Origin of the sequence: Paenibacillus sp. A3 (genome assembly GCF_001399685.1) — a bacterium.
Taxonomy (GTDB): Bacteria; Bacillota; Bacilli; order Paenibacillales; family NBRC-103111; genus Paenibacillus_G.
In genome coordinates, this window is the sequence record NZ_JTHN01000070.1 from 1 (window position 1) to 41,160 (window position 41,160).

Here is a 41,160-nt window from a genome sequence, read left to right on the forward strand (position 1 = left end):
AGCCGAGCTTATCGAGAAACCCGCTTCGCGTAGAAATTCTCTGCATACGCCGGTGGGGTATATCCCTCCAGCCGCTCTTGAAACCCGTGAACTTGATTACAATTAGCGGTATTTTCACGGGTTTCAAAGGCGGACGTAAACTCTTACGGGATATACCCCACCTCTATTTGTCTGAGATTTTCTACTTCTAGAGTTTCTCAACAGCCTGACGTCGTCCTGTGAAAGGACGACGTTTATTTTTCTATGTACTAATTGTAAATAACTACTAAAAGTGATATCATAACAATATCATAAATAAAAAACGCAAATCGAGGTGAGTTAGCTTGGATAACGTTATGGCAAATATCATGTCTCAGAAACGCATTCACCGATGGGCGAATCTCCCGACACATCGTTTAACGGTCGGTTTGATCCGGAAATCCGCACGAACGATATGGACTGGGCAACAATCCAAGGAAGTTGACTGCACGAAGTCGATCTATGAGATCGGCTCGATTACCAAAACCATGGTCGGCCTATTACTCGCAATAGGAGAACAGAACGGGATGTGGAGCCGTTCCGATCGGCTTTCGGCTTTCGTCCCGGAATGGTCTTCCAGCTCATTTGCCAATCAAACCACGCTGTTGGAGCTTGTTACGCATACCGCCGGCCTACCCGATGTACCGGGGAATTTTAGAGCCGCCATAACCGATCGGTTGAATCCTTACGCGAACTATGACGATGCCCGCTTAATCGAGGCTGTTTTGTCGGAGAGTCCCAAGAAGAACAGCAAGCACCGCTATTCCAATTATGGCTTCGGCTTACTTGGCTGGCTGCTTTCCAGACGGTTGGGCATGAGCTTGAATGAAGCGCTGGCCGGACATATATTTAACCCTCTTGGCATGACGGATTCCGGAACAGGCATGAGCCGACAGCCGGCCGGACAGCTTCTTCCCGTGTTCAATTCCAAAGGCAAGCCTATGCAGCATTGGGACTTCCTTGATACGCTGGGGGGCGCAGGGGCGGGCCGTTCGACGATAACCGATATGCTTAACTATTTGGATGCGCATTTAAGCCATTTCGATGCTCCCCTCGGCCCGGCGATTGCGAAATGCTTAGAGGAGCATTATGCCATAATGCCGGGCCGAGGGATCGGGATCGGTTTCGGTTGGATGAGGTACAAAGAAAAGGACGGCACGACTACGCATTGGCACAACGGAGGAACGTATGGATCGAGTTCCTTTATTACTTTTAACCGCGAAAAAGAGATGGGACTGGTTATTTTATCGAACCACGGCTCTTCGATTTGGAGCCAGATCGCGCCTCTGATTGGCATTCAAGTGATGTCTGTCGATCATTTAGCCTCCGTGCTGACCAAGAAGCTCTTTGTAGAAGGTTAATCGGCTCTCTTGGCAATACGGAAAGATATGAGAAAGCTCAGGACGATGAAGAGCAGCTGAGTCAATAAGGCCAGCATGATTCCCGTAAAGATGCCTTGGCCAAAATGCCCGCTTACCGCGATTAAAGCTCCGCCGATTCCGATGCTCACCCCCGGGCAAAAAGCGTCGACGAATTGCAGATACGCGGAAATCTCGCCTTCCTCGCCTGAGCGGGCATGCTGCAGCGCAATGGCTCCTGTCGTCGGATTGGCCAACCCAATGCCGAAGCCGGTAAAAATTTGTGAGATGACGGCAAACTCAATTCCCCCGCTCTCCAATCCTACAGCCGTGATGACCAGCGATACGCCGACGATCATTAAGCCGATACCCGCTGTAATCCGTTTTTTTCTGCCCCGGCCGTTATCCTTTTCGTCCAGTTTGGATTGCAGCCACGCTGCGGTGGACCAGCTTAACGCACCTGCGGCGACGATCAGCCCGGCAAGGTCTGCGGGCAAGCCTTTGACTTCCGTCAGAGCCAAGACGACATAGCTCTCGACAGCAACATAGCACGCAACATACAGCCCTCTTGACACAATGGTGGCGGGCAGCCCTTTTTTGACGGAGAACGTTCTTGCAGGGAGCAGTTGCTGTAGTGGACGGACCATGACGATCAACCCGATAAGTGCAAGCGCAATGCCCTTCCAATCGGAAACAAAGCCCAGCCCGCTCAGCAGCAGACCCGTACCTACCGTCAGCAATACAGCGTATCCTTCCTTGCGTCCGCTTTTCTGAACCGGAGTGCTAGCCGTTTGAAGCTTGCGAAAGGAAGGAAGCGTCAGCAAGACGGCCAATGCGATCAAAGGCAATACAAGCCAGAACACGAATCTCCACGAGACATATTCGGCCAGCAGGCCGGCAATATAAGGACCGATCAACGCCGGCAAAATATAGGCACTGGAAAATGCGGCCAAAATTTTCGTCCTTAGCGCATCGGGATAGCTTAAGGTAATGCTGTAGTACACGCATGTGACAATAGCGCCTGCGCCAAAGCCTTGAAACGCTCTCCCCGCGATTAACATCGGCATATTCACGGAGGTGGCGGCAACCAAAATACCGGCCACAAAAATAACGATAGACAAAGAAAAAGAGCGATACACGCCGATTTTGCCGATTTGCTGACCGATGACCATCGTGCCCAAAATTTGCGTCAACAGAAATGCGCTGAAGATCCAGCCGTATAACGAAATACCGTTCAAATGCTGCGCCAAATCCGGCGCGATGGTCGTAATCGCCAGGCCTTCGAACGCTACGGTAGTCACAGCCAAAATGATACCGATGGTCAACGCCCGGTAACGCGAGTCAAAAATAGCTGCCTTACTTTCACCTTGTTCCATTCTCTTATCCCTCCATCTACTTGCTAGAACATTAGTTGCTTTAGCAAGTATAAAAACTAAAAAAAGTTGTAGCTGTTAACACCTAAGCTGCCTTAAAGAACCTAAAAAATAGTCTTGTCCATAATTGCCATAGCAAATATATGATTAAAAAAACTCAAAGCAGTAAAACGGACAAATCTCTACAAATCCTTCACGTTATTATACATAACGGCAAGGATTCTTCTAAAGGTCTCGACTTCTTCCTCCGACAAACCTTCGACCGTTTTCTTATAAGCTTCGATCGACGGAGCAAGGATGTCCTCTTTGATTTCTCTGCCTTTTGGCGTTAAATATACCCGTAGCGATCTGCGGTCCGTCTCGTGGGTGACGCGATGAACGAAGCCCTTCTTTTCCAGCTTGAACAGCATCCGGGCAATGTTCGTCTGATCTTTGTACAGCCTTTCCGCAAGCTCTTTTTGGGTGATCCCCTCCTTTTCCCAGAGAATGACCAATATCTCCCACTGATCCACGGTAATATCGAAAGGGTTAACGACCTTTTGATAATAATTGTTAAGCTTCAAATCCGCGCGGTGTACGATAACGCCGATATACTTTTCTAATTCCAATGCCAGCCTCCATCATAGTCGACATGATTATAGTTGCTATGACCATTATATTTTCCAAATCCGGCGCTGTCAATCCGCGAAATGGTTAGTTTGATCAAAAAGCAAAAAGGCAGCGGGGGTGACATCCCCCCTGAAACTGCCTTTTCCTTATTTGCTTACGTTTTCTTTTGCACCGCAGCGCCTTTTCCGCTGCCGAACAGCTCCCGGTTGGAAATGTCCGGAAGCCCCAGCGAGACCAGAAAGGCCAAAGCCGTAACGACGGAGACGAAGACGAAGACGACGTGAATGCCGTGTGCCAGATCCGCGGCTTCGCCAGTGGACGCGAATGCATTAAACACGACGCCGAAAATCGCAATAAACACCGTCTGACCTAACGTATTCATGAGTGCGCTCGTCGACATGGCGATGCCGCGCTGGCGGTTCTCGACCGCGTTCTGCATCAGAATCGCTAGCACGGTTCGGCTAACACCGAGGCCGAAACCCGCCAGAAGCATGATGACGAAGAACACCGGCACCGGTGTTGCCGTCGTGATCGTTGCCAGCATCCCCCCGCTGAACATGAGCAGGCCTGCTCCGAGGACGGAGACCCGCTTGGGCGGAAACCGTTTCATGAGTTTACCTGCGGCTGTCGCGCCGAGCGGCCATCCGACCGTCGCAATGGCGACAGCGAAGCCCGACACGATCGGCGACTGATGCTTGAGCGATTGCAGCCAAATCGGGAAATACACCGTCGTCGCGATAGGAAAGGCGTACGCCACAAAGCTGAACAGGTTCGGAATCAGGACAACCCTGTTCCGAAACAGCTCCAGCGGTATGAACGGCTCGGATACGCGCCGCTCGACCCCCACAAAAACGATGCCGAACAGCACGAACATAGCTGCGAACAGCAGATTAACCGGCGAAAGGAAGCCGCTCTCTCCCCCGAACAGCAGCACGATGAGCAGCGACGAAATACTCGCCAGGAATGAGACCGCCCCGATCCAATCGATGGATCTGCCCACCGGCCGGAACGTCTCCTTGAACGCGAACGATAGCAGCAGCAGCGACGCCAGACCAAGCGGCAGGTTGAGGAAGAAAATCCATCGCCAGTCGGCGAATTGGACGATCAACCCTCCGATCAACGGGCCGACGATGCTGGACAGAACCCATACGCTGCTGAAAATCCCCTGCAGCCGGGTCTGTTCCTCCGGCGTATAGATGTCGCCAATGATGGTCATCGTGATCGGAAAGATTGCCCCGGCGCCCAGCGCCTGCACGGCCCGGAAAATAACAAGCTGCAGCATCGTTGCCGCCGCCCCGCAGAGGACGGAGCCAAGCAAAAACACGACGATGGCGATCATGAGAATACGCTTGCGGCCGTTCAGATCCGCGAGCTTGCCGTAAATCGGCGTGGTGACGGCCGTGATGAGCAGGTAAACGGAGAACGTCATGTTCATCAGTTCCATGCCCTTCAAATCGTCGACGATGGATTTCATCGCCGTGGTGACGATCGTCGCTTCCATCGCGCTCAAGAACATGACGATGAGAATGGATACGAGAACCCAATTACGATTCATGGGTGCCCACCACCTCTCGAACGAACTTTACAAGCGCGGTGACATCCGTAATGTTCTTGTTGCAAACCTCGCTGTCCACACACAAGTAGTTGCCGATCGCCTTATAGTAGTCGGACGAAGCGTTCGCCGGCTTCGACCTGGTGACCGCTGAAAACAACGCAACTTCCGCATGCCGATTGCACAAAAAGCATACGCCTTTATTCGCCGGGATATATCTTCCTTCGATGCCGACGAGCTGCCCGTCCGGACGGTACACGATGAACAATTTATTTGTCGCGATGTCCACCCAGCCAAGATAAGTCACATGACGGTAATCGATCGCGGTTAAATCGGGAAGCTTCAGCTTTTTGTTTTTGGGGAACAGCTTGGCAAGCTGCTTTCCTGTCACTTCCGGAAACTGAACCAAATAAGGCTCCAACGAATGCAAATAATGCCGGAATTCTCCCTCCGTACGCAACGTTGAAGCCTTTTCCAACACTTGCCTTTGAAGCTCGGCGGTATCCGGGAATGCTTCCATAATATTGAAGTGAACGCTATATCTTACTGATTCCACCACTTTCGGATCGGTAACGGAATTGCAGGCACGCTCCAGCAGATCGACCTGCTTTTTGATGAAATTATATTGATGGTTTCTAATGAATGGGAATGGTTTGACCATTTGCTTTCAGCCCCTTATTTTTGATGAATACAAAAATAGGTGCAAAGCCCATGATTAGAACCGATCCAAGCTTTCTCGGGCGACAAGGTTAACGAAATAACCAACCGGCCCATGCAAAGTATCGCCCTAATGTTAGGCTTTGCATGAGCTGCTTCTTGTTCCGGCAAAATACTTTGCCATTTTAACCGCCTCCATTCATCCGCCATTATAAAAGAAATCGGCCTTGATCGCAATTGCAAAATCGATTATAACGAAAGTTCACCGAATTTCGGCAGGCTGTTGAGAAAAGAGATCAATAAAAATAATAGAGGTTACGAGGGGATGGGATATCCACTTCCGACCGCTGTTGTCATCGGGAAATTTGATTGGAGGCCGCTTGTTAGCGGACATTTCCCGATGACAAAGGCGGCCGCTATCGCTTCTCCAGTGGATACCCCACCTCCGTTTGCATCTCTATTTTTGTAAAAGCCCACTTCTCAACAAGCTCACGAAAGTTCACCGAATTTCGTTTTTGTTGTTTAACCACTCCTGGAATTGAAGCGGTGTTCGCACGTTATCGTCCAATACGGCCATATAAATGTCGTAGCTTTTCACTTCTTTTCCGTATTCAGCTCGCGTGGCCCAGCTATCTTTGATGGTCAGAATAGCTTCCCGCAGCGCCGGGGTAAGCCGGTCAGGCATCGTCCTAATATGCTTGAGATCAGGCTGTCTATCCGGTTCGTCGACGAACCAAATATCGAGCTTCCAATCCATACCGCTCAGCGCTCTATACTTTAATCCAAGGTACAGTCCGTCCGGATAGCTGGGATCCGTATTCCAGACGCCGGAGTCATTCAGGAACCGCACCTCTCGCATCCCTTGGCAAACCATGAGTTCGGAAGCGATCTGAGTTACTACATCAATGTTGAGCTTGGAGCATACAACGGTAATATCCAGATCTCTCCACACCATCAGCCCGAGAGCAGCACTGCCGACTCGAACCGGCTGGCCCGCCGAAGATAGCAACTCGTCGATTTTCAATTCCTTCGCTACAGCTCTCGCTTCGATTTGCAGCTCGTGCTGCCGTATCAGAAGTTCGTTGTTGGACACCGTTTGTCACTCTCCTTTTACATGGCCTCATCACAATTCACGATCCTGCCCCACCTTGATGGCTACGCGCCCCTTCTTATGTCCTGTTTCGACATACCTGTGTGCGTCGGCTATTTGTTCGAACGAGTAGCGCCGATCTATGACCGGCTTTAGTACTCCCTTTTCCATCAGCTCTTTGAGGAGCAATATCTCTTCCGTACGGACCTTCGCTACTCCTTGCCCCGCGACGGAGATGTATTGTCCGTTCGGAGCCAACGCTTTCTTGGAATTCGATTTCGAACCTACAACAGCCCCAACTCGCGGGCGCGTGCCACAGCTTCGGTACGCCGCTTTACCTGCAGCTTGTCGAAAATACTCCGGTTATGCCCTTTCACCGTGCTTAACGCGAGGAAAAGCCGCCCGCTAATCTCATGATTCGAGAGTCCTTGGGCGATGAGCTGCAATATTTCCAACTCCCGCGTGCTCAGGGGTTCGATCAGGGATTTGTCTGTCCGGACTTGGCGCGGATCGGATTTGCTTTCACCGTTCAATCCCTCCGCTTCAAATTCTTCGAGCAGCTTACCCGCATAATTCGGCATCCTCTCATGAGTAACCGCTTCGCGCAGCAGCCTTCTCATCGGAATGCCTTCATCGACAAAGGTCCGAATACAACCACCGGACTGGGCTATGGTCAGAGCTTCAACCAGCAGTTGCACAGCCTTGATCTTTTCACCTTGCGTATGCAGAGCGACGGCTTGCAGAACCATGACTTGGAGCCGCTCATCCTCCCATCCGTTGACCTCTGCCTGCTCTCGCAGCGGCTCCAGCAGTCCCAGCGCCGCGGACGCCTCTCCCTGTGCCAGATGAACCCGCGCCTGGCTGACGGGAAGCTCGTACTTCTGCGCCAGATGAGCCGCGGTCGCCACCTGGCCCTGATGAAGCAAAACAAGCACCTGCGCGGCAGCAATTTGAGGCGTCTGTTTCACGAAATTTTGCCGGCGGGCGATATGCTCGGCCTTCGCTAAGCAAGCGGCCGCTTCGGTCACCTCTCCCCGTGCAAGCTTCAGTCGGGCGAGAACCACCTCGCCTGCAACGACTCTGTCCGTGTGCTGCAGCTGCTGCGCCAGTTGGACAGCTTGCTGCCCGTGGTGCATCGCGGTATCCAGATCGTTCCATTCGTAAAAAATACGGGCCAAGCCCAGATGCGCTTCGCATGCAACCGGCAGAGGGGGATCGCCGGCTAATTGCAGAGCGTGCCGATACGTCTCAGCCGCCACATACAGCTGATTGTCCATTTCCTGGATGTTCCCTAGTCCGAGTGTAGCCATCAGTGTGATCATCAAATGCCTGATCCTCCGGCTGATGGATAAAGCTTCGGTATAGGCTTGGCTTGCCGCCGCACGATCCGCCTGGAGCTGGTAAGCATATCCCAGCGTCCATGTTGTCGCCGTACGGACAGGCAGGTTGTCCGGGTGCAAATATTCCAAGGCCCGCCGCGACTCGGCAATGATGGCGTCGGCCTGGTGCGCGTTGACAGCCAGCGTGGCGCGTATGGCGGCGATATGCCCTTTTAGATCCCGGGTCTTATTGTCCTGCGCGGCACTTTGAAGCCCTTTTTCGGCAGCTTGCAGTTTCCGTTCCACATCTGCCGGTTGACCGACCATCAGCAAGGCAGAGGCATGCATGACGCTCAACACGGGCCTCGCGTCTAGCTCTTCCTTCGGCATCGAATCCAGCCAATTCAGAACAGGGGCTATCGCGCCACGGAAGAGCAAAGGCATTCCTTCCCCTTCGATCAGGCGTACGGCGCGTTCCACATCATGGGCGGCAGCCGCATGCTGAAAAGCTTCAAGCTCCAGGCCATGGTCTTCGTACCACTCGCTGGCCCGCAGATGCAGTTCCGCCACGTCCCGCTTCTCTTCCCCTTTGGACGAACCGACGGTTTGGTACAATCGCTGCCGCAGCAAATCCGCAAAGAGATGGTGATAACGGTACCAGCGCCTCTCATTGTCCAAAGGAACGATGAACAGGTTGGCGCGTTCGAGATATTGCAAGGTTTCTTGTCCGGAGAGAAGCTCGTCGGTTCCCCCGCGGAGAACGGCATCGCACAGCGGGCCGCACAACCGGTCGAGGATGGACGTGCGCAGCAAAAAAGCCTGTACGCTTGCGGATTGCTGCTGCAGCACTTCTTCAACCAGATAGTCCAGCACGAAACGATGGCTGCCTGTAAAGGATGGGATCAAGCTGGAGGCGTCTTTATGTCTCTGCATGGAGAGCGCGGCTAATTGCAGACCGGCGATCCAGCCTTCCGTACGGGATTCAAGCACGGCAACATCTTCCTGCGAAAGGCTGAGACCCATGACCCGGCTCAGAAATTCCGCCGCTTCGGAGGATGTAAACCGCAAGTCAGCGGTACGCACTTCAGTCAATTGGTCCCGGACACGCATACGTGCCAAGGGCAGATCGGGGTCCTCGCGCGTGGCGATGACCAGATGCATCTGTACCGGCATGCGCTCCAGCAGGAAGCCGATGGCATCGTCAATCGGTTTGGAATCTATCACATGGTAATCGTCTAGGACGAGAATGAAATGGTCCGGAATGGCGGTGATTTTATTGAGTACCGCTGTCAAAATCGTTTCCATCGGCAGAGGGCCAGGGGCTTGGACCATACCAATCGCGCCCTCTCCACTATTGATCCCGATCGTCTGCAAAGCAGCCAAAAGGTAAGTCAGAAAGCGCGCCGGATCGCTATCCGCCTCTTCCAGTGACAGCCACGCCGCCGATTGCGGACAACCGGCTAGCCATTCGCTGACTAGCGTGGTTTTACCACACCCAGCCGAAGCGGAGATGAGGGTCAACTTGCGGTGCATCCCCTCATGCAGACGCTCGATCAGGCGGGGACGGGGGACAGCTTTTGCCCGGAGAGGAGGGATATATAGCTTGGTAGACACAATTGGGATAGACATCATTATCACCGTTTCTACGAAGTCAATGGTGGCGGTCACGTTTCATATTATGTTCGACAGTTTCACTGTATTTCCCTTTTGCGCCCCTTTCCGGCACCCCGGTGATCTTCATCAATGTATGTTTGCAACTAAAAGTGCTATAATAAAAGAATTCAAAATGTTATTCAGTCCACAATAAGGAAGGAGAAGCATTCATGAATACAAAACAATTGGAGAGAATCCATACCGGAAAAGGTTTTATCGCGGCCTTGGACCAAAGCGGCGGCAGCACCCCTAAAGCGCTGGCCCAGTACGGCGTCCAAGAATCGAGCTACTCCAACGAAGAAGAGATGTATGCTCTGGTTCACGAGATGAGAACGCGAATTATCAAAAGTCCCGCTTTTGATTCCCGGTACATTTTGGGCGCGATCTTATTTGAGAACACGATGGACCGCTCCATTGACGGCCAATTGACGGCCGATTATCTTTGGGAGAAGAAAGGGATCGTGCCTTTTCTGAAAGTGGATAAAGGGCTTGCCGATCTGGAAGACGGGGTTCAGCTCATGAAACCGATGCCTGATTTAAACGACCTTCTGAAACGGGCGGTTGCACGAAACATCTTCGGGACGAAAATGCGCTCCCTGATTAAAGAAGCGAATCCGGCCGGAATCAAAAAAGTCGTTGAGCAGCAGTTTGCCATCGGGAAACAAATCGTGGAGATGGGACTGGTTCCGATCATCGAGCCGGAAGTGGATATTTACAGCGCGGATAAAGTAGCATCGGAAAAACTGTTGAAGGACGAAATTTCCGCTCAATTATCCGCCCTCGACAAAGACGCAAAGATTATGCTTAAACTTTCCATACCGACGGAAAACAATTTCTACAGCGATCTGATGAAGGACCCGCATGTCGTACGGATTGTGGCTTTGTCAGGCGGCTATTCGCAAGCGGAAGCCAACGAAAAGCTGGCGCAAAATCACGGATTGATCGCAAGCTTCTCGCGTGCTTTATCGCAAGACCTCACCGCCGGGCAAACTGACGAGGAGTTCAACGCACTGCTGTCCAAATCCGTTCAGGACATTTATGAAGCCTCCATTAAATAAAAATTTCAAGACCCCGAACTTGTTCTAAGCTCGGGGTTCTTTTCTTGTGGCGTGCGGTCTGAAGTTATGCGAGGAATCCCATGAGCCTTTTCACGTTGTTGGCATTTTCCGTCGAAGTAAGAGATTCTAGAAGGTCGAAGGCTACAGCGAATGCGGTCGATGGGTTAAAAGAAGTAATGATATTTCCGTCTCTTACGACGGGCTGGTCCGGAATGACGTGGGCTCCCATGGCTTCCAGCTGCAGCTGCCGCTTGCGGTTATTCAGATTGTAGGTCGTCGCCTGTCTTCCTTGCAGAATGCCGCTTTTGCCAAGCGGTAAAGCCCCTACACAAATCGAGGCAATGATTTTTCCCTGCCGGTCGAATTCACGTATAAATTCTAGGACATCGGGACGAAAGGCATCCTCATAAAATCCAGCCTCTTCAAAACCGCCAGGCAGCGCCAGCGCATCGAACTCCTGGACGGTCACCTCTGAAATTACCTTTTCGGGGATGACGGTAAAATTCCAGGTGCATTTTAATTCTTTTCGCGTTCCGACGGTAACGAGCTGCGTCGCTCCATCCCCCTCATCCTTGTTCCATCCGATCACATCTGTAAACACGCTTGCTTCCACAGCTTCAAAACCATTCGGTAAAAGTAAACATACTTTTTTCATATCGTTCATCTCCTTTTGTAAGAATCATATGATACAATGAATCATTAGTAAAATTGAAATAACTAAACTTTATATTTAGAATTTCTGATAACAATACACATCTATGGGGGGGGGGATAAAAATCGACATTCGTCAATTTCAATCCTTTAAAGCCGTTGCGGAATTAAATAGCTTTACAAAAGCTGCTCACGCTCTTCAGTACTCACAGGCCACGATTACTTCTCATATTCAGCAAATCGAGCATGAAATCGGGGTTCCATTGTTCGACCGATTAGGAAAACAAATCAAACTCACCATGGTTGGAGAGGAACTGTATCATTATGTAGTAGAATTGCTAACCGCATATTCAAAAATAAAACAAATTTCTTCCGATGACTCTACAGTCAAAGGCCAACTCCGCATTGGCGCATCAGCAACCTTAACCGTATACAAACTAGGGCCCATGCTATCAAAGTATAAAAAGAAGTACCCTGAGGTTACAATCTCTCTTATTAACGATCATTGTTCCGCCTTACGACAGAGACTCCACTCCGGAGAGTTAGACATTGCAATCACCTTAGAACCGCAGGTATGCGATCCGCAGCTCATTACAGAAATTTACTCGGAAGAACCGTTAGTCTTTGTAGGAGAAAGTAATCATTCCATAAAGACGATCGAAGAATCAAATGGCGAGTGTATCATTTTTAGCGAGAAAAATTGTTCGTTAAGGCGATTTTTTGAGGAGTACTTAATTCAGAAAGGAATAGATACGTGTAATTACCTGGAATTTAACAGCATGGAGACGATGAAAGAGTGCGTTGTAAGCGGGTTAGGGATTAGCTTAATGCCTTCCATCAGTGTGGAAGCGCTGCTGCACGACAAAAAAATGAAAGTGATAGAATCCGCTTGTGAAAATCTAATGTTTTACGCGCAAATCATTCACCATAAAAACAAATGGTTGTCAAAAGCTCACCGGAAGTTCATTGAGATGGTTAAGAGCAGATAATGCTTTTCCGGTCCATTTGATCCCTCTGTGCATATCCCAAGCCAAAATGCCTTCCGAAGAACCTCTCGGAAGGCAAAACATCTGGTGAAATAACTAAGGCGGGACGCTTCCCGGCTTGCTCATGACCTGCATGTGGGTTGAATTGCAACTATACCAAGTCGCCGCGATCCGGCACGTATGGATTCGTTACCATGACTCCCGTCCTTGCGGCTCTCCAGTGAATACCGCTTTCTCCGCCTATCACATGTACTATTCCCAAAACGATTCGATAAAGTTGTTTAAATGGTGTTCCTCTTCTTCCTTTCCCCATTTACTCCAGAAAAATAAGTCTTGATAATAAGCATCCCGTAAGCTTGATTCATGGATTATCGTTTCTTTCCTATTTTCTGGAACTGCATCGTAGTATCCGAATACTACAGAACAACTCCCTCTTCCCCCGATTTTGAACTTCAACGTTTCAGTAAAGTTCGTCAATTCCCTTAGCGGAACATCTGCAGTCCAGATCGAGATCCCGTCTTTCGATTCAATTTCTTCTTTTCTTCCCCACATCGAGGGTATTTCATTTATAACATCAGGTAAATTGCATTCTGCAGCTTCAACCGTTAATTTCATTATGGGTTCTAAAATCACGGGGTCTGCTTGTTTCATCCCATTCTTAAATGCCATTAATCCTGCAATCTTGTAAGACATTTGGTTTGAATCAGATTGATGAAATGACCCGTTATATAACGTTACTTTCACATCCACAACCGGAAAATTACCTAATACCCCACAAGTCATAGCCCGCTGAATGCTTTCGTGAACAGACGGAATATACTCGCTCGGTATTACATTTTCGTCAACAATGTTATTTACAAATTCATTACCGGTATCACGCAATTTGGGTTCAAGTTCAATCCAACAATGGCCGTATCTGCCTATACTTGATGACTGTCTTACAAATCTTCCTTCAGATCTTACGGTTTTTCTTATGGTTTCCTTGTATAATACTTGTGGCTTTAGAACATCCATATCTAAATGAAACTCGCTTGATAAACGGTCAACAATGCTATGGAGATGTTGTTCCCCGTTACCTGCAATGATCGTTTGCTTATTGGTTTCATTTAAATAAACCATAAAATTGGAATCTTCTTCTGCACACCTTTTTAATGCAAGCAACATTCTTTTTAGTTCATTCATTGTTTTTGGTTTATTAATTGTAATGATCATATACGGCTCAACAAAGTTGATTGGGCGCATATAAATCACCTCCACATCCGGATTCTAAAATTAGCTTCACCCTAACGAGCGGCTAGTGCGATCCACTACATTTTGAATGAAAGATTGCAGGACTTCCATGAACAATCTTGCTGCCTGCCCCAAAAATTTGTCCCTGCGATAAATGATACAAATGTCCTGACTCGGGGTAGGATGCAGCAGGGTAACGGCGGTGATGTTTTCACGATCCAGATAATCTAATAGCATTCGGGGTAAAATGCAGGCTCCAATCCCTTGCTCCACCAGCAAAAGAAGCGACGATAACGTTGAGGTCACGATGGGATTGTCCAGCACTATTCCTTTCTCCTGGCAATGAGAATGAATTAACTTCGTAATCTGGTGTTCGGGACCGAACATGACCAGCTTCAATTGCTGGATTTGTTCGAACGGGATCGCCTTCGACTTTGCCAGAGGGTGATCCGATCGGATGGCCAAAGCAAATTCCTCGTGAAAAAGCGGTTTGATGACAATACGATCGTCGGGATTCTCAGGTACCGTTGTAACGCCAAGATCCCGCGTGCCTGCGACGACCTCCTTATACACCTCCGTCGATTCCGTGACGGTAAGCGAAAGCTTGGGGTAGGACCGATGGAAATCGACCAGCAACGCGTCAAACAGCAAATCCCCATCGCCGGGAAGTATCCCGATATCCAGCTTGCCGCCTTCCATCTTTTTCAGATCCGAGATCGCCCTCTGAACATAATCTATCCGCTCAAAGATAAGCTCACTTTGCTCCAAAAGGATTTGACCTGCTTCGGTTAACGCGATCCGTTTGCCGATGCGGTCGAATAGTGGAAGGCCCAGCTCGTTCTCCAAAAACTTGATCTGCTGGCTAAGATTCGATTGCGTGGTGCAGAGAGATTCGGCTGCTTTGGAGAAGTGCATCTCCTTACATATGGCAGCAAAGTATTGAAGCTGTCTGAGTTCCATTCTTCCGCAACTCCTTCGTAAAAATCATCGTTTGCGCATCAAAAACATCGTGCAGATCCGTCATTAGTTATAGTGATCATTTGCATCGGAATTACGTGATTGTTGCATCATGGATGAAAAGCTACACTTGGATTATGAAAGTGAACCACATCAACCATACATTGAGGAGGCACTTAAATCATGACTCAATCGATTATTCACACAAGTCAAGTTCTGCGTCAAGTCGTCATCGGGCAGGTTCAAGGGATTTCGGAGGCACAATTCGACGTTCAACCGGCTGGCTTCAACAATACCATCCGATGGAACATCGGTCATGTGATCTATTGGATGGATAAGTACTCTACCCTTAGCTTCGGCTCACCGTCCGCCATTCCTGAACACTACGAGACGCTGTTTAGCTCGGGAACCAAGCCTTCGGATTGGACCGCTACTCCTCCATCTAAGGACGAGCTGCTCCAACGGTTAACGGCGCAGCTTTCCCGCTTCTCGGAGCTGACGCCTGAAATGCTGGATAATGCGCTTGAGGCACCGTTTGTGATGGGGCCGTTCCAATTTAGCACCGCCGGCGAATTATTCAACTTTGCGCTGATTCACGAAGCCATTCACCTGGGCACGATATCGAGCCAACTTAAAACGATCCAATAAAAGTCAGCAGATCCGATCTTCGCCCATACAAAAACGCAGCCCTTTTCGGCTGCGTTACTTCTTATAGTTGTATAGTGAATCCAAAATGATCCGCGCCGCCTCTTGCTTTTCCGCCACCTTACAGAGATCGGGCAAGACGAAAGCCCAGATCATCTATTCGAAACGTAGGGTGACTGCGGCGGCGGCACGTCGCTCCACAGCCTCTGGCCTCTTCGGCCCAGCTGCCACCGCGGAAAATTCTGTAGGAACCGTATACTTTCGCATCGTATACATCCCAGCACCACTCCCAAACGTTTCCTAACATATCATAGAGCCCCCACGCATTCGGCCGCTTTTGACTTACCTGATGTACCATGCCCCCAGAGTTTTCATCATACCAAGCGATTTCATCAAGCTCGCCGTTCCGGTAGCCACCCGTTCCTGCTTTACACGCATACTGCCATTCCGCTTCCGTAGGAAGACGATAGCCATCCGCCTCCGGGTTCCAGACGACACTTTCACCATCATCGCTTATAGAGTAACATTCCTGTAGCCCCGAGTGCCGGGAAAGCAAATTACAAAATAAGATCGCATCGTTCCACGAGACATCCGCAACCGGCGCCTGAGGTTCGTCATCCGGCCCAACCGTCTTTTGCATGATTGAGAAATATAATTGTTTTGTAACCGGAACCGGTGCAAGCAAAAAAGAATTCACCTGAGCCGTCCATGCACCGCGCGTCAAAGAATGCCCCGTCCATCTGGAAGCCAAGTTGGTAAAGCTCCATCCGTTCGAAGAACCGAGTTCCCTTGTCGCTATTGAAGTACGCATCGAAAAAGTTCATATCGAAGCTGAGCTTCTAATGGATGCAAACTCAAATATGTCGATCCTTCGAAATGGAATCCGATGATTATGAATTTCTGCGAATATTTCGGCCTTAGCGAGCAACTATCTGCATCAAAATTAGCGCCGGTCTTCGGACATGGGTCGGTAAAATAAATTCCGAAAAAAAGAGGTTACAATTACGAAAAACCTTCAACCCACGCTGAAGGTTCTTTTGTAGTCTCCCGAATTTGCATCACTACTTTAACTCGTAGCGCAGGTTAACCTGTCCCGATATAAATGCCGTCGCATCTTTAAGGGTAGGACCGAATAGGTTGACCTCTTTAAATAGCGGCTTCCCCTTACCTGCAACGACAGGTATGACGATTAATATATATTCGTCAATCCATGCCTCGTTCGCAAGCTGCCATACGAGTCGTACCGCTGCCTATGTTAGGCTGCTCATCTATATTTGCTATTTCTTTTTCAATCTCCGACTCATGCACGTGTTTCATTATAACACGGCTATGATTGGGATAAAGAATGCAGCGGCTCAGGTTATTTACGCACATCGAAATAAAATGATACGGTCCGGCTAAACGGGTTGCCCTGCTGTCAAGAGAGTAATAGACCGAAATCCCCGCCAGCCTTGTGAAGCCGGTGGGGATTTTTTCCTTTCCCTCCCATGTTACTGAATATTCAAAATATGTATATATTCATAAATATTTCATAGTATATCCATTTAGCATTTGATATAATAGATTTGTAAAATTATACAAAGGAGTGATTTTATGAAAACTGCATTTAAAATTCTGTCCAGTGCTGTTTTGACATTATCCTTAGTGACTGGAGTTGCCGCGGCAGCAGTACCTACAGCTCCCACACAATCTGCCAATACTCAAGCTGTAAAACAATTAAATCTAAAAGTCGGTGAAAAAATTAGGTTACACGGCGTTAAAAATGCCTCCTCTAGCCCGTATGGCGTGGTCGAGCTAGTAATCCGCCGTTCGTATCTCAACATATTTTACTGCGATGTGTATGGGGTTGCTCCTGGTGATACGATTGTAAAAACTAATATTGGGGATTTTTCCTTTCATGTCACACAGTGATATCTCAAATAATTCTTCAGCACCTTTAGGGGTGCTTTTTTTATCGCCTTCCGAAGCAAGTCAAAATTTCCCCGTTCCTCGGGACGAAAGGGTTGATCTGGAAACTCTTGAAGCTGTGTGCATTCCTGAAAGTGGGTATTGGGGACATACTGGAATACCGGGAGGGTGATGGAGATGCCAGTTTATAAGGACGAGAATGCAAAGAAAAACCCATGGTACTATGTAATTGAAGCAGGCAAGGGCAAGCAAAGGAAGAGGAAAAAGAAACGAGGGCTTCAAAACAAAAAAAGAAGCGCAGGCTGCTATGGTCGAAGCTGAAAACGCGCTTAATAAAGGAACATATGTAGAGCCTTCAAAGATGACGGTTGCTGACTTCATGCAATCGTGGCTGGAGTCAAAAAGACAAGACATTCCGTCGACGAAAAAACAACATTTAAAAATTACGAACGTCCGACGCGGCTTCACATTGTCCCCTTTTTGGGAAAAATAGAGCTTCTCGACTTAACGGATGAGCACTGTTTAAAATTTGTACACCATCTGAATATGTTGCCTTTCTTTTAGCGTATGCAGCCGGTCTAAGGGAAGGAGAAATTTTAGGGGCACGTTGGAAAGACTTAGATTTCGAAGAGAAAACACTTTCGATTGTCCAAACACTTTCCCACGACGTAAAAGAGCTTAGCGCTGGAGCAAATTGTTTAGGAACGCCTTGGCCACGCTAGCGTAAAAATCACGCTTGATCTGTATAGTCATATACTGCCCAATATGAAAAAAGAAACAGCGGACCAATTCGGCAAAAAACTTTTTGGGACAAGTTGAGGGACCAAAAATCAATTGGCACCAAATTGGCACCAATTCTATTTTTGGCACCAAATTTTAGTTCTGCAACAATGGCAAAAACCCCTGATTTATCAAGGATTTTCGAGTATGGAGCCTAGGGGGATCGAACCCCTGACCTCATCGCTGCCAGCGATGCGCTCTCCCAGCTGAGCTAAGGCCCCTCGCTATTCGTTTCGTCGCTCTTATTTATTTCAGCGGCGACAAAATTGATAATAGCATAGCCCTCAGGGGCTTGTCAATCAAAAGAATTAAAGTTGCATTTTTCTGAAAATAACAAGCCACTACAGCTTAGTCGCTTCTCCACCGGCCTGGTGCTTGGAGAGCAGCTCAGTTAGTTCTTTCATAAACATATCGATGTCTTTAAATTGACGGTACACCGATGCGAACCGGATATAAGCAACCTCGTCTACGGGATACAGCTCGCTCATGACAATCTCCCCGATCTCGCGGCTATCTACTTCGGCATGGGCCGTCGTGCGGATTTGTTTCTCTACCTCGGAAACGATCATCTCCAGCCGTTCGACGGATACCGGACGTTTCTCACAGGCGCGGATCAAGCCCCGCAGCATTTTTTCCCGGTTGAATTCTTCCCGGCTTCCATCCTTCTTAATCACAATGAGCGGCGTCTCCTCGACCATCTCAAAGGTCGTGAACCGCTTCTGACACTTCTCGCATTCGCGGCGGCGCCGGATCGATTTATTCTCGTTGGCGGCACGCGAATCCAATACCTTCGTGCCGGAATAATCGCAATATGGACATTTCATCGATCGTTTCTTCCTCCCCCTATTTCCCAATAGCTCCCTGTCATGAAGTCCGGGCAATCGCACATAATAGGACTACCAACGACAAGGAGGTGAACAGACATGGGTGCAGGTCAATCCCGTAGCAGCAATCAATTGGTAGTGCCTCAAGCGAATGCAGCGTTGGATCAACTGAAATACGAAGTAGCGCAGGAACTCGGTATCGTGATCCCTCAGGACGGTTACTTCGGTCACATGGCTACTCGTGATACTGGTGCGATCGGTGGTAACATCACTCGTCGCCTGGTGCAAATCGCCGAGCAGTCTCTTGCCGGTCAATTCAAATAATAACACGTTTTGAAGAATACGCAAGAAGTATCGGGCTTAAGCTCCCGTTCAAGGCGGCTTGTCCGATACTTCTTTGCCCTGTATGGTCAAGCGGCGCGCTCTCCCCACTCTTCTCCATACAATTTAATATACTTGTTATAATAATACATTACACGCTGTATGTAATGTCTCGTTTCCCCGTAAGGAATACGGTCCGCATTCTGGAGCGTTCCGTCCCATTCGTTCTCCTGGAGCCAGCGGCTGACTTTGCCATGTCCCGCATTATAGCCCGCAAGAACCGCTATACGATTCCCGTTAAACTGCTTGAATAACCAATTAAGATACCATGAGCCCAGCTCGATGCTGACAGCCGGTTCGTTAAGCCTGGTTTTGAATTCTTCATTAAAACGCGCCTTGTCGATAATCCAATTCGCCGTATCCGGCATAAGCTGCATCATTCCGTAAGCGCCCTTCTTGGACTCCGTTTCCGTCAAATAGTTGGATTCCACTCGAATGACGGCGGCCACCAGAAAAGGATCGAGATCGTATTTTGCGGCGTTTTGGCGTATTTCCGGTTCGTAACGGATCGGATACAGCATGCGCCCCACATAGGTGCTGCTTAAGAACAAAAAGACAACAAATGTCAGCAGCAACAAGGCGAACACCCGCTTTTTCCGCCAAAAGCTCATGATAGCCCCCTTTCGTTCCAGAAAGCTTCAACTTGCTTTTCCGTTGCCTCCAGGGTGCCCGAATTATCGATGACCCAATCGGCGAGCCCTTTCTTTTCCTCGATCGGCATCTGGGACAACAGCCGTTTCTCCGCCTGCTCCGCCGTGATTCCGTCCCGGGCCGTCAGACGCTGAAGCTGCACTTCGCGCGGCACGTAGACGACCATCACCTGCTCGTACATGGCCTGCTGTCCCGATTCGTACAGGAGCGGCACGTCGACGACGACCAGCTTGTCCGGCTGCTCCGCCGCATAGGTCTGCATTCTCCCGCGTATTAATGCGCGAATGGGCGGATGCAGCAGATTTTCCAGATCGCGAAGCGCTTCGCGATTGCCGAAGACCCGCTCGCCCAGTTTTTTGCGATGAAGAGAGCCGTCCGGCAGCAGCAGATCGTCTCCGAACCGCCGGATCACTTCAGCCAGAACGGGGGTGCCCGGCTCCACGACCTCTCTCGCAATCCGGTCCGCATCGATCAGCAGCGCACCGCGCCGGACGAGCATCTCGGCGACCGTGCTTTTGCCGCACGCAATCCCCCCGGTTAATCCGATGTTCATGGTCATTCCCCTATTATATCCAAGATGATGTTGTTGTATGGTCAGAACAGTTTCATGATGCCCATCAGGATCAAGACAAATCCGGGCAAAACGGATAGCTTGCGAATCCATTTCAGCTCCGCATAGCGCAATCCGATTTGCAGACCGATTCCCAGAAACGTGCCGCTGGCCAGCGCAATGACCGCCGCCGTCAGCCACGGCGTGAAGCCGATCAGCGCGGCGCCGATCCCTGCCCCGAAGGCGTCCAGCGAGAGCGCCAGACCCAACAGCGTCGCTTCGTAAGCCGATATGTTGCCGGAACGGTCCACATCCGCCATAGACGGTGTGCGCAGAATTTGAATGACCAGACCGAACCGTTTCAATTCAAGATAAAATACTTCCTTGGCCGTCGCCGGTCCCGGCGCGGGGACTGGCGGCTGCGGCTCGTTTGCCGGCCCCGATTGCAATTCCTGCCGTCTTTGCTGGACCAGCTGAACCAGTGCCCACAAGCCGATCCCCATCAAAATCACGGCGCCGATATCTTTCGCCACGGCCGGGTCGACGAAACGGCTCATCCAGACGCCGATCTGCATCGAAGCGTAAATGATAACGCCCGACCAAGCCGCGATGATCGCAATCGAAGTGAGCGGAATCCGGATTTTGCGGAGACCGTACGTGACGCCTACCCCGAATCCGTCCAGACTGACGGCAAACGCAAGCAGAAGCAACGAGACGACAGACAACATGACGTTCCCTCCTCACCAGTAACTGCACACCATACTATATGGCTGTTCTGGGCGGAGGGTGCGTATTGCCGTTCCGGGAGGACCCGTTAGCCTTCGAGCGCTTCCCGATTCCCGCGCTTGCGCTTCAGCGGCTGGCAGACCGGACAATAATGGGTGCCGCGCCCGGCTACCACCGTCTTGACAATCGCCGTGCCGCAAGTCAGACAAGCCTCGTCCTTGCGGCCGTACATTTTCAGCTGATGCTGGAACATTCCGATCTCGCCTTGACCGTTGACGTACGACTTGATGGACGACCCGCCTGCCGCCACGGCGTCCTTGAGTGTCTCTACAATCGCTTCATGAAGCTTGGCCGATTCCGCCGCGCTCAGCGTATGGGCTTCCCGCTCCGGATGGATACCGGCCAGGAATAGAGCTTCATCCACATAAATATTCCCGATGCCGACAATGTATTCCTGATTCAGCAGCAGCGGCTTGATCTTCGTCTTGCGCTTTCCGATCTTTCCGCGGAGAGCTTCCGGCGTAAACGCCTCGTCCAGCGGCTCGAGGCCGAGCTTCTTGAGCGGCGCCTCCAGCAAATCCTGATCCTTCGGATAGACGTGCATCGTTCCGAACTGCCGCACGTCCTTGTACCTGAGCTCCGTGCCGTCCGTAAAATGAAACACGACATGCGTATGCTTTTCCATCGGTTCGTCCGACCGATATACCCCATAGCGTCCTTCCATCCGCAGATGCGAGACGAGTGTATACCGGTCAAGCATGAACCGCAAAAATTTCCCCCGCCGCTCGACCGAGCGGATCGTTTCTCCCTCAAGCATGACGGCAAACGCCTGAATGTCATCCGGATGCTGAATAATGCGGGGCAGCAGGACGGACACGCGCTCGATCTTCTTGCCGATAACCAGTTGATTGAGCGTACGGCGTACCGTTTCGACCTCCGGCAATTCCGGCATGATGTCTTCCCCTCCTCCATTCCGCCCGGACGATGCCCGGCGGATTACTTCGCCTCGTACCAGTTCTCCCCGGCATCGACGTCCACCTTCAGCGGCACGTCGAGCTTCAGGGCCGATTCCATTACTTCGGCGACCATTCGTTTCATCAAGTCAATCTCGTCCTCCGGCACCTCGAACACCAGTTCGTCGTGCACCTGCAGCAGCATGCGGCTGCGCACGTCCTCTTCCTTCATCCGCTTGTCCAATTGGACCATCGCCAGCTTGATGATATCCGCGGCCGTGCCTTGAATCGGTGTATTCATCGCGGTGCGCTCGGCGAACGAACGCAGGTTGAAGTTCGAGGCTTTAATCTCCGGCAGGTAGCGGCGGCGCTGCAGCAGCGTCGTAACGTAACCGTCCTCTCGGGCTTTCTTCACGATATCGTCCATATATTGGCGAACCCCTTGGAACACGGCAAAATATTGCTCGATAAACTTCGCCGCGTCCTTACGGGTAATGTTCAAGTTCTGCGACAGCCCGTAATCGCTGATACCGTATACGATGCCGAAGTTGACCGCTTTGGCCTGACGCCGCATATTCGAATCGACTTCCGCTTCGGAGACGCCGAACACGTCCATGGCCGTTTTCGTATGAACGTCCATGTTTTCGCGGAACGCTTCGATCAGCTTCTCGTCCTGCGAAATGTGCGCCAGCACGCGCAGCTCGATCTGCGAGTAGTCGGCGGTCAGGATTTTCCAACCGGGCTCGGAAGGGAAAAACACCTTGCGGATTTTACGGCCTTCCTCCAACCGGATCGGAATGTTCTGCAGGTTCGGATACTGGCTGCTGAGACGTCCGGTCGCTGCGATCGTCTGCTTATAGTACGTATGCACCTTCCCGGTAGAAGGACGCACTTCCTTAAGCAGGCCTTCCACGTAAGTCGACTGCAGCTTCGCCAGCGTCCGGTAATGAAGAATATGACCGACCATCGGATGGTACGGTTCCAGCTTCTCCAGCACTTCGGCGTCGGTCGAATACCCGGTCTTCGTTTTCTTGATCACCGGCAGCCCGAGCTTCTCGAACAAAATTTCCCCCAGCTGCTTCGGCGAGTTGATGTTAAACTCGATGCCAGCCGCGTCGTAGATCGATTGCATGATGCCCTCAAGCTGGTTCCCAAGCTCCGCGCCGTAGGCTTTGAGCTCCTCCGCGTCCACCTTGATCCCTTTGCGCTCCATCGAAGCCAGCACGAGCGCCAGCGGAAGCTCCAGCTCGTAAAACAACGGATGCATTTCGCTCGTTTCTAGCGCTTCCTTCAGCTTCGGCGTCAGCCGATGGACCGCGGCGGCTTTGCGGCACAAATAGGCGGTCAGCACGTCTTCCTCGGGCACCTTGAATTTCGCGCCCTTGCCGAATACTTCCTCGTCGGCCGGAAGCGGACGCAGTCCGTAGCGGGACGTCAGGCCGTCCAGCGTCAGCGACGATTCCGTCGGATCGAGCAAATAGCCGGCGAGCAGCGCATCGAAGCCGATGCCGCCCAGCTCGATCCCGCGCCAAGAAAGCACGATGACGGCACGGTGCAGATCGTAGACGGAAACCTCCTGCTTGTCTTCCGAAGCGAGCCACTCTCGTACCGCAGAAGCGTTTTCCTGCTCAAGCCGTCCCACCGGCACATAATAGCATACGGGCTCCGCGCCCTCTTTTTCGCTATAGAAGGACACGCCGATCACCTCGGCGTTATGCGGATTGTCGCCCGCCGCCTCCACGTGCAGCGCGCGGACATGCGGCAGCGCCGCGATCAGCTCGGCCAGCTTGTCGTCTGTGACCAGCACCGCCGGCGGCTCCGTACCGGCTTCCTCCACTATCCCGGCCGCCCCAGCGCCGGAAGCGGGCAGCTGCAGCCGCTCCATTAACGACTTAAACTCCAGCTTGCGGAAAATCTCGGCAAGCTCCGCTTCCTCATATCCGCGGTACGCCAGCTCATCCCACGAAAAATCGACCGGCACCTCCCGAAAAATCGTCGCAAGCTCCTTGCTCATCCGGGCGCTGTCGGCGTTCTCCGCGACCTTCTCTCCTAGCTTGCCTTTAATCTGCGAGGCGTTCTCCAGTACGCTCTCGACCGAGCCGTATTCGTGCAGCAGCTTAAGCGCCGTCTTCTCCCCAACCCCCGGGATGCCCGGAATGTTATCGGACGTATCGCCCATCAGCCCTTTCAGATCGATGATCTGATGCGGCTTCAGACCATACGTTTCTTCGATGTGGGCCGGATCGAACAGCTCGACCTCGCTGATGCCCTTACGCGTCAGCGCGATGGTCACCTGCCCGCTCGCAAGCTGCAGCATGTCCTTGTCCCCGGTGACGACGACGACCTCGATGCCGCTTTTCTCGTCTGCAATGCGCGTCAGCGTGCCGATGATATCGTCGGCCTCGTAGCCGTCCAGCTCGAACTGGCGGATCCCGAACGATCCGAGCAGATCCCGGAGCAGCGGAAACTGCTCGGACAGCTCCGGCGGCGTTTTTTCGCGGCCGCCTTTGTATTCTGCGTAATCTTTATGTCGAAACGTCGCTTTCCCCGCGTCGAATGCGACCAGAAAGTGCGTCGGCTTCTGCTCCTCCAGCAGCTTGAGCAGCATGGTGGTGAACCCGTAGACGGCGTTTGTATGCAGCCCCTTGGAATTGCTCAGCAGCGGCAGCGCAAAAAAAGCGCGGTAGGCAATGCTGTTCCCGTCGATCAAAATAAGCTTGGACAATGGATACACCCCATTCGTCAGTCTTCCTACTCTATACATGATAGCATAGGACAGCATAAGAAAAAAACCTTTGGAAAGCTTTCTCGAAAAAGGGGTGTGCGCCGTTTTTGCCGCATAAAATGAACTAACTTTTGATCCTTGACGGCACCTTTCGAGCGGAAAGGAGATCGGAGGCTGGGTTCATGAAAGAGACGGTTCGTTTGAACGGAAAACGCGCGATTTTTTTCGATGTCAATCAGACGCTGGTGCAGCAGGGACTCAGCTTCGAACAATGCTTCGCAGAGGTGTGGGGCGATTATTCGGCCAGGTGGGCGGCGGAGGACCGCCCGAAGGCGGATTCGCTTTGGGAGCAGTATATCACCCGTTGGCAGCAGCGCAAAAAAGGCCGGACGACGTTCAAGCAGCTCGACGAGCTGCAGCAGCAATGTCTGCGGGAAGCCTTCGAAGCGCTGAGGATTCCCGCTTCCTCCGGCATCCTGCGAGGCTTCATGCAGGATATCCGCCGCTTGCAGGTATCGGCGAAGACCATGGCGCCGCAGACGGCAAAGACGCTGGAGACACTGTCCCGGACGTACCGCTTCGCCATCATCAGCAACAGCCCCCGCAGCGAAGTGCTGATGATGCTGCAGCGGTTCGGGCTGGAATCGTATTTTCCCAAAGAACGAGTCTTTACGGCGCAGAAGCCGGCGGACAAGAAGCCTGCGCCTTATCTCTTCAAGACGGCGCTCCAAACGATGCAGCTTGCGCCTAGGCAGGCGCTCATGGTAGGGAACTCGTGGAAGCATGACGTATGCGGCGCCGTCAAGGCGGGTCTGGATGCCGTATGGCTTCATCCCGGAGCTGCCGATCCGTCCGCCGAATTGGGAGACAAAAAAATTTCCCAGCAGCGGCTGGGAAAACGCAAGGTATATCTGATCAAGCAGCTGGATCAGCTTCACCAGCTCTTCGGTTAAATTTCAATCGGCCCGTCGTCCTCCGGGACGCCGACCGCATCGGTGCTGAAGACGCTCCCGCGGTGCGCTTTCGACTGCTTCTTCAGCTTGGCCGCCGTTTCGGAAATTTGCTCCGGCGTTACGGCGGCGGCCGCCTTGCAGATGACAAGCGACAGCGACAGCGTGACGCCGTCGCTATCGATCCGGTTGCCCTGCCGGTCCTCGACATACGTCCAATCGTCCTCGTCGTAAAACATTTTGACGCCCGCATCGAACCGCCGCAAAATTTCGCCGCACAGCTTCTCCGGCTCCTCGCTCGCCGTAATCGCAATAAAATCGTCCCCGCCGATATGGCCGACGAAATCGAACGGCTGCCCCAGCACGCCCATCGCCTGCTGAATGCAGTCGGCGGTAAATTGAATGAGCTGATCGCCTTTTTGAAAGCCGTACCGGTCGTTAAACCATTTGAAATAATCGAGATCGGCATAGATGACCGAGAACGGCTTCTTGTCGGTCAGCCGCTTGCTCAGCTCCCGGTAAATTTGCAGATTGCCCGGCAGTCCCGTGAGCGGATTGGCGACCTTGGCGCTTTCCATGCGGGCATTCGTGATGCATTCGAGAATCGATCTTATGGAGGACATCCCCAGCATCCGCCCTTTGGAGGTGATGATCACGAGATCGTACAAATTTTGAATGTCCCGCGAAGTCGCGAGCTGGGACACCTCCTCGACCGACATCTGCTCGTCCACGATGAGGGGCGACGGATCCATCACCTGATCGATCGGACGGTTCCAGAACAGCGAATACCCGTACTGTCCCGCAAGCTGCTGGAACAAGCGATCCCGCATAATGAGGCCGATGGGCACTCCGCCGGAAACGACCGCCGCGCCGAGCGCGTTTGCATTTTTCTTAAAATACCCGGCGACCATCGAGATGGGCGTCGAGTTTTCAAAGGATTGATACGGGATCGACAGATCGCCGATGGCCCAGACGCTGCCCGCGGTTTCGACAATTTTGCGGTGCAGCAGAATATAATTTTTCAACTCCGGATGCAGCAGGGCTTGCTCCGTTCCGGGACGACCAAGCAAAAACCCCTGGCCGAAATGCACGCCCATGCGCGTAAGCTTCATCAGCTCCTCGGCCGATTCGATGCCCTCTGCAATCAGGTGGATGCCCAGCTTCTCGGCGAACGACAGCATCGTCTCGAGGATGTACTCCTTCGTTTTGTGGCGGTGAATGTCCTTGATAAGCGAGCGGGCGATTTTGATAAAAACGGGCTGCAGCTCGGCAATGGCTTGCAGCGAGGAATACCCCGCTCCGGCATCGTCGATGGCGATCCGGTACCCTTGCTGGCGGTAATGGTCCAGAATCGATTTGGCCGCGTCGAAATCTTCGATGGAGCTGCGTTCCGTAATCTCGAACACGACGTTCCCCGGCGTCAGCCCCCGCTGCTCCAGCAGCTCCAGCGTCCGGCCCGGCTCGAACTGCGGATCGTTCAAAATTTCGGCGGACAGATTCAGAAACAGCATCTCCTCCTCCGTCCGGGTCAACGCGCCTTGAATCGCCTTGGCCCTCGCAAGCCGGTCCAGCGGATACAGCAAGCCCTCGGACTCCGCCGCCGCGAACAGCTTGAGCGGAGAATGCAGCGTGCTGCCCTCCGGTCCCCGGGTTAACGCCTCGTAGCCGAAAACGGTGCCGTCCTTCAGTGAAATAATCGGTTGATACACGGACGTTACGGCTTGTTGGTGTAAAATGTGCTGCAACTCGCTATGAAGCGCCGAACCGTCGGCCGGTTGCTCTGTCATTCGTTCTATCGTCATTGACTATCCCTGACTTTCCGTGTCTTTGGATCTACTATACTATGGGAGTTTTATCCCAGTGTTAACACAGAACGTCCCGGTTTGTTAAACGATTGTAAATATTTGCGGAGAAACCGTCTCTTACTTGATGCCGATCGATTGGCGGTATTCGGAAGGAGAACAGCCGACCGCCTTTTTGAACAGGATGGAGAAGTGCGGATAGCTCTGGTAGCCGACGGCCAAGGAGACGTCGATCACTTTGTAATGGGGAATTTCCAACAGCCGCTTGGCCATCTCCATCCGTTTGCGGATCCGATACTGCACGAACGTCTCGTTCGTCGACTTTTTGAACAGGTGGCTGAAGTAAGTCGGTGCGAGACCCATTTTCCCGGCGACCTCCTCCAGGCTGATATCCGTCGCCAGATGTTGGTCGATATACGCTTTCGCTTCCTCCCAGACGTTCTTCAGGTTGCCGCCGCGGTAGGTTTGCAGCAGCCCGGACAGTTTGAAAATCTCCTCCTCCAGAAAGGCCAGAGCTTCCTGCCGGGCAGGGAAATTTCGCCGCTCGGGAGGCTCGGGAAAGAGGAAGATGTCTCTGGCGTTCAGCCGCTTCACCAGCAGGCGGAGCACGTCGTTGACGGCTGCGCTCAGCCGCTCTGGCGAAGCATTCTCTTCGAAATACCGGTCTTTCCCTTCCGTCCAGCAGGCGGCAGCCGTATCCGGGGCGGCGCTCCAGATTGCTTCCTCCAACGAATCGAGCCACTGCTCGTATTCCGAAATGGACGGCGCGTCGGCCCGAGCCGGTTTCAGAACGCGATCCAGCACCGAATACAGCTCCCCAGGCGTGACCGGCTTGAGAAGGTATTCCTTGACCCCGTATGTCAGACATTTTTGCGCATACGTAAATTCCCCGTAGCCGGAGATGACGACCGTCCTGACGGAGGGCCGGGTTTGCGAGATGATTCTGCACAGCTCAAGCCCGTCCATGCGAGGCATCCGAATATCCGTGAGAACCAGCTCGGGCGGAGTCTCCCGCACACAAGCGGCCGCCTCCTCGCCATTGGCCAAGGCGGTAACGCGAATCCTTCCCGCCCCATACCGTTCGACCATCCGGGCAAGCCCGAGCCGGATCATCGGCTCGTCTTCGACGACGACAACATGCATCCTTATCCCCCCCTTCGCTCCGCATCAGCTCAAACCGTAACCCTTCAGCCTGACGGCCTGCCCGTGGAAGGCATGACCATCGTCACTTTCGTCCCCTCTTCAAGCCGGCTCTCGATGTGCAAGCCGTACTGCTCGCCGAACACCATCTGAATGCGCCTGTGCACGTTAACAATGCCAATTCCGCCCTTCTTGCCGGCCGCATCGTCCCCTCCGTCCACAAGACGGTTCGCTCCCAGCTTCTCCCGGAGCTCCGCCAGACGCTCCTCCGGCATGCCGTTCCCGTTATCCTCGACGCTGACCCAGAACGTACCGTCTCCTTCGCCCGCATCGATCCGGATGCAGTGATAATCCTCCACGCCGCCTTCGAACGCGTGCTGAAATACGTTTTCGACGAGCGGCTGCAGCGTCAGCCGGACCATCTTGTGAAGCAGCAACTCCGGCTTTACGGCGACGTCGATCTCAAATTCCCGTCCGATCCTGTGCTTCAGTACAATCATAAAGTTAAGCACGTGCTTCAGCTCGTTGGCTACCGTGATTTCCTCCAGATTCGTTTGCACGGAATAACGCAGCATGTAGGCCAGCGCGCGCACGATCTCCGAAATTTCGTCCGAATCCTCGACGAAGGCATAGCACACAATCGTCTCCAGCGTATTGTATAAAAAGTGCGGATTGATCTGGAGCTGCAGCGATTGGAGCTCCGCTTTTTGCCGCTCCATCTGGATTTCGTGGTTTTTCAGCTCGGCCTGATACACCTTGTCCACGAGCTCCGATAACCGGTTGACCATCAGATTGTAACGGATCATCAGCTCTACGATTTCGTCCCGCTGCCGCTGCTCGGGAAGCGGAATGGTCGCCCAGTTGCCCTTCTCGGTCTCCCGCATGCCATCCTTCAGCGCCCGGATCGGCCCGGTAATCGACTTGCCGAAACGGAAGGCCAGCCATAACGCAAAAACGAGCGTAAACAGACCGACAACGATCGAAGTGACGCGAATCGTATCCACCGGCTTCCGCAGCTCGGCCATCGGCATCGACACGACGAGGTGCCAGCCCGAATACGCGGACTTCTGGCTCCGGTACAAACGCCGTTCTCCGTTCTCCTCCGCGACGAAGGACTGCAGGCCCGATTCGACGATGCTGCGCTTCAGCTCAGGCTGAACGGTTTCCCCGATCCGCTCCCTTTGGGGGTGATACACGATCCGCCCTCGCTCGTCGACGATGAAGAAGAAGCCGGTGTTGGTGAGCTCGATGCCTTTCCACAGCTCCGAAAGCTCGGCGGAACGTAGCTCGATCGCGAGGATACCCTGGGGCTCCGAAGACGTTAAGCCGCGAATTTGGCGTACGAGAGTGATCGTCCGGTTGTTCTGACTTTCGATAATGCTGCGGTTCAACACGCTAAGGTTACCGTATGCCGACGTATTCGTCTTGAAGAAGGCCAACTGCTCCTTGATTTGCTCCGGCGTAAACGACGATCCCGTGACTTCGTTATAGTAATATACGGCGTTCTCGTTGAAGCTGATCGAATACACGGCCGTAATCTCGGGATTCCGTATAAAGATCGGGTCGATCACGAATTCCTTGATCTGCTTCTGAATCTCATAAAACTCGTATCCTTCCAGCCCTGCCGGCAGATCGATAAAACGTTTGACCTCCTTGTTGGTCAGCAGCGAAACCATGGAACGCTCATACGATTTCAGATACAGATCCGTATGGTATGCCGCATTGCCGACCATCTGGGACAGCTGTCGCTCCACCATCCGGTCCAACTCCTGAGACGAGGCGTAATACGTCACGATGCCGACCGTCGTCAGGGAAACGATAATCACGGTCAAGAAGTAAAGGAACAGCTTCTGGTACAGGCTCGCCCTCTTCATTTGATCCCCAGCTGGCTGCGGTATTCCGAAGGCGAAATGCCGACGATCTTTTTAAACGTTTTCGTAAAATGCGGATAGTCATCGTACCCGACCTCCAAAGCCACGTCCACGATGCGAATATGGGATTGGGCCATCAATTGAAGCGCTTTCTCCATTCGACGCTTGATCCGGTATTGGACGAACGTTTCGGAGGTCATTTTTTTGAACAGCGCGCTGAAATAAGTCGGGGTCAGCCCGACAAGCTCGGCCACTTCCTCCAGAGTGACCTCCTCGGACAAGCGCTGGTCGATGTAAGCCTTCGCCTCCTCCATCGGGTCTTTGAATTGCCCGCGGCGCGCTGAGATTAGCTTCCGGTAAATCGCCCGCAGCGTCTGCTCGAAATCGTCCAGCAGCTCGGTCTTCGTATGACCGGCCATCGTCTCCTTCGTCTCCGGGGATACCGAAAAAGCATTCCGCTCCTGCAGCCGCTGCACGAGTAAGCGGATACAATCGCCGAGCAGCTCCCGAAGCTTCGCGGCGGACAAGCCGGAGTCGAGACAGTAGCCCCGCCACTGCTCCAAATACCGGGACAGCTCGTCCGTTTGGTTGGCCCAAATGCACTGCTCCAGCTTCCCTACCCATTCGACGTATTTGGATACCGGCACGTAGCCTTTCATTTTCCGCTTGAGCACCGTATCCAGCGCTTCATGCAGCTCGGGCTTCGTCACAGGCTTCAGCAAATATTGCTTCACGCCGTAAGCCAGGCATTTTTGCGCGTACTCGAAATCGTTGAACCCGGAAATGACGACCGTTTGAATATCGGGGAATTCTTCGTGAATGCTGCGGCACAGCTCCAATCCGTCCGTCTTGGGCATCCGGATATCGGTCAGCACGATGTCGGGCTCGTGCGCACGGATCAACTCCAGCGCCTTCATCCCGTTCTCCGCGGTTACAATGCCGGCGAACGCGGGACTGTACTGCTCCGCCATTTTAACCAAGCCTCTGCGGATGACCGGCTCGTCGTCTACGATGAGCAAATGCATGGAACACCCCTCCTGTTAGGTCCGCCTAAGGGAAAAGTATCCGCTCCGGACAAAGCCGGAAACGGATACTTTACCGTGATCTGTAGGATGATTTTACTATGCCTTCGGGATGCAGGGCAATGAGAGAAGTTGGCTTTGACGGACAGTCGTTCTGGCCGCGGACCGTTACTTCACATTGTTGCGGACAATGACGCCTTCCTTCTTGTTGTAGCGGTCCGTCGCTTCCTTAATGACTTCGTTGCCGCCTTTGGCTTTGTATTCTTCGATGACCTTCGGCCAATCGGAGATCGGCTCTTTGCCGTAGATCATTTTGACCATATGGTCGATGATCAGCTTCGGCGCCGTATCGGTCGTCGGCATAAGATCCGGGTATTTGGCAAACGCATTCAGCGTCGGCGTAAATTCGATCGTGCCGAGCCCTTCTTTGGCCAGCACCGTATCGAACGCTTTGGCCAAGTCTTTGCCGTCCTGAGACAAGGAGGCGCGCAACTTGTTGATGGTAATGTCATGCGCCCACCACAGATTGCTGCGGAAGCCCTCTTCGTCCACTTCTTCTTTCGTCTGCGGGAATTTGTATTTGATCTGTCCGTTCTCGACGGTGTAGTTCTCGCCTTCCACCCCGATGCTGAAAAACTTCTCCGCTTCGTCGGTCAGCATCCAGTCCAAAAATTTGACGATGCCGATGGCCGTTTCCTTTTTCACGTTATTGTTGATATACAAAGCGGTGGATAAGGAGCCGTACAGGAGGTGACCGCCGTATCCTTCCGGACCTTTCGGCGACGGAATAATATCGATTTTGGCCTCGGGCACGACCTTCTTCACCTTGGTCCGGTAGTTGGCCATCCCTTCCGCATTGGCGGACCACATGCCGACTTTGCCGGCCTCAATATTTTTACCGTAGTCGGTCGACGTCACCGTCGCAAAATCTTTCGGAATCAAACCTTCGTCGAACATCGTTTTGTAGGCTTGAAGCGCTTTCGTCATATTCTCCACATCGAAAAATTTCGGAACGACCTGTCCGTCCTTCTGCTCGAATTGGGAACCGATCACGTCGTAGGAGCCGAAAATCGTATCGGCATACTTGAATTTTTCCCGGATCTGGTACGGATTCTCGACGCCGAGCTTTTTCATCGCGCGCATCACGTTCAGCATGTCCTCGACCGTCTTCGGCGCGGGAAGGCCGGTTTTCTCCAGCAGGTCCGTACGGATGAACAACGCACGCCGCGACGGATTAGACAGCCACGCAGGCACGGCGTAAATTTTGCCCTGGTAGCTGACCTCGTCCCAAGCCTGCTTCGGCACCTGCTTCATCAAATTCGGCGCATACTCTTTCAGCAGATCGTCCAGCGGCATGAACAACCCGGCTTCCACCGAGCCAGACATCGCCTTGCTGTTGACGCTGCTGCCCTGAACCACGTCGGGGATGTCGTTGCCTGCGAACATGACGGCCATTTTCTGGTCGAATTCCTTGAGCGGGAGGAAGCGGATATCCATGTCCACATTCGCCAGCTTCTCCAGCTTTTTAACCCACTTGTCTTCGTTAATATTCGGCGAGCTTTCCGCATACGCATTGCCGCTCGTGTTCAGCGAAATCGTAAATTTTGTCGGTCCCTGCTTCCCGTCGGCGCTCGGCGCTTCGCCTTCATTCTTGCCGCCGGCGCATCCGGCTGCCGTAACCGCAAGCGAACCGGCCAGCACCGTACTGATGAACTTTTTCAAGTCGAACCCCTTCTTTCGCTTAAAAAGTATGTGTATGTTGCCTAAGTTAAATGATAGCGATTTCAAAACGATCATAGAATTGGCTAACTTATTATGACGATGTGTTTTTTTACGATGGGTCCTACTCTGTGGTCAGGTGAACCGTTACGATTTGATCGAGCCGATCAGCATCCCTTTGACAAAATAACGCTGAAGAAACGGATAGATCATCATGATCGGAATGGTCGCTACTGTAATAATCGCCATTTTGATGCCTTCGGGGGACGTATTCGTAAACTGCGACAGCTGGTCGGACGAGCCGAAGAAGTCGGTAATGACGATTTCGCGCAAGCGGACCTGCAGCGGGTAGAGCGCCCGGTTATTAATATAATACAAGGCATTGGAGTACGTATTCCAGTGCGACACTGCGTAGAACAAGCCCATGGTCGCCATCGCCGGCTTGGACAACGGAAGCACGATACTCCACACGATGCGCATTTCGCCGCAGCCGTCCATCCGGCCGCAATCGATCAGCTCGTTCGGCAGGTTGACGAAGAAGGAGCGCATGACGAACAAATTGTACGCGCTGATGGCGCTCGGGATAATTAACGCCCACACCGTATCAAGCAGGTGCAAATTTTTGACCAGCAAATAATTCGGAATCAGCGGCGCCTGGAAAATCAACGTGATCAGCACCATAAGCAGCACGTACGTGCGGCCTGCATATTCCGGGCGAGACAACGGGTAAGCGAGCGCCGCGGTAGCGATCAGATTGATGACCGTTCCGACGACGGTAATGAACAGGCTGACCGAGAAGGAGCGCCAAACGGAGGCGTCTTTTAAGATCAGCTGGTAATTTTCCAGCGTAAATTGTACCGGCCACAGCGTCACCTTCCCGCTGTTGATCGCCGCGTCGGCGCTGAACGATTGGGCGACCACGTGAAGCAGTGGCAGGATCATCGTCGCCGCAAGAATCGTAAGCACAACATAGTTCAATACCGAGAATACCCGTCCCGCCGGAGTTATATGATTCATCTGCATTCACCCGCCTAATATAGTCCTTGTCCGGTCGCTTTGCGGCTTAACGCGTTGCCAAGCATGATCAGCGCCAGCCCGACGATTGATTTGAACAGCCCGATGGCGGTCGTGAAGCTGTATTGGCGCCCTACCAAGCCAACCCGGTAAATGTAAGTGTCCATAATATCCCCCGACCCTTCGTTGAGCGAATTGAGGAACACATAAACCCGCTCGAACCCGAAATCGAGAAAATTGCCGATATGCAGCAGGAACAAGATGACGATGGTCGGCATAATCGTCGGAATCGTAATCGATATCGTCTGCCGCCAGCGGCTCGCGCCGTCCATGACGGCCGCCTCGTACATTTCCGGATTGACCCCGGCCAGCGCCGCCAAATAGACGATCGTCCCCCAGCCGCTATCCTTCCAGATGCCCGAGCCGACCAGGATGCTGCGGATGTATGAATCTTCGCCCAAAAAATAAATCGGCTCAATCCCGAACAAGCCCAGCACATGATTGACGACCCCCGTCGTCGGAGACAAAATGCCGATCGCAATCCCGCCGACGATGACCCACGACAAGAAGTGCGGCATGTACACCACCGTCTGAATAATCCGCTTGTACATCAGCAGCCGCATTTCATTCAAAAGCAGCGCCAGCACGATCGGAAACGGAAAAGCGAAGATCAAATCGTAAAAGCCGATCAGAATGGTGTTTTGTAAAATACGCAAAAATTCGTCATACGCGAACATCCGCTGGAAATTTTCAAGACCGACCCACGGACTTCCCGCAATTCCTTTAAAAATGCTGTAGTTTTGAAACGCCATAACCGAGCCCATTAAGGGAACGTATTTGAATACGACGAAATATAAAATGCTGGGCAGCGAAAGAAAATAAATGGCCTTGTACTTCTTCATCAGCCTCCACGTTTCCCGGGCCTTTGACGGTTTAACCTCGGTGCGAACCGCCCTCTCCAGCTTGGCTTCCATGCTGCATTCCTCCTTTATGGTTCGATCTTACTATGAAGGGAGATCGTTTCAAATGGAGAAAGTTGCACGGAAGCTGTGTTTTTTTACGATGGCAAAAAAGCAAAAAAATCCCGCCTGCGCCTTGGTGTAAGCGCGCGGCGGGACTCCGGCCGGGGCCGTTCGGTATCCGCTATACGTTCAAATCTTTCCGTTTGCCTGTGACCATAAAGATCACGCCTTCTCCGATATTCGTCGAATGATCGGCGACGCGTTCGAGGAAATGGGCGGCCAGCATGAGCTGGGACAATTGGCGGTTTTTGGCAAAGTCAGTGCCCATCAGCATGATGATATCGTTCACGATGACGCTGTACAGCTTGTCGACTTCGTCGTCCTTCTCGGCCAGCGCCGCAGCCCGGTGAACGTCGCGTTCGGTATAAGCCAGCAGGCTCTCCTGCAGCATATTCTGGGTCAGCTCCGCCATGCGCGGAATGTCTTCGAGCGGCTTCACTAGCTCTTGGCCGTTCAACCGGATGCAAATTTTGGCGATATCGACGGCATGATCCGCAATGCGTTCCAGATCGGTGGCGATCTTCAGCGCCATGCTGATAATCCGCAGGTCGCTGGCCATCGGCTGCTGCAGCGCGATCAGCCGCAGCGAATCTTCTTCGATTCTGGCGGTCATCTCGTCGATCTGATCGTCCTCTTCGATCGTTTGCCGGGCCAAGCTCTCATCCAGCCGCGCAAGCGATTCGACGGCTTGCCGGATGAGCCTTGCCACATTGTTGCCCATGTCGAGCAGGTCTTTTTGAAGCAGATCCAACGATTGGTGAAAATTGATCCGGTTGTCCACGAATAAAGCGCTCCTTTGTCCGAATGGCCGGGAACTTATCCGAACCGTCCGGTAATGTAATCTTCCGTCCGTTGGTCGGAAGGCGTGGTAAAGATTTTGTCCGTTTTGTCCGACTCGACCAGCACGCCGTTCAGGAAGAAAGAGGTATAGTCGGAAATCCGGGCCGCTTGCTGCATGTTATGCGTAACGATGATGATCGTATATTTCTCCTTCAATACCTGCGTCAGCTCTTCGACCTTCAGCGTCGAGATCGGATCGAGCGCGGACGTCGGCTCATCCATCAGCAGCACATCCGGCTCGACGGCAAGCAGACGCGCAATGCACAAGCGCTGCTGCTGACCGCCGGAGAGACCGAGCGCCGACTTGTTCAAGCGGTCCTTGACTTCGTCCCACAGCGCGGCCTGCACCAGGCTGCGTTCGACGATTTCGTCGAGCACGGCTTTTTTCTTCGTGCCGTGAATCCGCGGGCCGTAAGCGATGTTGTCGTAAATGCTCATCGGAAACGGGTTCGGACGCTGGAATACCATGCCGACCTTCTTGCGCAGGGACACGACGTCCGTATCCGCGCCGTAAATATTTTGGCCGTCCACATAGATGTCGCCGGTGATGCGCACGTTGTCGATCAGATCGTTCATCCGGTTCAAGGTGCGCAGAAAGGTCGATTTCCCGCAGCCGGAAGGGCCGATCAACGCGACGATGGAATTGCTCTCGATCGTCAGCCCGATGTTATGCAGCGCATGATTTTCACCGTAATATAAATTTAATTGCTCCACTTTGATTTTATTCGCAACCTTCGGATTCGCGATTGCACTCGCTGTCGCCATAGTCATTTCCCTCCGGACAATTTTTTCTGCAGCATACGGCTTGGAATACCGATTAACAGGTTAAAGATCAGCACGACGATCAACAGCAGCGCGGCGGAGCCTTTGGCAATGTCCTGGGCGTCCGGCACGATCGCTTCGGATTGGACGTACCACAGATGAACGGACAGCGTCTCGCCCATGCTGAGCGGATTGAAGTCCGGGAAGAAGCGCGATACCGACAGTCCTGCCGTATAGATCAGGATGGCCGATTCCCCGAGAGCGCGGCCCGCGACGAGCGTGATTCCTGTAATTAAGCTCGGCAGGGAAGCCGGCAGCAGCACCTTGCGGATCGCCTGCCAGCGGGTCGAGCCGAGCGCAAGCGACGCCTCCCAGTACGATTCCGGAACGGATTTGATCGCTTCTTCCGTTACCCGCACAAGGACGGGCAGATTAAGCAGTGACAAGGTGATCGCCCCGCCGATGATGGAAAATTTCAGGCCCATCCAGTTGACGAACAAAAGGAAGCCGAACAAACCGAAGACGATCGACGGCACGGAAGACAAAGCTTCGACCGAGACGCGCACGATGTCCGTAAACCGGTTCTTCTTCGCATAAATGGCCAGATACACGCCGGCGCCGATACCGATCGGCAGCGAGAACAGCAGCGACAAGAACAAAACATAGAAGGAGTTGAACAGCTGCGGTCCTACGCCCCCGCCGGCCATAATCTCCGATGGCTTGCCTGTGATGAAATTCCAGTTCAGCATCGGCAGTCCGTCGCCTAAGATCCGGAATAAAAACCAAGCCAAAATCAAAATAATAACAACACCCGTTACCCAAAAATAGAGCGTGGCGATCCGGTCGGTCGTTTTGCTTGTCATTTCACTTCACTCCTCTTTGCGACAATGCGGATGATCAGGATCAAGGCCAGCGAGACCAGAAGCAGCACAAGAGCCATCAGGAACAAAGCGTTGTTCCACGTGCTGCCGTAATGGGTGTTCCCCATGTCCTTGACGATCGCCGTCGTCAGCACCGTCGCCGAGCTGAGCAGCGAATCCGGCATTTGCGGCGAGTTGCCGATGACCATGAATACGGCCATCGTTTCTCCGATTGCTCGTCCCATCCCGAGAATGATCCCGGTCAGAATGCCGGGCCGGGCCGCAGGAATAAGCACGCGCCAAATCGTCTGCCAGCGCGTTGCGCCGAGTGCGAGCGAAGCCTCTTCCAATCGGCCGGGCAGCGCGCGGATCGCGTCCTCGGAGATGGACAGAATCGTCGGCAGAATCATGATCGCCAGAATGATGGCCGCCGGCAAAATCCCGTATCCGAAGCCCTCATTGAACTTGCCGAGAAACGGAACGATCACCGTAAGACCGATCAAACCGTAGACGACCGACGGAATTCCGACGAATAAGTCGGTGGCCGGACGAAGAATTTCGCGCACCCACTTTGGCGCGATTTTGGCCATAAAGACCGCACCCGACAGCGCGAGCGGCACCGACAGCAGCACCGACAAGAAGGTCAGCAGCAGCGTGCTGTACAGAAACGAGAACGCGCCGAATTTATTTTCCGACGGGGTCCACTCGGTCGAGAAAAAAAACTCTACCGGCGTCACGCCCGAAAAGGTCTTGACTCCTTGCCAACCGACGAAGACGATGACGGAAAAGATGATGAACGCCACGAGCGAAGCGCTTCCTATAAATATCCATCTCATTACTTGGTCGCTTCTGTTCTGTGCTCTCGTCCAGCGGTTCATCCGATGCTCCTTCCGCTCTTCCTTTACACTTTCCGTCAGCTGATCGGCAAATGAATTCATCAGCTATTACCCCCTGGTTCGAATAGTTCCACACGTGTTCCTTAGCTCAAGACCATCATAGAGTACGAATGTAATAACAGAACATGAGAATTGTTAAGGTAATGTAAAAATTTCGCGGGTTTCGACAAATCGGCAGACGCGGACATAAAAAGAGCAGCGACGTTATGCCGCTGCTCTCGTGGATGACTGAAAGATTATTTTTTCAACAGGCTTGCCGGAAGGAACTTGAGCTCCTCGACTTTTTTGTCTTGGAATTCCGGGCTCATGATGTAGTCGATAAATGCTTTCGTTGCGCCTTTAGCTTCACCTTTCGTGTACATATGCTCGATGCCGTAGAGCGGGTATTTGCCTTCTTTGATCGTCTCTTTGCTGAATGCCACGCCTTCGAATTTCAGAGCTTTCAACTTGTCGTTAACATAAGGCGTATCTACGTAACCGATAGCGCCAGTTGTTTGACCAACAGTCGTAGCCATCGCACCGCTGGATTCTTGCGTCACGCCGTCTTTCGTGAAGTCTTTGCCGTCCAGAACGATTTTCTTCACGAGCGCACGGGAACCGGAGCTATCCGGACGGTGAACGATCGTAATTTTTTGATCCTTGCCGCCAACTTCTTTCCAGTTCGTGATTTTGCCGGAGAAAATGTCCGCTGCTTGAGCTTTCGTCAAGTTGTCGATCGTAACGTCTTTGTTAACGATGATGGCAAATGGCGCAATCGCTACGATGTGGTCGACAAGACCTTTGTCTTTATATTCCGGGCCGGCTTCGATGTCGGAGTTACCGATATCGGACGTGCCGTCCGCGACGTTTTTAAGACCTGTACCGGAACCGCCGGCGGTCGGGTTGATGGTTACTTTCGGGTTTTTCTTCATGAACTCGTCCGCTGCCGCTTTAACGAGCGGGAGCAGGGCGCTGGAGCCGGAAGCCGTTACCGTACCGGTGATCTCTTCTGTTTTAGCCGGTTGGTCTGCCGGTTTTTTGTCTCCCGTTGTTGCCGTTTTGTCTCCACCTGCTGCCGAATTATTCGGTGCCGGATCTGTCTTCGTACCGCAAGCGGAAAGAACCCCCAACATTAAGATCGAAACCATGGCCAAGCTTAAACCTTTTTTTGACAGCTGCTTCAACATTTCAGCATGTCCTCCCTTTGTTTTTTGTTTACTAGGACATCGTACCAACCAATTGTTAAGTGAAAACCATCGGAACGTAAACGGAATGTAAAAGTTTAAAGCTTCTAAAAGTTAACAATCGTTTTACAAACTTCCGTTTTTCTATTAATACTTTAGTCCTACACTGGCATCAGCATCGGGATTATATAGAAAGAGTGGAGGGTTTCTATGAAACTAGCAGGCGCGTTGACGCTTAGACAGAAGCTGATCGCCGGTTTGTCGGCTATGGTGGTCTTGTTTATGGGCGTTGCGTTATTTAACGTAAACCAGATGCAGCGGATCAAAAGCCAGTTGGGCGTTCAAAACGAGAAGGTGGAGCTCAAGCTGATGGCGCTTGAATTGAAGGAAATGGTTCAGGAGCTCAACATCATCGCCTCCGGCTTGGAAATCTCAAAGAACCCGGACTATATCCCCAAATATAATGAAAAAAGAAAGCTGTACGATCAAATGGTCCAGCGCATCGGCGAAACGGCCGATACGGATGAGAAATCCGTCTGGCGGAGCAAGCTGATTCTGCTCACCGGAGAATATACGAATACGTTCGACGTGGCGGCCAAGTTGGTGCAGGATAAGTCCTTGACGAAAACGGACGTCGATAAAAACATGGAGTACCTGTATAACGAGTCGCAGCGGATCATGGGCGAAATTTTCATATACGTCGATCATTTCTACGTCTCTTATGCGAGCGATGCCGCTGCCGCGGTAACGGCGACGCAGGACAGCTTGGACAAAACCGTCGCCGTCATGATCGCCGCGTTCGCGGTGGTGGCCGTATGCGTGACCGCGATTGGCGTTCTTGTGATCCGCTCGTTCACCGGACAGATCCGCCGGCTGCAGCATGCCGTTGGGCGAATTGCTGACGGAGACCTGCGGCACAAAATCGGAAGCCGCTCCCGTGACGAGCTCGGGCTGCTCAGCCAAAGCTTCGATCATATGGTCGATCAAGTGCGGGGCATGCTGTACAGCACGAAGCAGATCGCTTCTTCTCTAGCCGGACATTCGCTTTCGTTCCGCGAATTCTCGGGGTCGACGGCAGCCGCCAATCAAGACATTCTACGTGCGATCCAGGACATCTCCGCCGGAGCGGAGCAGCAAGCCCATTATTCGGAGCACAGCGCCTACCTCATCACCGGCTTGGCCGAGGAAATTCGTAAAATCAACGAATATACGGATACGATGCAGCGAAAAAGCCGCGAAGCCGCATTCAATACCCACACCGGTTCCCGGTCAATGGAAGCGCTCAGACAGTCGGCCGACCGGTCGGGAGACGTTCTCCGGCAGGTAACCGCCGCGATGGATACTTTGTCGCAAAGCTCGGCGCAAATCGGCAAAATTGTCGGCACGATTGCGGAAATCGCCACGCAAACCAACGTGCTTGCGCTCAATGCGTCCATCGAAGCGGC

Annotated in this window: 40 protein-coding genes, 1 tRNA gene and 2 pseudogenes; 12 read left to right on the top strand and 31 right to left on the bottom strand. The window is 52.5% G+C overall.

Going from position 1 to position 41,160, the window contains the following annotated elements; genetic code table 11:
• Positions 1-323 precede the first annotated feature (323 nt).
• Complete coding sequence (locus QJ48_RS10275; RefSeq protein ID WP_054973528.1) at positions 324-1,379, top strand: serine hydrolase; 1,056 nt, start codon at positions 324-326, stop codon at positions 1,377-1,379.
• Here the strand turns inward: QJ48_RS10275 and QJ48_RS10280 are convergent.
• From QJ48_RS10280 to QJ48_RS10310, 7 genes are all read right to left on the bottom strand, one after another.
• Positions 1,376-2,752, bottom strand: coding sequence for an MFS transporter (locus tag QJ48_RS10280; RefSeq protein ID WP_054973529.1), 1,377 nt, complete (start codon positions 2,750-2,752; stop codon positions 1,376-1,378). The genes QJ48_RS10275 and QJ48_RS10280 overlap by 4 nt on opposite strands.
• Before the next feature lie 179 nt (positions 2,753-2,931).
• Positions 2,932-3,357, bottom strand: coding sequence for a MarR family winged helix-turn-helix transcriptional regulator (locus QJ48_RS10285; RefSeq protein ID WP_054973530.1), 426 nt, complete (start codon positions 3,355-3,357; stop codon positions 2,932-2,934).
• Positions 3,358-3,512: 155 nt separating this feature from the next.
• Positions 3,513-4,913, bottom strand: coding sequence for an MFS transporter (locus QJ48_RS10290; RefSeq protein WP_054973531.1), 1,401 nt, complete (start codon positions 4,911-4,913; stop codon positions 3,513-3,515).
• Positions 4,903-5,571 carry a FusB/FusC family EF-G-binding protein gene (locus QJ48_RS10295; protein ID WP_054973532.1) on the bottom strand — a complete coding sequence of 223 codons (669 nt, stop codon included), beginning with the start codon at positions 5,569-5,571 and terminating at the stop codon, positions 4,903-4,905. The genes QJ48_RS10290 and QJ48_RS10295 overlap by 11 nt, the downstream gene beginning before the upstream one ends.
• Before the next feature lie 495 nt (positions 5,572-6,066).
• Complete coding sequence (locus QJ48_RS10300) at positions 6,067-6,660, bottom strand: hypothetical protein (protein WP_054973533.1); 594 nt, start codon at positions 6,658-6,660, stop codon at positions 6,067-6,069.
• Between the two features lie 30 nt (positions 6,661-6,690).
• The gene (locus QJ48_RS39365) at positions 6,691-6,915 is read right to left on the bottom strand and encodes a zinc-binding dehydrogenase (RefSeq protein WP_054973534.1); all 225 of its coding nucleotides are present in this window, start codon (positions 6,913-6,915) and stop codon (positions 6,691-6,693) included.
• A 26-nt stretch (positions 6,916-6,941) separates the two neighbouring features.
• Positions 6,942-9,605 carry a LuxR C-terminal-related transcriptional regulator gene (locus tag QJ48_RS10310; RefSeq protein WP_054973535.1) on the bottom strand — a complete coding sequence of 888 codons (2,664 nt, stop codon included), beginning with the start codon at positions 9,603-9,605 and terminating at the stop codon, positions 6,942-6,944.
• 194 nt (positions 9,606-9,799) lie between these two features.
• On the opposite strand from QJ48_RS10310, the gene QJ48_RS10320 reads away from it, so the two are divergent.
• Entirely contained in the window at positions 9,800-10,687 is an 888-nt protein-coding gene (locus tag QJ48_RS10320; RefSeq protein ID WP_054973537.1) for a fructose bisphosphate aldolase, read from the top strand.
• A gap of 64 nt (positions 10,688-10,751) precedes the next feature.
• Here QJ48_RS10320 and QJ48_RS10325 read toward each other — a convergent pair whose 3' ends face one another.
• A complete protein-coding gene (locus QJ48_RS10325; RefSeq protein WP_054973538.1) occupies positions 10,752-11,342 on the bottom strand; it encodes a DJ-1/PfpI family protein in 591 nt (196 codons plus the stop codon).
• 103 nt (positions 11,343-11,445) lie between these two features.
• On the opposite strand from QJ48_RS10325, the gene QJ48_RS10330 reads away from it, so the two are divergent.
• Complete coding sequence (locus QJ48_RS10330; protein WP_237762863.1) at positions 11,446-12,327, top strand: LysR family transcriptional regulator; 882 nt, start codon at positions 11,446-11,448, stop codon at positions 12,325-12,327.
• A 79-nt stretch (positions 12,328-12,406) separates the two neighbouring features.
• Here the strand turns inward: QJ48_RS10330 and QJ48_RS38625 are convergent.
• The 3 genes and pseudogenes from QJ48_RS38625 to QJ48_RS10340 all read right to left on the bottom strand — a co-directional run.
• Positions 12,407-12,475 (bottom strand): annotated as a pseudogene (locus QJ48_RS38625) (type II toxin-antitoxin system PemK/MazF family toxin); the annotation flags it as partial.
• 101 nt (positions 12,476-12,576) lie between these two features.
• Positions 12,577-13,566: a hypothetical protein gene (locus QJ48_RS10335; protein ID WP_054973539.1), complete on the bottom strand. Its 990-nt coding sequence runs from the start codon at positions 13,564-13,566 to the stop codon at positions 12,577-12,579.
• Positions 13,567-13,602: 36 nt separating this feature from the next.
• Complete coding sequence (locus tag QJ48_RS10340) at positions 13,603-14,514, bottom strand: LysR family transcriptional regulator (protein WP_054973540.1); 912 nt, start codon at positions 14,512-14,514, stop codon at positions 13,603-13,605.
• Positions 14,515-14,694: 180 nt separating this feature from the next.
• On the opposite strand from QJ48_RS10340, the gene QJ48_RS10345 reads away from it, so the two are divergent.
• Complete coding sequence (locus QJ48_RS10345; protein WP_054973541.1) at positions 14,695-15,159, top strand: DinB family protein; 465 nt, start codon at positions 14,695-14,697, stop codon at positions 15,157-15,159.
• Positions 15,160-15,277: 118 nt separating this feature from the next.
• On the opposite strand, the gene QJ48_RS35795 is transcribed toward QJ48_RS10345, so the two are convergent.
• Entirely contained in the window at positions 15,278-15,907 is a 630-nt protein-coding gene (locus QJ48_RS35795; protein ID WP_237762864.1) for an SUMF1/EgtB/PvdO family nonheme iron enzyme, read from the bottom strand.
• Here QJ48_RS35795 and QJ48_RS38630 point away from each other — a divergent pair.
• From QJ48_RS38630 to QJ48_RS35810, 5 genes and pseudogenes are all read left to right on the top strand, one after another.
• Positions 15,861-16,135: pseudogene (locus tag QJ48_RS38630) on the top strand (flavin reductase family protein); the annotation flags it as partial. The gene QJ48_RS35795 and the pseudogene QJ48_RS38630 sit on opposite strands and share 47 nt — an antisense overlap.
• Positions 16,136-16,749: 614 nt before the next feature.
• A complete protein-coding gene (locus tag QJ48_RS10355; RefSeq protein WP_054973543.1) occupies positions 16,750-17,067 on the top strand; it encodes a hypothetical protein in 318 nt (105 codons plus the stop codon).
• A gap of 226 nt (positions 17,068-17,293) precedes the next feature.
• The gene (locus QJ48_RS36795) at positions 17,294-17,557 is read left to right on the top strand and encodes an Arm DNA-binding domain-containing protein (RefSeq protein ID WP_237762865.1); all 264 of its coding nucleotides are present in this window, start codon (positions 17,294-17,296) and stop codon (positions 17,555-17,557) included.
• Positions 17,545-17,628, top strand: a complete 84-nt coding sequence (locus QJ48_RS38635; protein ID WP_237762867.1) for a hypothetical protein — start codon at positions 17,545-17,547, stop codon at positions 17,626-17,628. Before QJ48_RS36795 ends, QJ48_RS38635 begins: the two co-directional genes overlap by 13 nt.
• Positions 17,629-17,657: 29 nt before the next feature.
• Positions 17,658-17,786, top strand: a complete 129-nt coding sequence (locus QJ48_RS35810) for a hypothetical protein (RefSeq protein WP_337589620.1) — start codon at positions 17,658-17,660, stop codon at positions 17,784-17,786.
• 206 nt (positions 17,787-17,992) lie between these two features.
• On the opposite strand, the gene QJ48_RS10365 is transcribed toward QJ48_RS35810, so the two are convergent.
• A tRNA-Ala gene (locus tag QJ48_RS10365) sits at positions 17,993-18,065 on the bottom strand.
• A 120-nt stretch (positions 18,066-18,185) separates the two neighbouring features.
• Positions 18,186-18,668, bottom strand: coding sequence for a transcriptional regulator NrdR (gene nrdR, locus QJ48_RS10370; protein WP_054973545.1), 483 nt, complete (start codon positions 18,666-18,668; stop codon positions 18,186-18,188).
• Positions 18,669-18,767: 99 nt separating this feature from the next.
• Here nrdR and QJ48_RS10375 point away from each other — a divergent pair, with 99 nt between their 5' ends.
• Entirely contained in the window at positions 18,768-18,992 is a 225-nt protein-coding gene (locus QJ48_RS10375; protein WP_036682129.1) for an alpha/beta-type small acid-soluble spore protein, read from the top strand.
• 86 nt (positions 18,993-19,078) lie between these two features.
• Here QJ48_RS10375 and QJ48_RS10380 read toward each other — a convergent pair whose 3' ends face one another.
• The 5 genes from QJ48_RS10380 to polA form a co-directional block, all read right to left on the bottom strand.
• Positions 19,079-19,660, bottom strand: a complete 582-nt coding sequence (locus QJ48_RS10380; RefSeq protein ID WP_054973546.1) for a lytic transglycosylase domain-containing protein — start codon at positions 19,658-19,660, stop codon at positions 19,079-19,081.
• Positions 19,657-20,253 (bottom strand): dephospho-CoA kinase, encoded by a 597-nt coding sequence (coaE, locus tag QJ48_RS10385; protein WP_054973547.1) that lies wholly within the window; start codon positions 20,251-20,253, stop codon positions 19,657-19,659. The genes QJ48_RS10380 and coaE overlap by 4 nt, the downstream gene beginning before the upstream one ends.
• Positions 20,254-20,294: 41 nt before the next feature.
• Positions 20,295-20,978, bottom strand: a complete 684-nt coding sequence (ytaF, locus tag QJ48_RS10390) for a sporulation membrane protein YtaF (RefSeq protein WP_054973548.1) — start codon at positions 20,976-20,978, stop codon at positions 20,295-20,297.
• Positions 20,979-21,064: 86 nt separating this feature from the next.
• Positions 21,065-21,928 carry a DNA-formamidopyrimidine glycosylase gene (mutM, locus tag QJ48_RS10395; protein WP_054973549.1) on the bottom strand — a complete coding sequence of 288 codons (864 nt, stop codon included), beginning with the start codon at positions 21,926-21,928 and terminating at the stop codon, positions 21,065-21,067.
• 44 nt (positions 21,929-21,972) lie between these two features.
• Positions 21,973-24,654 carry a DNA polymerase I gene (polA, locus tag QJ48_RS10400; RefSeq protein WP_054973563.1) on the bottom strand — a complete coding sequence of 894 codons (2,682 nt, stop codon included), beginning with the start codon at positions 24,652-24,654 and terminating at the stop codon, positions 21,973-21,975.
• A gap of 182 nt (positions 24,655-24,836) precedes the next feature.
• Between polA and QJ48_RS10405 the strand changes: the two genes are divergently transcribed.
• Positions 24,837-25,607 carry an HAD family hydrolase gene (locus tag QJ48_RS10405; protein WP_054973550.1) on the top strand — a complete coding sequence of 257 codons (771 nt, stop codon included), beginning with the start codon at positions 24,837-24,839 and terminating at the stop codon, positions 25,605-25,607.
• Here the strand turns inward: QJ48_RS10405 and QJ48_RS10410 are convergent.
• From QJ48_RS10410 to QJ48_RS10465, 12 genes are all read right to left on the bottom strand, one after another.
• A complete protein-coding gene (locus tag QJ48_RS10410) occupies positions 25,604-27,391 on the bottom strand; it encodes a GGDEF domain-containing protein (protein ID WP_054973551.1) in 1,788 nt (595 codons plus the stop codon). The genes QJ48_RS10405 and QJ48_RS10410 overlap by 4 nt on opposite strands.
• 135 nt (positions 27,392-27,526) lie before the next feature.
• Positions 27,527-28,549, bottom strand: a complete 1,023-nt coding sequence (locus QJ48_RS10415; RefSeq protein ID WP_054973552.1) for a response regulator — start codon at positions 28,547-28,549, stop codon at positions 27,527-27,529.
• A gap of 44 nt (positions 28,550-28,593) precedes the next feature.
• Entirely contained in the window at positions 28,594-30,420 is a 1,827-nt protein-coding gene (locus QJ48_RS10420; protein ID WP_063858063.1) for a sensor histidine kinase, read from the bottom strand.
• A complete protein-coding gene (locus tag QJ48_RS10425) occupies positions 30,417-31,442 on the bottom strand; it encodes a response regulator (RefSeq protein WP_054973553.1) in 1,026 nt (341 codons plus the stop codon). Before QJ48_RS10425 ends, QJ48_RS10420 begins: the two co-directional genes overlap by 4 nt.
• Positions 31,443-31,607: 165 nt before the next feature.
• Positions 31,608-33,161: an extracellular solute-binding protein gene (locus QJ48_RS10430; RefSeq protein ID WP_054973554.1), complete on the bottom strand. Its 1,554-nt coding sequence runs from the start codon at positions 33,159-33,161 to the stop codon at positions 31,608-31,610.
• A 144-nt stretch (positions 33,162-33,305) separates the two neighbouring features.
• On the bottom strand, positions 33,306-34,175 hold the full coding sequence (locus tag QJ48_RS10435) for a carbohydrate ABC transporter permease (protein WP_054973555.1): 870 nt from the start codon (positions 34,173-34,175) through the stop codon (positions 33,306-33,308).
• A gap of 14 nt (positions 34,176-34,189) precedes the next feature.
• The gene (locus tag QJ48_RS10440; RefSeq protein WP_054973556.1) at positions 34,190-35,146 is read right to left on the bottom strand and encodes a sugar ABC transporter permease; all 957 of its coding nucleotides are present in this window, start codon (positions 35,144-35,146) and stop codon (positions 34,190-34,192) included.
• Between the two features lie 169 nt (positions 35,147-35,315).
• Positions 35,316-35,975 (bottom strand): phosphate signaling complex protein PhoU, encoded by a 660-nt coding sequence (gene phoU, locus QJ48_RS10445; protein ID WP_054973557.1) that lies wholly within the window; start codon positions 35,973-35,975, stop codon positions 35,316-35,318.
• Between the two features lie 35 nt (positions 35,976-36,010).
• Positions 36,011-36,799, bottom strand: a complete 789-nt coding sequence (gene pstB / locus QJ48_RS10450; protein WP_082420450.1) for a phosphate ABC transporter ATP-binding protein PstB — start codon at positions 36,797-36,799, stop codon at positions 36,011-36,013.
• Between the two features lie 2 nt (positions 36,800-36,801).
• Positions 36,802-37,659, bottom strand: a complete 858-nt coding sequence (gene pstA / locus QJ48_RS10455) for a phosphate ABC transporter permease PstA (protein ID WP_054973559.1) — start codon at positions 37,657-37,659, stop codon at positions 36,802-36,804.
• The gene (gene pstC / locus QJ48_RS10460; RefSeq protein ID WP_054973560.1) at positions 37,656-38,594 is read right to left on the bottom strand and encodes a phosphate ABC transporter permease subunit PstC; all 939 of its coding nucleotides are present in this window, start codon (positions 38,592-38,594) and stop codon (positions 37,656-37,658) included. Before pstC ends, pstA begins: the two co-directional genes overlap by 4 nt.
• Before the next feature lie 194 nt (positions 38,595-38,788).
• Positions 38,789-39,718: a phosphate ABC transporter substrate-binding protein gene (locus tag QJ48_RS10465; RefSeq protein WP_054973561.1), complete on the bottom strand. Its 930-nt coding sequence runs from the start codon at positions 39,716-39,718 to the stop codon at positions 38,789-38,791.
• A 207-nt stretch (positions 39,719-39,925) separates the two neighbouring features.
• Here QJ48_RS10465 and QJ48_RS10470 point away from each other — a divergent pair.
• Positions 39,926-41,160: methyl-accepting chemotaxis protein (locus QJ48_RS10470; protein ID WP_157261582.1), on the top strand; the 1,235-nt coding region annotated here is incomplete at its 3' end.

What these genes read in the sequence shown, in the direction of transcription:
- mutM (WP_054973549.1), bottom strand. Translation starts at nt 21,928, where the DNA reads ATGCCGGAATTGCCGGAGGTCGAAACGGTACGCCGTACGCTCAATCAA.
- QJ48_RS10335 (WP_054973539.1), bottom strand. Translation starts at nt 13,566, where the DNA reads ATGCGCCCAATCAACTTTGTTGAGCCGTATATGATCATTACAATTAAT.
- QJ48_RS10415 (WP_054973552.1), bottom strand. Translation starts at nt 28,549, where the DNA reads ATGCATGTTGTCGTCGTCGAAGACGAGCCGATGATCCGGCTCGGGCTT.
- QJ48_RS10405 (WP_054973550.1), top strand. Translation starts at nt 24,837, where the DNA reads ATGAAAGAGACGGTTCGTTTGAACGGAAAACGCGCGATTTTTTTCGAT.
- QJ48_RS10440 (WP_054973556.1), bottom strand. Translation starts at nt 35,146, where the DNA reads ATGGAAGCCAAGCTGGAGAGGGCGGTTCGCACCGAGGTTAAACCGTCA.
- pstC (WP_054973560.1), bottom strand. Translation starts at nt 38,594, where the DNA reads ATGAATTCATTTGCCGATCAGCTGACGGAAAGTGTAAAGGAAGAGCGG.
- nrdR (WP_054973545.1), bottom strand. Translation starts at nt 18,668, where the DNA reads ATGAAATGTCCATATTGCGATTATTCCGGCACGAAGGTATTGGATTCG.
- QJ48_RS10465 (WP_054973561.1), bottom strand. Translation starts at nt 39,718, where the DNA reads ATGTTGAAGCAGCTGTCAAAAAAAGGTTTAAGCTTGGCCATGGTTTCG.
- QJ48_RS10325 (WP_054973538.1), bottom strand. Translation starts at nt 11,342, where the DNA reads ATGAAAAAAGTATGTTTACTTTTACCGAATGGTTTTGAAGCTGTGGAA.
- QJ48_RS10420 (WP_063858063.1), bottom strand. Translation starts at nt 30,420, where the DNA reads ATGAAGAGGGCGAGCCTGTACCAGAAGCTGTTCCTTTACTTCTTGACC.
- QJ48_RS10320 (WP_054973537.1), top strand. Translation starts at nt 9,800, where the DNA reads ATGAATACAAAACAATTGGAGAGAATCCATACCGGAAAAGGTTTTATC.
- QJ48_RS10355 (WP_054973543.1), top strand. Translation starts at nt 16,750, where the DNA reads ATGAAAACTGCATTTAAAATTCTGTCCAGTGCTGTTTTGACATTATCC.
- QJ48_RS10280 (WP_054973529.1), bottom strand. Translation starts at nt 2,752, where the DNA reads ATGGAACAAGGTGAAAGTAAGGCAGCTATTTTTGACTCGCGTTACCGG.
- QJ48_RS10345 (WP_054973541.1), top strand. Translation starts at nt 14,695, where the DNA reads ATGACTCAATCGATTATTCACACAAGTCAAGTTCTGCGTCAAGTCGTC.
- QJ48_RS10295 (WP_054973532.1), bottom strand. Translation starts at nt 5,571, where the DNA reads ATGGTCAAACCATTCCCATTCATTAGAAACCATCAATATAATTTCATC.
- QJ48_RS10425 (WP_054973553.1), bottom strand. Translation starts at nt 31,442, where the DNA reads ATGCATTTGCTCATCGTAGACGACGAGCCGGTCATCCGCAGAGGCTTG.
- QJ48_RS10310 (WP_054973535.1), bottom strand. Translation starts at nt 9,605, where the DNA reads ATGTCTATCCCAATTGTGTCTACCAAGCTATATATCCCTCCTCTCCGG.
- QJ48_RS10330 (WP_237762863.1), top strand. Translation starts at nt 11,446, where the DNA reads ATGGGGGGGGGGATAAAAATCGACATTCGTCAATTTCAATCCTTTAAA.
- QJ48_RS10380 (WP_054973546.1), bottom strand. Translation starts at nt 19,660, where the DNA reads ATGAGCTTTTGGCGGAAAAAGCGGGTGTTCGCCTTGTTGCTGCTGACA.
- QJ48_RS10410 (WP_054973551.1), bottom strand. Translation starts at nt 27,391, where the DNA reads ATGACAGAGCAACCGGCCGACGGTTCGGCGCTTCATAGCGAGTTGCAG.
- pstB (WP_082420450.1), bottom strand. Translation starts at nt 36,799, where the DNA reads ATGGCGACAGCGAGTGCAATCGCGAATCCGAAGGTTGCGAATAAAATC.
- ytaF (WP_054973548.1), bottom strand. Translation starts at nt 20,978, where the DNA reads ATGTTGTCTGTCGTCTCGTTGCTTCTGCTTGCGTTTGCCGTCAGTCTG.
- QJ48_RS10340 (WP_054973540.1), bottom strand. Translation starts at nt 14,514, where the DNA reads ATGGAACTCAGACAGCTTCAATACTTTGCTGCCATATGTAAGGAGATG.
- pstA (WP_054973559.1), bottom strand. Translation starts at nt 37,659, where the DNA reads ATGACAAGCAAAACGACCGACCGGATCGCCACGCTCTATTTTTGGGTA.
- QJ48_RS10435 (WP_054973555.1), bottom strand. Translation starts at nt 34,175, where the DNA reads ATGAATCATATAACTCCGGCGGGACGGGTATTCTCGGTATTGAACTAT.
- coaE (WP_054973547.1), bottom strand. Translation starts at nt 20,253, where the DNA reads ATGAACATCGGATTAACCGGGGGGATTGCGTGCGGCAAAAGCACGGTC.
- QJ48_RS10290 (WP_054973531.1), bottom strand. Translation starts at nt 4,913, where the DNA reads ATGAATCGTAATTGGGTTCTCGTATCCATTCTCATCGTCATGTTCTTG.
- QJ48_RS10375 (WP_036682129.1), top strand. Translation starts at nt 18,768, where the DNA reads ATGGGTGCAGGTCAATCCCGTAGCAGCAATCAATTGGTAGTGCCTCAA.